Here is a 57,671-nt window from a genome sequence, read left to right as displayed (position 1 = left end):
CTTCATATTTTGTCACTGCTGGCCCCACATGCACCTTCGAAACGCGAGCTTTAACACCAAAGCTATGAAATGTTTGTTCCAGCTTTCTTACTGTGGATTGGATTTGTGATTTCTCTTGTTGCTGTGAATGGTTGACAGGACTCGCAAGTAGCTGAAGGGATGGTAACCGGTACGACTCATTTTCTACCTCTGTTAAAGCCATCACTTCCTCTCCCTCTTCAGGAAGCTCTTCTACATTTTCCGTCCACTCATTAGTCTCGATTTCCATAGACTCAGGTTCAACATTTTCGGGTTCCACTGACTGGAAGTCTTCAATGACTGGAGTTGATTCAGATTCCGTCATTTCATATGAATTTTCGATTTCTAGTTTTTCTTCTTTTTCCTTCTCGGCGGCTTCCTTACGCTCGGCTCGTTTATCGCGCATACTGGCAAAGCGAGCTTGTACTTCTCCAAAAAAACCTTTGATGACATCAATAATTGACTTCTCTGTCAGCATAATGATTCCAAAAATAATCGCAAATGTTGCAACAACTTTCGAACCGACACCAGATAATAAATAAAAACTGCCTACGAATAACAACGCACCTGTCATACCAGCACCAATTGCTGAATAATCTACTTCTCCGTTTTGATAAGCTTCATAATAATCCCACGTTAACCCGAATATATTTTGAGTAGTCGCTTGTACAATCGTTTCGAATGTTTGTACGTGTGTAAATAATAAGATTGAAGCAAATAATAGATAAAAACCGATCCACCGAATGGATTTAAAATTCGGCCATTTTCTTTTAATTAATAGATAGATTCCTATAAAGAAGATAAATCCGCTAATTACTATATACCAAAAGCCAAATAACCATTGGAGTAACGTTACTAAAACATGCGGAATCACTCCGCTTGAAATCATTGGAATCCCACTTGAAAAAATGGCAAATAGGATGAACGCCAGTCCAATCAGTTCAAAATACAGATTCGACTTTCGATTATTTTTTCTTCTATTTCTCTTTTTCTTTTTTGCCACTTTCTTCACCTCGAAATAAATCAGTAAAGCAGCCAAGTATGGCTGCTTCGTAGTCTATTCATTATATCACACTCTCGAAGTGTTAAAAGTGGTTGAAAAGTTACAAATAGAAATTTGTTCCTGGCATCAACTGTTGATTTAAATAATCGTTAGGGTCAGTTGATATCATTTGATCGATTTCATAACCTGATAAATCAGCTTTCTTTCTTACTTTTACCATCATATGGTTCATCGATACCCATTGAGTTTGTTCATTTTTCTCTTCCTCAAAAATTTCTTCATAGGTTAGAGGTGTATAATGGATCATTGAATCACCTGACCTTCTTTCTTCTTATCAATCAGTTCATTGAGCTTTTGAATAGCTTGACTGACACCGCCGACTGCATCGATCAATCCATATTTCACCGCATCTTCCCCAATGACATTTGTTCCTATATCCCTTGTTAAATTTCCTTTTTCAAACATTAGTTCTTTAAATTTTTCTTCATCGATATTGGAATGATTTGTTACAAAACGAATGACTCTGTCTTGCATCTTGTCTAAGTATTCAAATGTCTGAGGCACTCCGATCACTAAACCGGTCAATCGAATCGGATGGATCGTCATCGTTGCTGTTTCAGTGATAAATGAATAGTCAGCACTCGTTGCGATGGGTACACCAATGCTATGCCCTCCGCCTAATACAATCGAAACGGTTGGTTTGGATAAGCTGGCTACCATTTCAGACAAGGCCAAACCTGCCTCCACATCACCACCAACAGTATTCAATAATAAGATGACACCTTCGATTTTCGGATTTTGTTCAATAGCAACAAGTTGTGGTAACACATGTTCATATTTAGTTGTTTTGTTTTTGGAAGGGAGTTGAAGATGCCCCTCGATTTGTCCAATAATCGGTAAAATATGAATATTGGAATCTGGTGCTGACGGAACATTCGTTTGTCCTAATTGTTTAATCTTTTCAACTAACGACTGTTCAGGACCATCCCCATCTGGCTGTTCGGGTTGCGCTTCATTGTTTTTATGTTCTTGCTCGCTCATACATACACCACCTTTATTCGGTAGTGTGTACGAAAATTTTTGATTCATACTTCTTGTAACAGTGCTCGTATTACATAAAAAACCCCACAGGTTATACCTGCAGGATCTTAAAAATTATAGTTCGAGTATTTTACTTAATGTTTGTTCTTCTTCATCAGTTAACGGTAATAACGGAAGTCGTACCGAACCAACGTCTATGCCTTTCTTGTTTAAAGCTGCTTTCACAGGTGCTGGTGAAGGAGCCATAAAACAAGCTTTCATTTTCGGCAGCAATTGACGGTGCAGATTGCCCGCTTCTTTCACGTTTCCTTGTTGATAAGCCGTCACCATTTCTTGCATTTCATTTCCAATCACATGCGAAGCAACAGAAACGACACCTGCTGAACCAACAGCAAGTGATGGTAACGTCAACCCATCGTCACCACAATATAAGCTGAAGTCATCGTCCGTTTGCTCGATAATTTCACTCATTCGATCCAAATCACCTGTTGCATCCTTCGTACAAACAACATTATCAATTTTGGAAAGCCTAATCGTCGTTTCTGTCGACATATCAACTACAGAACGTCCTGGAATGTTATAAAGCATAATCGGCAATGTCGTTGCTTCAGCAATTGCTTTGAAATGCTGATACAATCCTTCTTGGCTTGGCTTGTTGTAATAAGGTGTCACAAGCATAATTCCATCGACACCCGTTTTGGAGGCTTCTTTCGTTATGGCAATAGAGCTCTCTGTACTGTTGGTACCCGTTCCAGCAATGACTTTTGCACGTCCGTTTACAACTTTTACAACCTGCTCAAAAAGTTGAAGTTTTTCCTCTTCTGTCAATGTAGGCCATTCACCTGTAGTACCACCAACAACGAGACCGTCTGAACCATTTTCAATAAGATACTCCACAAGCTGTTCCGTTTTCTCTAAGTCCAACTCATTCGATTCATTGAAAGGAGTAACCATAGCTGTTAGTACATTTCCAAAATTCATTTTCAATCGACCCTCTCTTACGTATTTAATAAAAATGTATCATGTAGTGCATTCACGGCTTTTTCAAGATCTGTTTCTTTAATGAGGAGCCAGATCGTTGTGTGACTGTCTGCAGATTGAAGAATTTGAATTTGTTGTCTCGCAAGAGCTGAAACGACTTTTGCTGCCACACCAGGAACCCCTTGAATGCCAGCTCCTACTGCTGATACTTTCGCACAGTTTTCATTGATCTCATAGTCAACCGCTAACCGTTCGATAATCTCTGTTGTTCGCTTCAGCTTATCATTCGGCACGGTAAACGTAATACCTTTTGAAAAGATATTAAAAAAGTCAACGGAAACTCCAGCTGTCGCTAACTCAGTCAACAGCTGATCGTGAAGTTCCATGGAATTTGATGTATTTGTTCGTACCTTTATTTGAGTAATTCCGGCTTGATGGGCGATTCCAGTGACAAGTTGATCTTTGAATCCTCTATCTAAACCTTGTGTTTTCTTGAATGTAACAAGTGTGCCTTCATCTTCCAAATAAGTTGAACGAACGCGTACTTGAATTTTTTCTTGCATGGCAATTTCAACTGCTCGGGGATGAATGACCCTGCTTCCCTCATATGCTAAATGAACAATTTCATTATAAGTCATCACTTTTAGCGTCTTCGCATTTTTAACGATGCCTGGATCTGCTGTTTTAATTCCATCTACATCGGTAAAAATATCGACGAACTCCGCTTCAAGTGCAGCTCCAAGTGCTACGGCTGAAGTATCTGATCCTCCACGACCTAGCGTCGTAATATCACCATTCGCATCTTCCCCTTGAAAGCCTGCAACAACGATGACATCGTTACTCTTGAAATAATTCAGTAACTCATCTGGTATTACTTTATTGATTCTTGCATTCATATGATCGTCAGTCGTTAATATTCCAGCACGTGGACCAGATAGAGCAGAGGCGACTAAGCCACTTTCTCTTAACTCATTTGCCATGACGATGGATGAAATCAGTTCACCAGTAGACATGAGCAAATCAATTTCACGGGAAGTTAATTGGGTATTCGGATAATTAATGAGCTCTAATAATGTATCTGTTGAATAAGGCTCACCTTTTCTCCCCATTGCCGATACGACAACGACAACTTTGTACCCTTCATTAATTGCTTTCTCAATGTGTCGAATAGCATGTTTTCGACTTTCTTTATTTCGGACGGAAGTGCCACCGAATTTCTGTACTAAAAACTTCATAGTCCACCTCGAGCTATGCATTATTTGGCTAATTTAATATAACTTTGTGCGATTTGGACAGAATTCCAAGCCGCTCCTTTCAGTAGGTTATCAGAAACAATCCACAGATGGAACCCATTGGAAACATCCAAATCTTTACGGACTCTTCCAACGAATACATCCGTTTTTCCTTCTGCAGTAAGCGGTGTTGGATAAACTTGATTATGAATGTCATCTTGTAATACAACACCAGGTGCTTCTTTCAATGCTCCTTGGAATTGATCAATCGAAATATGATCATCTTCAATTTCGACATATACGCTTTCTGCATGTGAATAATAAAAAGGCAAGCGTACACAGGTAGCAGAAACCTGCAATTCGTAATCATGCATAATTTTTTTCGTTTCATTAATCATTTTCATTTCTTCAAGTGTAAAATGATTTTCATCAAAAACATCAATCTGTGGGAGTGCGTTAAACGCTATCGGGAAATGCTTTTTCTCCGATTTAACCGGCAATACTTCGGCAAAAACTTCTTCGTTGTTCAACATTGCCTGCGATTGATGCGTCAATTCTTCCATTGCTTGATTTCCCGAACCAGAAACTGATTGATAAGTAGAAACGATAATCCGCTTCATACCATATTTCTGACGGATTGGCTCCAACGCCGCAACCATCTGAATGGTTGAACAATTCGGGTTAGCAATGATTCCTTTATGATTTAAAATATCCTGTTCATTGACCTCAGGAACAACTAATGGTACTTCGTCATCCATACGATAAGCACTCGTGTTATCTATGACGACCGCTCCACGCTTAACAGCCTCTGGAGCCAGTTGCTTAGAAACTGAACCCCCGGCTGAAAAGAAAGCAATATCTACATCATCAAATTGCTCTGCTAATGCTTCTTTAATCTGTATGGATTCACCTTTGAAATCGACGGTTTTACCAACAGATCGTTTGGATGCAAGTGGAATCAATTGCTTCACTGGAAAATCAATCTGTTCAAGCATTTCAATAATTCGCTGGCCGACAGCTCCTGTGACGCCAACGACTGCTACATTGTATTGTTTAGAATTATTCATTGTTGTAACCCCCAAAAAATACTCTTTATTTCTTTATTTTAGCACATTACTGACCGAATCACACAATGTCATAATTGCGCATGATCGGTTGTAATTGTTTGCCATTAATTGCCTCATCGATTGTTTCTGGAATCAGTTCCATATGTGCTACGAGGGAATCAGGTTTTTTGTAAGGGTGATCTTGACCGTACGGGACAAAATATACATTTTTAGTCACTAATAATTTCCCTAAATTCATCGCATTCAATCCGAGAGCATCATTGGTCGATATAGCTAAAACAACTGGACTTCCATTACGCAATGTCGCTTTTGCAGCCATGAGTGGCGGGCTATCTGTTAATGCATTCGCAAATTTGCTTAGTGAATTTCCAGTCAACGGAGCAATGATCATGCAATCCAGTGGCGCTTGTGGTCCAAGTGGTTCTGCTTCTGGCATTGTCTTAATAAGTTCTTTTCCTGTAATCTGTTTAATCCGTTCTAAGTGATCCTTCGCATTACCGAACTTTGTATCTGTCTGTTGAACCGTGTAAGAGACGATTGGGACAACTTCCGCTCCCAATTCCATAAGCTTTTCAATTTGAGGAAACACTTGTTCATACGTGCAGTGAGATCCTGTTAATCCAAACCCAATTCGTTTACCCTTTAAATCCATGAAACATTCACTCCTGTTGTTTTATTCTTCTTCATTCAAAATATGATGAACGACATGTGCTAAAATCTTTCCAGCCGATTTCGGCGCAACAATACCTGGTAATCCTGGTGCCTGTATCGTTTTAATTCCTATTCGTTTCGCATATCGGAAGTCAACTCCTCCAGGCTTGGAAGCTAAGTCAATGATCAAACTATCTTCTGGCAATGCGCGGATAATCGTTGGTGTAACAACAATGTCAGGTATTGTGTTAATCAAAAGATTACAATCCGCAAGATTCTCATCCAATTGTTCTAAAGGAATCGGTAAACAGTTATACTCGTAGATTCTTGCTAAATCAATCGTCGATCTGGATGAGACCGACACATTTGCTCCTAGCCCTTTAAATGAATGGACTAAAGTTTTTCCGACTCGCCCAAATCCTAGAATCATAATATTTGAATCATGGATCGTGAAGTCAGTATATTGAATCGCTAGCATAAGTGTACCTTCTGCTGTGGGAATTGAATTATAGATGGCCACGTCGTCTCGTTCGAATAAAGGCACAATCATCCCCTTAAACGTATCCAAGTCTTTAAGATAAGGGGTCATGATTCCTGTAAATAAAAAGCAATCGTCTGGTAGTTCATTAAACCATTCTTTTGCAAGGTGGGGAGATTCTTCTGCATAATGGGCTTCTGCATAGCCATCTTGATCCAATCCAGTAACCGGCAATACGACTGCAGCGAGCTCTTGTTTGTAAACTTGATCGGCGTGAACAAAATTTACATCGGATAACTGATCTTTTGCTTCTTCAAAGCCTACAGCAAACACATCCGCGTCTGCCAATATCAATTGTTCCATCATTTCTAGATGACGTGCATCACCACCCACAAATAACACCGACTTACCTGTTAACATTTCTTCAACTCCTCAAACCATGTCATTCATTCGATATATCGTATGTAAAGAACTGCTTTGTGTGATTTGCTCATCTTTTTTTAACCCTTTTACCAATATTGCAGTATCTAGTTAAACGCAAAGGAATCATTTACGAAGCATAAAAAAACCGAACCAGCTGTCGATCAAACTGATTCGGTAGGAAATATTTATAGGGTGTTTTCAATTATTTCTCACGATATTTTGTTTTACGTTTGATGACGATCAAATCATCACCAATGACTTCAAGATCTGTCCACCTGATTGTCGTGCCTGTGTCCCCTTTTCGCAGACCAAGCATGTTATAGTCTTGTATAACAATTTCCTCAACCATCCCATCCACTGGATTGATGTTCAAATCCGTCTGTCCCAAAACACCCAGTCGCGTGCCGTTATCTGCATCGATCAGTTCTTTCCCCGATAGTTCTCGAAATCGCATGAGTTCTCCTCCTTTAACGTATCTATTCTATTTATACGTCTGAAGGCTGAATCAATGCACGAGAAGGCTCGTTATTCAATAACTGTTCTGCTAATGAATTAACATCAATTAAAGAAACTTGTTCAATTTTTTGTACCATATCTTCCGGCGTTTGATACGGTAAATCAAGTAATTCCATACGACCATTTTTTTGCATACGGCTACTGGAATGCTCTAAACCAAGAATCAATTGCCCTTTTATTTGTTCTTTTGTCTGTCTCATTTCCCTTTCCGTTATACCAGTTTTAGTAAAATCATGGACGATTGATTGAATAATTTCTTCCATCTCATCTAATTGATCGGGATTTGTTCCTCCATAAATGACTGTCAAACCATTATCCATAAATGTACTATGATACGAAAATATCGAGTAAGCTAATCCACGCTCTTCTCTAACTTGTTGGAATAGACGAGAGCTCATGCTTCCACCCAGTACATTTTCGATAATAGACAAACTATACAATCGTTCATCTTTGATGGATAAACCAGGGTAACCTAGGCAAAAATGTGATTGATGAGATGGTTTCTCGACTATTGTATTCGCCGGATGAAATGTTGAATAAAAAGTACCTTCTATTGTTGGACCCTTTTTGAGCTCTGTTAGTGAGTTTGAAATGTTCTCTGAAAGTGAGGTTGATAGATTTCCGGCAACGGATACAACGACTCGTTCTGCCGTATAATATTTTTCACGATATGCTAACAAGTCTTCTCTTGATATATGAAGAACAGAATCCTTTGTACCTAATATGGACTGCTCGAGTGGGTGATTCTTGAATGTAGATTCGTGAAGATAATCATGAATCACATCATCCGGTGTATCTTCAATCATATCAATCTCTTCAGTGATTACTTTTTTCTCTCTTTCTAATTCTTCTTCCGCAAATGTGGAGTGTAAAAACATATCCGCCAAGACTTCCCACGCGTAATTCGCATGTTCATCAAGAACAGTCGCAAATATGCACGTATATTCTTTGCTTGTAAATGCATTGACATCGCCACCGATTGAATCGAATGCTTCTGCAATTTCTTTAGCTGTACGCTTTTCTGTCCCTTTGAACATCATATGTTCAATAAGATGTGAGATCCCTTGTTTTTCAAATGTTTCATTTCTTGAACCAGCTAAGATCCAAATGCCAATTGAAACGGATCTTGATTCTGGTAAAGTTTCGGTAATAATTCTTGCTCCGTTAGCTAATTTGTCCTTTACAACCATCCAATCCTCTCCAATTCTGATACGAGTAAATCCATTAAAGACTAAGTTATGTTATCTGTCTTCTCCTGATGCCCCTTTGTTTTCCGCAAGTTATCATACAACAGCTTAGCATCATAGGCTCAAAAAAAGAACTGGTCAAATGCCAGCTCTTTTGTTAGATCCATGTGATTGTTATGTCATATAATTAATCTTTTTTAACCTCTTCAGCATCCTGTTCCTTCAAAGCAGCTTTTCTGGATAGATTAACACGGCCTTGTCGATCGATTTCTTTTACTTTGACAAGCGTTTGATCACCAACATCAATGACGTCCGTTACGTTTTTCACGTGTTTATCATCCAACTCACTAATATGAACAAGTCCTTCTTTGCCTTTAAAGATTTCGACAAATGCACCGAATTTTTCAACTCGTTTGACTGTACCAAGGTAAATTTTACCGACTTCAGCTTCTTGTACTAAGCTTTCAATAATTTTCTTGGCTTCATCAATTTTATTTGTATCTGTAGAAGAGATGAAAATAGTACCGTCTTGTTCGATATCAATTTTCACATCTGTTTGTTCGATAATCTTATTGATTTGTTTTCCGCTCGGTCCAATAACATCACGGATTTTATCTGGGTTGATCGTCATCGATACGATTTTTGGTGCGTACGGCGACAATTCTTCGCGTGGGTCATTAATTGTCTCTAACATATGGTTTAGAATGTCCATACGTCCTTTTTTCGCTTGAGACATCGCTTCTTCCAAAATCTCTTTAGATAAACCATCGACCTTAATATCCATTTGAAGTGCTGTAATTCCTTTTTTTGAACCAGCTACTTTGAAATCCATGTCACCTAAGGCATCTTCCATCCCTTGGATATCTGTCAAGACAGTGTAATTCTCACCTGACTTCACAAGTCCCATGGCAATACCCGCAACAGGCGCCTTAATCGGCACACCGGCATCCATCATAGCCATCGTGCTAGCACAAATACTCGCTTGACTACTGGAACCGTTGGATTCAAGAATTTCTGATACTAAACGAATCGTATATGGAAAATCTTTTTCGTCTGGAACGATTGGTTCCAATGCTCGCTCACCAAGTGCTCCGTGACCAATCTCTCTACGGCCTGGTCCACGAATTGGGCCTGTTTCTCCTACACTGTACTGTGGGAAGTTGTAATGGTGCATAAATCGCTTGGATTCTTCTAAACCTAATCCATCCAATACTTGTACATCACCTAATGCGCCTAATGTACATACGCTTAGCGCTTGTGTTTGTCCACGTGTAAACATAGCTGAACCATGTGTACGTGGAAGGACAGTGGTTCGTGACGTTAATGGACGAATTTCATCGACACCACGGCCATCTGGACGTACTTTTTCTTCCGTGATTAATCGTCTAACTTCATTTTTGACGATTGAATCCAACACAGACTTGACTTGTTTAATGGTGTCAGCTTCCGCCTCTTGCTCTTCATATTCTGCGATAATTGCATCTTTTACTTGATCAATTGCTTCTTCTCGTGCTTTCTTTTCCTTCGTTTGGATGGCATCGATTAGTTGATTCTTTGCTTTATCTGTCACTTCCTCGACAATCGATTGCTCAGGCGTAAAGAGTGTTACTTCCATTTTCTCTTTTCCAACCTCTTCAACAATCTTTTCTTGGAAAGTGACTAGGCGTTTGATTTCATCATGACCAAACATAATAGCTTCTAGCATAATATCTTCTGGTACTTCTTGAGCACCTGCTTCAACCATGTTGATGGCATCTTTCGTACCAGCAACCGTTAAGTCAATATCGCTTTTTTCCATTTGTTCAACTGTAGGGTTAATGAGCAACTCCCCATCAACTCGTCCAACTTGAACACCAGCAATCGGGCCATCAAATGGAATGTCTGAAACACATAGTGCAATGGAAGAACCAATCATCGCTGCAATTTCAGATGAACAATCTTGTTCGACACTCATGACCGTGCTGATCACTTGAACTTCGTTACGAAATCCATCTGCAAATAATGGACGGATTGGACGGTCGATCAAGCGGGAGGTTAAAACAGCTTTGTCACTTGGTTTTCCTTCTCTTTTCAAGAAACCTCCAGGAATTTTACCAACTGCATATAATTTCTCTTCATAGTTAATTGTCAGTGGGAAAAATGGTAAGTCTTTTGGTTCGCTGGAAGCAGTTGCAGCTACAAGTACAGATGTATCTCCATACCGAACCATTGCGGAGCCATTTGCTTGCTTGGCCACTTCACCAATTTCGATCGTTAGCTCGCGACCGGCCAATTCGATCGAAAATGATTTCATTTCATTTGCCATATTTATTACTACTCCTCTCAAGTCACATCGTTTTCATATGTTTTCCATTTATGACCTATTTTAATACGCATGAAGTCGTATGTAAAACCGCTTGGTTAATTACGAAACCCAATTATTTAATCTTTTTCTTCATAAAGAAAAAAGCGGGAAATAGTCCCCGCTTTTTCTGTACCTTATCTGCGCAGTCCAAGTTTTTGGATTAATTCACGGTAACGTTGAACATCTTTTTTACGTAGGTAATTTAATAGATTACGACGTTTACCAACCATTTTCATCAAACCACGGCGTGAATGGTGATCCTTGTTATGTTCACGCAAATGATCGTTAAGGGTTGTAATTTGTTCAGTTAGGATAGCCACTTGAACTTCTGGTGAACCAGTATCATTATCATGCGTTTTGAACTCACTAATCAATTCATTCTTGCGCTCTTGTGAAATTGCCATCCTATTCACCTCCTATTTTTTATTGAAACCCCCTTATTCCTCGCATCCGACGGAGAACTCGCTATGCCAAGAGTAAGGTTATTTCTTACACTATAAAGAGTACATTTAATGAGCGAAAAATGCAAGTCATTTACTGATGATTTTTTAAAGCTTTTTTCGCTTTTCGTTCATCTTTCTTCAATTCCTGCGTTAACTCGTCAACACCATTAAATGCCAATTCTTCTCGTATATAAGACCAAAAAGATACTTGAATGGACTCATTATATATATCACAATCAAAATTAAACAAATGGACTTCTATTAACGGTTTATCATGTTTCTCTTCAAACGTTGGGTTGTAACCAATACTTGCCATTCCATCATAGTTTTTTCCTTGGACGACGGCTGTTACCGCATAAATACCTACCTTTGGAATAGCTCTACTTTCATCGACTTCCAAATTAGCTGTCGGATATCCAATTTCTCTGCCACGTTGGTAACCTTTAACAACATGACCCGTTAATGTATATGCGCGCCCCAATAACTCTTTTACTTGTTCTGGTTGACCTTGATTCAATAATTCTCTAATTCTAGTTGAACTGACCTTCTCACTTTCAAAGGTTACTTTATCAACAACTGTATAGGTTAATTTTCCTCGGGCGTATTGATCCATATCATGTATTTTGCCTGCACCTTTATGGCCGAATGAATAATCAAAACCAGCAGAAACATGTTGAATGGATAAATCAATAAAGAACTTATCTACAAATTCTTGAGGGGAAAGCTTTGCTAAATCTTTATTGAACGTAACGACAAATAAATAGCGAATGCCCATTTTCTCAAAAATTGCTACCTTTTCTTCCAATGAAGTCAGTAAAAAGTTTGATAATGGTTCATTTTTCAAGACAGCTAGTGGATGAGGGTCGAATGTCATAACCGCTGATTCCAAATCATTCTCAGAAGCGTAATCAATTGCTTCTTGTATGACTTGTTGATGACCTTTATGGACTCCATCAAAAAAACCAACTGCTAAACTAGATGGTTCTAAATGATTTCGTTTATAATCCTCGGGATAATTTAATCGAATGACTTCCATTTTTACACCTTCTTCTTACTCGAAAACTTTGAATGGTTTCATCAACCCATCTTTTTTGGGGTGATTTTGATAGATGGCAATAACTCTCTGGTCCGATTGCTCAATTTTAATATATGAATCATTTGCAAAGTCAGTAAATGACGGAAACACTTGTCCTTGTCTAAATTTCTTAGCTTCATCTTCGTCTTTTGGTGTATATGTCGGTAAAAATGTAAGGGTTTGTGATAATGTTTGAACACATTCATTCAGCTGGTCATTTTCAATAGCTTCTTCAATCTCTTGAAAAGTAACTGTTTCCGATGCTTGAATAGTGGCCGCTTCCGTACGTACTAATTTAGATAAATGAGCTGGAAAACCTAGCTTTTCTCCAATATTAACACATAATGTGCGGATATATGTACCACTTGAACAAGTGGCACGGAAAACAAAGCGGACATCATCTTCATCAACACGCTCGAGTTCTTTGGAGAGCATCTCGATTTCATGAATTGTCACTGTTCGTTCAGGTCGATCGACTTCAATCCCCTCTCGCGCATACTCATACAATCGCTTGCCATCTACTCTAATAGCTGAATACATCGGTGGAATTTGCCGTATGCTTCCTTGAAAGCTTTCTAAAGCTTCTACACAAGCTTTATATGTAAGATCAGAACCGACAGCTGCCTTTTCAACGACTTCACCTGTTTGGTCTTCCGTCGTTGTTAGTTTGCCTAATGAAATCTCAGCCTCGTATACTTTAACTGAATCGGTTAATAGAGAAACAATTTTTGTAGCTTTACCGATACAGATGGGTAATACCCCTTCGACTGCAGGATCTAAAGTGCCTGTATGTCCGACTCTTTTCATTCGCAACAACCCTCGTATTCGTGCTACACAATCATGAGATGTCATGCCTGCTGGTTTCCATAGTGGAATTACGCCATTCATAACCGATTCCCTCCTCTACTGCCTGACTATCGAAAAATTTTTATGTATAAATGGAAAGGATAGACAGTTCTTTGCCTATCCTTTTCATTTTACTTCTTATGCAACTATATTGAATACTTTATGACTGATCCTCGTCATTTAGATTACGGATAATTCGTTCGATACGATTTCCATATTCGATTGTCTCATCGATTTCAAAAGAAATTTCAGGTACTTTTCTCAATCGAATACGTTTACCGATTTCTGAACGGATGAAGCCTTTTGATTTAGCCAAGCCTACGAGTGTTTGTTCTTTCTCTTCCTCAGTTCCGAAAATAGAAACAAAAATTTTCGATTCCTGAAGGTCTGGACTAATCTCCACATCCGTAACCGTCACAAATCCAATACGTGGATCTTTTATTTTTTGGGTTAGAATATCGCCAAACTCTTTTTTCATCTGCTCTGCGACACGATTGGCCCGAATATTACTCATCGATAATTCACCTCTATATTCTCATTACAGCCATTCAAAATTAACGATCGTTACCTCTAAATCAGACCGTTCATCTATTACGTTGACGGCTTGCCGCAAAATCTTTTCTGCCATCACTTGATCGACGGATACGGTAGCCATTTCGAACGCACATCGTTGCCAAAGGTCATGGTAGTCTATTTCTGTAATGCTAATGTTGAACTGCTTATGAATTTGATGGGTGATCTGCTTAATGATCGAACGTTTCTCTTTCAGTGAATGAACATCATATAACATACATTCCACTCTTACGCTCCCTATCATTTACGTTCGATTTCCTCCATAACGAAGGCTTCGATAATGTCACCTTCTTTAAGGTCATTGAAATTCACAATCGTAATCCCACATTCATAGCCTTGTTGAACCTCTTTAGCGTCGTCTTTGAATCGTTTTAATGAGTCAATTTCTCCTTCAAACAGGACAACACCGTCTCGAATGATTCGTACACCTGAGTTACGTGTGATTTTACCATCGGTTACATAACAACCAGCAATTGTACCAACTTTTGATACTTTAAAGGTTTCACGAACTTCTGCTTGACCGATTACTTTTTCTTCAAATTCAGGATCAAGCATACCTTTCATCGCTGCTTCCATTTCTTCGATGGCTTTATAAATGACACGGTGTAGACGAATGTCGATTTTTTCAGATTCAGCTGCACGCTTGGCATTGTTATCTGGTCGAACATTAAAGCCAATTACAATGGCATTGGATGCAGAGGCAAGAATAATATCAGATTCCGTTATCGCTCCGACTCCGGTATGAATGATATTAATTTTAACGCCTTCTACTTCAATCTTTTGTAAGGATGACTGTACAGCCTCAGCAGATCCTTGGACGTCTGCTTTGATGATAATATTTATTTCTTTCATATCACCTTGCTTAATTTGTTCAAATAAATCATCCAAGCTAACTTTTCCTTTAGAATCACGTTCTTCAGCGATTTGTTTTTCAGCACGTAGGTCTGCTACTTGCTTCGCTTTCTTCTCATCTTCGAACACGACAAACGGATCGCCAGCATTTGGCACGTGTTGGAAGCCTGTAACCTCTACTGGTGTGGATGGTCCTGCTTCTTCTACTCGCTCACCTAGATCGTTGACCATCGCACGTACCTTTGCATAACCATTTCCAGCAACGAACGGGTCACCGACTCGAAGGGTACCATTTTGAACGAGTAACGTCGCCACACTACCTCGACCTTTCTCAAGTTGCGCTTCAATTACTGTACCTGTTGCCAAGCGATTCGAATTAGCCTTAAGCTCTTCGACTTCGGCAACAAGATTAATCATTTCAATCAAGTCTTCGATTCCTTCATTTTTGAGCGCGGATAGTTGTACGAAAATCGTTTCTCCGCCCCAATCTTCAGGAATCAATTCATATTCAGTTAACTCCTGCATAACACGGTTCGGGTCAGCACCTTCAACATCCATTTTATTGACTGCAACAATGATTGGTACTTCAGCTGCTTTCGCATGGTTGATTGCCTCAACTGTTTGTGGCATGACACCATCATCTGCAGCAACAACTAAGATTGCAATATCAGTCACTTTTGCTCCGCGTGAACGCATGCTAGTAAATGCTGCGTGGCCAGGTGTATCCAAGAATGTTGTTTTCTTTCCATCTTGGTCAATTTGATAAGCACCGATATGCTGAGTGATTCCACCAGCTTCGCCAGTAGCCACTTTCGTTTTTCGAATAGAATCGAGTAATGTTGTTTTCCCATGATCGACGTGACCCATAATCGTAACAACAGGTGGGCGCTCTTCTAATTCTTCCTCAGTATCTGGCTCGATATAGTTGTCCAGATCTGATTGGTCGACAGCAATTTCTTCTTCTACTTCTACACCGTAGTCTTCACCGATTAATTCGATGGAATCCGGATCAAGCTGTTGGTTTTTTGTCGCCATTACACCGAGGAGCATAAGCTTTTTAATGATCTCTGATGATTCTCTACCTAATTTCTCAGCTAATTCGCCAACTGTTAAAGAACCTTGATAGGTAATTTTCTTAGGTAGCTGGATTTCTTGCTTCGGTTGTTTTTGCTGCTGATGCTGTTTTCCCTTTCGGAAATTACGCTTATTATTATTTCGTTGATTATTCTGTCGATGTTGATTCGATGGTTTATTTGATTTTTGCTGATTTGGTTGATTGTTCTGTTGTTTTGAATTTTGCTGATTTCTTTGTTGGTTATTATTTTGTGATCTCTGCTGGTTATTGTTTTGCGTTCTCTGTTGGTTGTTATTTTGCGTTCTTTGCTGATTGTTATTCTGTTGCCTCTGTGGCTTTTGCTGGGATTGTTGCTTATTTTTCTGGCCTTGCTTATGGCTATTGTCATTGGACGTACGATTATTATTAACTGTTTTTGTCGCTTCTTTCTTTGTTGGATTTTGATTCGTTCCAGACTGATTACTTTGTTTTTCTTGCTTGTTCGTCTTTCCTAATGATTCATCTAATTGTCGAATTGTATTTTCACTAATGGCTGTCATATGATTGGATACTTCAATACCAAGCTCATTTAACTGATTGAGTACTTGTTTACTTTTTAAGTTATTTGCTTTGGCATATTCATATACGCGCATTTTTTTCATACATTCACCCCCGAATTTTATTCCCGCAACAATTCTGATAGTTTCTCAGAAAAACCTGCGTCTGTAACCCCCACGGCCACTCTACCTTCTTTACCAATTGCTTTGGAAAGTACTTGTCGATTGTCTACAATGACGTAGGGCACTTGATAGCTTTTACATTTATCCGTCAATTTCTTTTGTGTGTTATCCGATGCATCCTCGGCAATTAATACAAGCTTCACTTGCTTGTTTCGAATACCTTCAACGATTGCTCCTTCACCAAGGACTAGCTTTCTAGCCCTATTGGCAAGCCCTAATAAGTTTAAATATTTAGACATGTTTAGAGCCTACTTGCTTGAATAATTCGTCATAGATTGTTTCATCAATTGCAGTATTCAAACTTCTTTGTAATTGACCATTTTTCATCGCTTTTTCAATGACTTCACGGTCTTTTTTTATATATGCTCCGCGTCCATTTTTCTTACCGGTTTCATCAACGAATACTTCCCCTTCTTTATTCCGGACAACCCGGATCAATTCCTCTTTCGGGAACATTTCGTTTGTAACGACGCATTTACGTAAAGGCTTTTTTCTTTTGTTCATTAAAAACACCCCTACTTATTCTTCTTCAAAGTCAACTGAACCCATCTCATGATCTAAATCAGTTGGTTGTTCAGCACCAAATAAACCTAGCTCTTCAGCATCACTTTCACTTTTTATATCAATTTTCCAACCAGTCAATTTAGCAGCCAGTCTAGCATTCTGACCTCTTTTACCGATTGCCAATGAAAGTTGGTTATCAGGAACGATGACTGTTGTCGCGTTTTCCTCCTCATTAACCAGAACGTCTGTTACACGAGACGGACTAAGTGCATTAGAGATATACACAACAGGATCCTCAGACCAATGAACGATATCAATCTTCTCTCCTTGCAACTCATCTACAATCGCTTGCACTCGTTGTCCTCTCTGACCAACACAAGAGCCAACCGGATCAATCTCCTCGTCTTCTGCAAACACACTAATTTTAGAACGATCTCCCGCTTCACGTGCAACGGACTTGATTTCCACAATACCATCATAAATTTCTGGTACTTCCATTTCGAATAGACGCTTCAACAAGCCTGGATGTGTTCTTGAAAGATAGATTTGCGGTCCTTTGCTCGTTTTTTCAACTTTCGTCACATACACTTTAATTCGGTCATGGACTTTATAATTTTCAGTTGGCATGATTTCGTTCAGCGGCAATTTTCCTTCAATTTTCCCTAAGTGTACGTACAAGTTCCGAGCGTCCATACGTTGAACTTTTCCTGTCATTATATCGTCAACACGATCGATAAAACCATCATAGATGACGTCTCTTTCAGCTTCACGAACTCGTTGTGTGACGACTTGCTTCGCATTTTGTGCTGCAATCCGCCCAAAGTTTCTCGGTGTTACCTCTTGTTCGACAACATCACCGATTTCATAGTTGATATCCAACTCTTTTGCTTCTTCCAGACTTATTTCTAAGTCCTCATTTTGAACATCTTCTACAACGTTCTTTCTGGAATAAACTTTCATCGTTTCTTTTTCTTCATCCATTTCAACACGGACGTTTGTTTTAGAGTTGAAGTTCTTTTTGTATGCGGAAACGATTGCTGCGTCCAAGGCTTCCAGCAAAATTTCCTTATCAATCTCTTTTTCACTAGCCAATAAGTTAATGGCTTCGAATAAATTTGTTTTCAAAATTCTCTTACCTCCCTTAGTTAAAAGATACTGCTAATCGAGCTAAAGCGATTTTTTCATACGGAATTTCGATCTCTTTTTCCCGTGTTTTTTCTCGGTAACGAATGTGTACGAAATCATTTTCAAAATTAACTAAATCACCATAAAACTCTTTATTTCCTGCAAACGGTTCATACGTCTTAATGTAAACATGAGAACCGATATGCTCTCGAATAGCTTCCTTTGTCTTTAGTTTCCGTTCTGCACCTGGAGAAGAAACCTCCAAAAAATATGCAGGTTCGATCGGATCATCTTCATCCAATCGTTCACTGAGCTTTTCGCTCACTTGTTCACAGTCTTCTAAGTCAACTCCTCCTGCTTTGTCAATATAGACACGCAAGAAGTTGTTTTTACCTTCTTTAACGAATTCAACATCTACTAATTCCAAGTTCAATTCGTCAACGATTGGTTGTGCAATCTCTTCAGTTAAGCCTTCGATTTTTTTACTCATATGACAATCCTCCTCAATAAAGCTGCTGATGGACTCACTAACAATTTCTCATTCGTCTCAGTTGTTTTATTTCCTTTATGTTCGAAACCAAACTACTATAAGTGATTGGTTGATTTTTTACGTAGAAACCTTGTTTCATAAATTTTCCCTGCTGAAAGAACCAGCAGGGAAAAAGTGGCGGTGCATCTTGAACGAACCAAAATACATCCAGTAATCATTCAGAAGACGCATTCAGGGTAAAACGAAAGAGTGGGACGCGCCCACTCTTTCATCGAAAAGGTATCCTTAGTATAACCAATTTGAAATATATCATAACTTTCATTTAAATGCAAGAATAGGCAGCTGTACACCTAGGTGGATTGTCAGTTGTCAGTCATAAATGAAGAGCTTCTTTTTGACTACACTTGCTCTGTATTCTCGTCCGAAATTCTTTAAAATAAAGACAACTGATTTTCTTCAGGCAAGCCTTCTAAGCAGCCATGTTCATCCAAATATTCGACAACTGTTTTAGATAAACGACTACGTTCTCTTAAGTCTTGTTTCGATAGAAAGTCTCCTTCTTCTCTTGCTTTGACGATGTTGATTGCAGCATTTGTTCCTAAGCCGTCAACAGCATTAAATGGAGGAATGAGTGAATTTCCATCAACAATAAAATCTTTTGCATTTGAGCGATAGAGATCTACCTTTTGAAAACTAAACCCTCGTTCATTCATTTCCAGTGCAATTTCCAATACTGTCAATAAACTTTTTTCTTTCGGTGTTGCATCATTTCCTTTGCTCAAAATTTCTTCGATACGTGCTTTCAAAGCTTCTGAGCCTTTAACCATTGTATTGAGCTCGAAATCTGCTGCCCGAACAGAAAAATAAGCGGCATAAAAGTATATTGGATAATGAACTTTAAAGTATGCAATTCGCACTGCCATTAACACGTAAGCTGCGGCGTGGGCTTTCGGGAACATGTACTTAATCTTTTTACAAGATTCAATATACCAATCAGGCACCCCGTGTTTTTTCATTTCTTCAATCCATTCATCTTGCAGCCCTTTACCCTTACGTACGAACTCCATAATTTTAAACGCTAGCGATGCTTCCAGCCCTTTATGCATCAAATACACCATGATGTCGTCACGACAACCAATAACGTCACCAATTTCACAAATCCCATCATTGATCAATTCTTGTGCGTTACCAAGCCAAACGTCAGATCCGTGCGAAAGACCAGATATGATGACAAGCTCAGCAAAAGATGATGGTTTGGTATCTTCCAACATTTGTCGAACGAACCGAGTACCAAACTCCGGAACACCTAATGTTCCTGTTTTGCACAAAATTTGATCCGCTGATACACCAAGTGGTTCAGGGCCACTAAATATTTTCATCACTTCAGGGTCGTTCGGCGGCACAGTCTGTGGGTCAATTCCAGTCAGGTCTTGCAGCATACGGATCACCGTCGGGTCATCGTGTCCAAGGATGTCTAACTTCAACAGATTATTATCAATGGAATGGAAATCAAAATGAGTCGTTTTCCATTCTGAAGTCCTGTCATCCGCTGGATATTGAATTGGTGTGAAGTCATAAATTTCTTTGTCATCTGGAACGACAATGATCCCTCCTGGGTGCTGGCCCGTTGTCCGTTTAACCCCTGTACAGCCTTTCACTAATCGATTCACTTCTGCTTGCTTATAGTGCAGGCCTTGATCTTGAGCGTATCCTTTTACATAACCAAATGCTGTTTTCTCAGCTACCGTACCGATTGTCCCTGCACGATACACATTATCCTCACCGAATAACACTTTTGTATAGTGGTGAGCCCGAGGCTGATAATCACCGGAGAAGTTCAGGTCAATATCTGGAACTTTGTCACCTTCAAAACCTAAAAACGTTTCGAAAGGAATATCCTGTCCATCACGGTGATAAGCCGTGCCGCATGCTGGACAATCTTTTTCAGGTAAATCGAATCCAGAAGCTACCGACCCATCTGTGAAAAATTCATGATGCTTACAATTTGGACATGCGTAATGTGGTGGCAATGGATTAACTTCTGTAATCTCTGTCATCGTCGCGACAAATGATGAACCAACCGAACCCCTTGAACCAACTAAGTAGCCATCATCCAATGATCTCTTAACGAGCTTCTGGGAAATTAAGTAAATAACGGAAAACCCATTATCGATAATACTTGTTAATTCTTTTTCTAAGCGGCTTGTTACGATTTCAGGTAAGTCATCTCCGTATATACTTTTGGCGCGGTCATAACACATTTGTCTAATTTCATCATCTGCACCTTCAATATTCGGTGTATACAATTCATCTTTGATTGGCTTAACGTCTTCGATTTCATCTGATATTTTATTTGTATTTGTAATGACCACTTCTGTAGCTTTTTCTTCACCGAGAAAGTCGAAAAGCTCAAGCATTTCATCGGTTGTACGGAAATGAACATCAGGTTGAGTTTGACGGTTCAATGGATTTCCGCTCTGGGATGCAATCAATATTTTTCGGTACTGTTTTTCATGTGGTTCAATATAGTGAACGTTACCTGTAGCTACAACTGTCTTTTGTTGTTTTTCTCCGATGTCAACAATTGTCTTCAGCATTTGTTTAATATGACCCATGGAATGTGCTTGTTCCTTTTCAATCAAATGTGCATAATTGCTCGGCGGTTGAATTTCAATGAAATCATAAAATTCAGCGACTTTTTCCGCTTCATCTTTTGATTTTAATGCGACCGTATCAAATAGCTCTCCTTGAGCACACCCCGAACCGACTAATATCCCTTCCCGATATTTATTCAATTTGGATCGCGGAATTCGCGGCTGACGATAAAAGTAATCGATGTGAGCCATTGAAACTAATTTGAATAGGTTTTTTAATCCTTCTTGTGTCTGGGCAATTAATGTTGCATGAAATGGTCTTGAGCGTTTATATGCATCACCTTCACCGACATAGCGGTTTAACTCATTATGGTTCTGAATTTCTTTTTCTTTAGCCATTTTCAATAAACTGACAAGCATGTACCCAGTTGCTTCTGCATCATAAATGGCACGGTGGTGCTGGGTTAGTTCAATATTTAAAAACTTACACAACGTGTTCAACCGATGGTTCTTTAAATCTGGTAATAAAAATCTTGCCAACTCCAACGTATCGATTACTGGATTCGACACTTTTTCAATTCCCATTCGCTGGTACGCAGCATTAATGAACCCGATATCAAAACTAGCATTATGAGCTACTAATATATCTTGTTCACACCACTGATGGAAGTCTTTCATTACTTCCTCAATTTCTGGTGCATCTTTAACCATATCGTCTGTAATACCGGTTAAATTAATCGTTGTATCACTTAGCTTTTGGTGCGGATTAGCGAAACGTTCAAAACGATCTACAATTTCGCCTTGATGTACCTTAACAGCAGCTAATTCAATAATCTTGTCGAAATTAGCAGATAGACCCGTTGTTTCAACGTCAAACACAATATAATTTGCATCATCTAAGTTGATCGCTTGTTCGTTATAGGCAATCGGAACACCGTCATCAACCAAGTTGGCCTCAAGACCATACAATACTTTGATACCGTGTTTCTTGCTTGCATTGTAGGCTTCTGGGAAGGATTGTACAACAGCATGATCCGTAATTGCGATAGCTGGGTGACCCCAATCAGCCGCTTGCTTAATGAGACGGTCAACGGATACAGTTGCATCCATTTGACTCATCGCTGTATGTGCATGCAATTCCACACGTTTATCATCCGATTGATCCTGTCTGACTTTCGGTTTGATTTCTACAAGGTCAGTACCCATCATGACAAGTTCATGTGTATAGTTATCTGTTTGTACGCCTCCGCGTGCTTTAATCCACATGCCAGGTTTCAGCTTTTTAAATTCTTCTTTTTGTTCATCCCCACGAGAGAACATTTTGATTTGCAGGGAATCTGTATAATCTGTCACACTGACGATTAATAAATCTCGGCCAGATCGTAAATTCCGAATATCGACATCAAATACATAGCCTTGAATGGCGAGGCGCATTTCCTCTTCGATAATATGCTGCATTTCAATCGGTTCCTCTTGAATCGTCTGTCCAAGTTTAACCGGGGCATATGATGGCTCGTTTGCATTCGCTTGTTTCGCTTTTTCTTCTTGGTCTCTAATGGCTTTCTCGATCAGAGTACGTTCTTCTTGTTGTTTTTCTTGCTGGAACTGTTCAATCTCATCTTCGTTTTGGATGATTTCCATATCAAGGTGGTAATTTTTTAAGCCATATTGCTGGCAAAAAGATTTAAGTAAAGGCGAAAGTTTCTTTTGGATTGCATTCGATTCCATTTGATTGCGAGCACATAGAAGAATGGCATTGCCTTTCAACTGAGGTTGTTGTGAATGGACAAAATCTTTATATGCAGGAAAAAGGTCATCAATGGATGAAATAAATAAATGCCAATAATTAATGATTTCCTTTTCTTCCAACTCACTCTGTTCAGTTGTGACCATGAAACTGACTTCAGCAATATGCTGAAAAGCCTCTCTCAGTTTTAAAGAAAATACTTCAATAACTTCACACGGAAAGGGCTTTGGATTATGTAAATGAAATTGCCATGTTTTCGTTTCTTTAAAGACGGTCAATTTTTGTAACGTTGTTTCTGAGAAATATTCATTAACAATCGTTTCAGGCAATTGAATTTGTTCAATCAATAGCTGTAGTCGCTCTTTTGAAAAGTTATCCATACTTTCCCCTCACCCTTTATAATTCATATAGACCCCTGCCAATGTTGACAAGGGTCCTGTTTACTTGATGATTTTTTATGCTCCCATCAATTGTTCAATGAACTGTGTAAGCTCAGAAGTTTTCACATCTTCTTGCTCACCTGTTTGACGGTTTTTAAATTCAATATACCCTTCACTTGCGCCTTTACCGACGACAAAACGATAAGGGATGCCAATTAAATCACTGTCGTTGAACTTGACACCTGGTCGTTCTTTTCGGTCATCATATAGTACATCATAACCGTCATCTTGCAATTGTTTATAAAGTTGATCGGCAAGTTCAACCTGTTCGTCGTTTTTCGTATTTAAATTAAGTAAGTGGAAATCAAATGGTCTGACTTCTTTCGGCCAATTCATGCCGTCCTCGTCACCAAATTGTTCCACAACTGCAGCAAGTGCACGGGATACACCGATACCATAACAGCCCATAATAAATGGCTGAGATTTACCATTGTGATCCAGAAACTCTGCTCCGAGTTTTTCGGCGTAAAGCGTACCAAGCTTAAAAATATGGCCCACTTCAATACCTTTAGCAAATTCAATCGTTCCCTGACCATCTGGAGAAGGGTCACCCTCTTGAATAAACCTCAAATCAGCATAATGGCTCACTTGGAAATCTCTCTCTGGTTGTACATTGATATAATGGTAACCATCTTCATTTGCACCACATGTTGCATTCACTAAATACTTCACAGCATAATCCGCGACAACTTCGACCGTATCAGGTAAGCCTACTGGTCCAAGGGAACCAAATCCAGCTCCGACTATTCCTCGTGTCTCTTCTTCTGTTGCCAATTCAACAATATCAGCATTGTATAAGTTTTTTAACTTTACATCATTGACTTCGTGGTCGCCTCTTACTATGACTAAAACAAATCGACCATCCACTTTAAACATAATCGCCTTCATACCATCCGCCAATGCATGTCCTAAATAATCAGCTACCTCTTGCATCGTTTTTGCATTTGGTGTAGAGGCCTTCTCCATCTCTTTCGGTTGTACATCAGGCTTTTCGCCTTGATCTACTACTGGTGCCATTTCGATATTTGCAGCGTAGTCCGAGGAATTTGAATAAGCAATGATATCTTCTCCTACTTCAGAGAGAACCATAAATTCATGCGTATCTTTACCACCCATTGCACCAGAATCTGCAATGACAGAACGATAATTCAAATTTAATCGATCAAATATTCTTGAATAAGCGTCATAAAGAGCTTGATAGGTTTCATCTAGAGATTCAAAGCTATCATGAAATGAATAGGCGTCTTTCATCAAAAATTCCCGTCCACGCAACAAGCCGAAACGAGGCCTTTGTTCATCCCTGAATTTATTTTGAATTTGATATAAAGTAAAAGGTAACTTTTTATAGGATGTCACTTCATCCTTGACTAATGTAGTGACAACTTCTTCATGAGTAGCTCCTAATGCGAATGGTCGATCATGACGATCTTTTAAACGCATTAACTCTCCACCCATTGTGTACCATCTACCGGTAGCTTCCCAAATTTCTGCTGGTTGTATAGTTGGCATTTGAACTTCTTGCGCCCCAGCTCGGTCCATTTCTTCACGAATGATTTTCTCAACTTTCCGAAGCACTCTTTTTCCGAGCGGCAAGAAATTATATACGCCTGATGCCAATTTACGAATATAACCTGCTTTTAACAGCAATTGATGACTTTTGATTTCAGCTTCTTTTGGAACTTCCCGCAATGTCGGGATTAGCATATTGCTTTGTCTCATTTCATTCACCTCAATCTAATTATACCGTAAAGCCAAAAAGCACTTACATAAACAATCGTTCAATGTCGTTCCAGGTGACAGCAATCATTAATAACATTAATAAAGCGAAGCCAATAAAGTGAAATATTCCTTCTTTTTGCGGATCGAGTGGTTTACCTCGAATTGCCTCATAGCCTAAGAACATCAGACGACCGCCATCCAATGCTGGGAGTGGTAATAGATTCACAATCCCTAAATTAATACTTAGCATCGCTGTCCACATAAAGAAGTTCAAAATTCCAGTTTGTACAACTTCGTCTGTCGCTGTATAAATCCCTACAGGTCCAGCTAAAGCGTCCAGTGAAAGTTGTCCAGTTACAAGCATTCCGAGGGCATCCAGTATCAACTTACCGATTTCATAAACTTGCGTAAATCCGTAACTGAATACTTCAAGTGGTGCTTTGTCAAAGTCCCTTGTAACACCAATCCGGCCAATCATTTCACCAGTTTCTGTCTCATATGAATTAGTCACTAGTGACGTTTCAATCGTTTCGCCAGCTCGATCGACGGTCAATGCAATTTCTTCACTAGGTCGCTCTTGTACATAGAGAACAAATTCGGTCCAATCATTAATTTCTTTTCCATCAATCGAAGTAATGGTATCCCCTTCAACCAATTCAGCTTGTTCTGCTGGAGAACCTTCTTCCACACTACCTAACGAAGCTTCTTCAACCGGAACGCCTTGAACAAATCCTAAACCCCAAAAAATAACGATAGCCAGCAAAAAGTTCATCAGTGGGCCAGCAAATACTTGCATCGCTTTTTTGCCGACTGACTTTGAACCAAACTGTCGATCATATGGAGCAATCAATGTTTCTTTTTCATCCATGACAAATAACGCTTTTCGGTCGATCTCGTACTGTATTCTTTCTTCCGTATTGAGATCATGACATAAAAGTATCAAGTCATGGTCAAGATCGATATGTTCAACTTCAACTACTTTTGCATTCGGGTATTTAGACTTATTATTAACGATGATTTTATTTACTTTGTTTTGCTCATTGAATTCAATGCCGATATGATACCCCGGCTTCAATTCAACAATTTCAGGGTCGTCTCCAGCTACACGTACATATCCTCCAATTGGTAACAATCGAATCGTATATAGTGTTTCATCTTTTCGATAAGAAAAGATTTTCGGGCCGAAACCGATCGCAAATTCCCTCGCGAGCATTCCCGCACGCTTAGCAAAGATTAGGTGTCCTAGTTCATGGATAAACACTAATAAACCGAACATAAAAATAAAGGCAATGACCGTATTCATACACTAGCACCTTCCTTTACGAGTAAACACTCAAAATGCGTTTTCTCGTATCTTGGTCAACCGCAAGAATTGATTCCAAATCAGGTTGCTCAATTACTTGATGTTTCTGTAATGCTTCTTCTATTAGTTGTTCAATTTCTAAAAAAATGATCTGGTCGTCCAAAAATAATTGGACAGCGACTTCATTAGCAGCATTTAAAACAGTTGGTGCACTTCCACCTGCTTTTCCAGCTTCATAAGCCATTCTTAAACAAGGGAAACGCTCAAAGCTTAACTCATTAAAATGAAGCTCTCGAAATTTTAATAAGTCTAACCCTTCACTTAATGAGAAGTCTGTGCGATTTGGATAAGTCAAAGCATATTGTATAGGAATTCGCATGTCTGGCGTTCCTAATTGTGCCATTACGCTTAAATCGTTGAACTCAACCATAGAATGAATAACACTTTCTTTGTGCATGATTACATCAATTTTATTATAAGGCACTTGAAACAACCAATGAGCTTCAATGACTTCTAAACCTTTATTCATCATTGTAGCCGAATCAATCGTGATTTTTGCACCCATGTCCCAATTTGGATGTTTTAAGGCGTCTTCTTTTTTTACACCGACCAATTCATCACGTGAATAATCCCGAAAGCTACCTCCAGATGCGGTGACGATTAACCGATTCAGTTGGTCTCGCTTTTCTCCACGTAAACATTGATGGATAGCTGCGTGTTCACTGTCAACTGGCAACAAATCTACACCATACTTTTTCGCTTCTGCCATCACTAGATGTCCAGCAGTTACCAATGTCTCTTTATTGGCAAATGCAATTTGTTTTCGGGAACGAATTGCATCCAAAGTCGGCTGAAGTCCGATGCTTCCGAGCAATGCATTGACGACAATATCCGTTTGGTCATTGGAGGCTACTTCGCATAAAGCTTCCATACCATAAGAAACTTTTGCTTGATAAGAGATCTTTTTCTCAATTTCTTCTTTGGCTTGACGATCACCAGCTACAATCCATTCTGGTTTTAATCTCTCTACCAATCCAAGCGCTTTGTCTACACGTTTTCCAAAAGCAAACGCAAATAACCGATATTCTGGAAGTTGTTCAATCACTTCGACAGTTTGTTCTCCGATTGAACCTGTTCCACCTAATAATGTAATGTTCTTCATTCTGCAACCCTCAACTTATCAAGTTCATTCAATTAAAAGAAGTGTATGAAATGTAAAAATGGCACCATGAAGATCAAGCTATCGAAGCGATCGAGAATGCCGCCATGACCTGGTAGTATGGTTCCTGAATCCTTGACTTCCATATGTCTTTTTAGTGCGGACTCAACCAAGTCACCTATTTGTGCTGTGAAAGAGGCTAATACGGTGACTAATAGTAAGATTAATAAATTGTCGTGAATGGTTGTAATTGACTGTAAGATTAAAACGGCAATAACCGCGCTGATGATCCCGCCGAAAAAGCCTTCAATCGTTTTCTTCGGACTAATTGCCGGCCACAATTTAGTCTTTCCAAAGAATTTACCAGTGAAGAAGGCACCCGTATCTGTTAACCAAATTACGACTAACACATAGATTACATATTCCAATCCATCATAGCGTGTTTCAATAAAGTATGAAAAACCAATCCCTATGTATAGTGCAGATGTTAGTACATACGAAACACCATTAAATGTAAATTTATTTTTAACAAGGACTGTATATGCTAATAATAACAGAAAAGATAAAAAGATGATTTCTATACGGCTTAAAGGAATTCTTTCTGCAAATGGCAAAACGTTTTCATCACATAAAAGCAACCACAACATGATTACTCCTATGACTGCAGGAAAGGAGTTAAAAGGTACTTTATTCATTCTCATTAACTCATAAAAAGCGATTGTCGCTAATAAAAACACCATAACCACAAATGGCCACTCGCCGTATATTACAAGCGGAATAAATAAAATCAGTCCGATAATTGCGGTAATTATTCTTTCTTTCATTATACATCCACCTAACTGCCTATAGCCCACCAAACCTTCTCTTACGGTCTTGATAAGCTAAAATAGCCTCATCCAAGGCTTTTTGATTAAAATCTGGCCAAAGTTTTTCTGTAAAATAAAATTCTGAATAGGCGATTTGCCATAACAAATAATTGCTGATGCGTTGTTCACCACTTGTGCGAATAACCAAATCAGGATCACTCAACGAATGGGTAGTCAAATAATTTGAAAACGCTTTTTCATCCAGATTATCAAGGTCCATTTGACCTTCCTGATAATCTAGGCAAATTTGCTTTACAGCATCTAAAATTTCTTTGCGACTGCCGTAATTAATTGCGAAGTTAAGTATTAATCCTGTGTTGTTCTCCGTTTTTTTCACAGAATAACTGACTGCTTCCTTGGTATATTTAGGCAAGGCATCAAAGTCGCCAATCGTTGTTACTTTCACGTTGTTTTTAACTAAATCTGGTAAATAAGTGTCCAGAAACTGAGAGGGAAGCTTCATAATAAATTCCACTTCATTCATTGGTCTTTTCCAGTTTTCTGTTGAAAAAGCATATAACGTTAATGCTTTAAGATTTAGTTCAACGGCACGTTCAACCACTTTTTGAATGGTTTTCATTCCTTCCCGGTGTCCGGCAATCCGAGGCAACCCCCTCTTTTTTGCCCACCGTCCATTTCCGTCCATGATAATGGCAATATGTTCCGGTAAATTGGATGGATCGATTTCTTTTTGAACGGATTGCTTTTCTTTCGACCGAGTAAACATACCAATCCCTCACTAAGTAAAAGAGTATATAGAAAAATTTAGCTTTCGCTTCACACAGCGAAAGCTTATGTTAATCATGCGAGAAGCTAATTACACTTCTAAAATTTCATTTTCTTTTGATTGTAAGCTAGCGTCAATTTCACCGATGCTATTATCAGTTATTTTTTGAACTTCATCTTGATTAGAACGCAATTCATCTTCAGTAATTTCACTATCTTTTTCTAGTTTTTTCAGTTGGTCATTTGCTTCACGTCGAATATTTCTGATTTGAACACGAGCTTCTTCAGCATATTTCCGTGAAACTTTCACCAATTCTTTTCTTCTTTCTTCTGTAAGCGCAGGGATATTGATTCGAATGACATTCCCGTCATTATTTGGTGTCAACCCTAAGTCAGCTTTCAAAATACCTTTTTCAACATCGCCGATTGACGATTTGTCAAATGGAGTTACTACGAGCAAACGAGCTTCTGGCGCTGATATTGTTGCTAATTGATTCAATGGTGTGTTCGCACCATAATAATCTACATATACCGTATCCAAAATTGCTGGATTAGCACGGCCTGCTCGAACTGTAGCCAGTTGTCTACTGAATGCTTTAATCGCATCATCCATTTTTGTTTTTGTTTCATTAATGATTGATTGACTCATGAATATTTCCTCCTAATTACTGTACCTATGTCTTCTCCTAATAACACGCGTTTAATATTGCCTTTTTCCATAATGGAAAACACAATTAATGAAATGTCATTATCCATACATAATGATGTCGCTGTAGAATCCATGACTGCCAGTCCTTTATTCAAGATATCCAAATAGGATAGCTCACTGAACTTCACTGCCTCTTGATTCGTTTTCGGATCAGCGGAATAGACACCATCCACATTGTTCTTCGCCATTAGAATGACATCCGCTTCAATTTCGGCCGCTCGTAATGCCGCGGTTGTATCTGTTGAGAAATATGGGTTCCCAGTACCACCTGCAAAAATTACGACACGTTTCTTTTCTAAATGACGCATTGCTTTTCTGCGGATGTATGGTTCTGCAACTTGCCTCATCTCAATGGAGGTTTGGACACGTGTTTGAACATCAAAATTTTCTAAGCTGTCCTGTAAAGCTAGTGAATTCATAACGGTCGCCAACATGCCCATATAATCGGCATTTGCACGATCCATTCCAACTTCACTACCTATTTTACCACGCCAAAGGTTCCCTCCGCCAACCACAATGGCAATTTCTATACCTAAATCATGAATATCTTTGATTTGTTGGGCAATTGATTTAATAAACGTTGGATCAATGCCACTTCCTTTTTCTCCGCTTAATGCTTCGCCACTTAATTTGAGTACGATTCGTTTGTATTTTGGTGTCGACATAGCTACCTCCATCAATTATATGTAAGCTATTCATCAAACATGTTTTGTTAAAATGATTAGCTAAATAGATTCTTTTAAAAATAGGGAACACGTTCTCCGTGTCCCCTATTTTCTTGCCAGCCATTCAAGTAAGATGAATGTTCATATAAAATTTCGCTATGGTTCATATGAGCGTCATATGAACAAAGGACTTGGGAACAGCTTATTTTTTGATTTGGCCCATTACTTCGTCAGCAAAGTTTTCTTCACGTTTTTCCATACCTTCGCCAACTTCAAAACGGACATATTCTCTCACAGTTGCTCCATGGGATTCAACATATTTCTTCACTTTTTGATCTGGATCTTTAATGAAACTTTGTTCCAATAGGCAAATTTCTTCAAAGAATTTACCTAAACGTCCTTCGACCATTTTTTCAACGATATGTTCAGGTTTCCCTTCATTTAATGCTTGTGTTTTAAGCATTTCACGTTCTTGGTCAACTTCATTTTCAGGAACCTCGTCACGAGATACATAGCGTGGGTTAACTGCAGCGACATGCATAGCTACATCTTTTGCTACAGATTCATCTGTTGTACCTTCTAAGACAGTTAATGCACCGATACTGCCACCCATATGTGTATATGCACCAAACGCAGCATTGTCATCTTTTGTTAGCACCGCAAAACGACGAAGTGAAAGTTTTTCACCAATTTGTGCAATGTTTTTATTGATAACCTCTTGCACAGAGTCACCTTCACCGTTTAATGGTTGCTCAAGAGCTTCTTCTACAGTAGAAGGCTTTTGGCTTAGAATATGGCTCGCTAAAGTATCTAATAGTTCTTTGAACTGGTCGTTTTTTGCAACAAAGTCCGTTTCACTGTTTACTTCAATCAATACAGCAGTGTTTCCGTCAGTTTTGATATGAGCAGAACCTTCTGCTGCAATCCGGTCTGCTTTCTTCGCTGCTTTTGAAATTCCTTTTTCACGAAGATATTCGATCGCTTTTTCCATATCTCCATCCGTTTCAGTTAAAGCTTTTTTACAGTCCATCATTCCTGCACCTGTTTTTTCACGTAACTCTTTAACCATTTTCGCATTTACTGCCATTAGAATTCCTCCTTCAAGTAATTGGGTTATGATTGTTTCAACGATTATTTTCTAAAAAAGGGTGATAAAAGGTTCTGTTCCCCCTTATCACCCTTTACCTTTTACTCTTCTACTTTTTCTTCTGTCTTTTTCTCTTCTGCTTCTTCTTTAGCAACTTCTTCTTCAGAAGTTGTATCTTGCATTTCTTCACCTTGTTTTACTTCTAAAATGGCATCTGCCATTCTGGAAGTCAATAATTTAACCGCACGGATTGCGTCATCATTTGCTGGAATAACGTAATCAATCTCGTCTGGGTCACAGTTTGTATCAACCATCGCTACGATTGGAATATTCAACTTCTGAGCTTCTTTCACAGCGATTCTTTCTTTACGTGGGTCAACGATGAATACGGCATCTGGTAAACCGTTCATGTCTTTTACGCCACCTAAGAATTTCTCAAGTCGTTCTTTTTCTTTAAGAATCATAACAACTTCTTTTTTCGGTAGTACGTCGAACGTACCGTCTTCTTCCATTCTTTCAATATCTTTTAAACGATTTACTCGTTTTTGAATGGTTTGCATATTTGTTAATGTACCACCTAACCAACGTTGGTTAACATAGTACATACCAGAGCGAATTGCTTCGTCTCTAATTGTATCTTGTGCTTGCTTTTTGGTACCGACGAATAGAACTTTTCCTCCGTCTTGTGCCACGCTTTTCACAAAATTAAATGCTTCATCAACCTTCTTAACTGTTTTTTGTAGGTCAATGATGTAAATGCCGTTACGCTCCGTGAAGATGTACTTTTTCATCTTTGGATTCCAACGACGTGTTTGGTGGCCAAAATGCACACCTGCTTCTAGCAATTGTTTCATTGAAATTGCTGCCATTGTTCATTCCTCCTATGGTTTTTTATATTCCTCCGCTCACTTCATCAACAGAACAGAACTTTTTGTAAGCACCACTGCACTGTTTCGACGAGCGTGTGTATTAACACCAAAAGTAAATATATCATATTGATTTTACACTAGCAAGTATTAATTCGACAATTGTTTATGAATTTTTATCATTAGTTCAATCTCTGTCACACCTACATTTAATTGCTTAGCAATTTGATCTGCTGAATACCCTTGGTCATATAGATGTAAAACTCTACTTTCTAACGTTACTTCATAGACAGGTTCTTCGTCTTCTTCTGGGATAAGTGGTTCATAATCCAGTTCCTCAGGAAAGTTTTCTTCGGTAAAGAAGGGCTCTTCTTCAAATCCGGTCGATCCTTCTTCTACTGCCGATTCCTTACTTTGTTGTTGTTTCATTTTCTCGTCTTGCTGTATTTTCAACTTATTTAACTGTTCGGTGAATTTCTGGTTTTCTGCCTTGATTTCCACTAAATAATCGTGAAATAATCCATCAATTTCTTTTTCTTTCTGTTCGATGATTTTTTCACGATCTTTACGCTCCTGCAATTTCTGATATAAAAGAAATAGAAAAATGAATGTAACGCCGTGCAAAATTAAACTGAGTAGCAACACGTAGAACCCTTCTCCAATCGCTAACTTGAATAATCAATCTTCTTTCCCAAATAAGGATGGTTCAATTTGACTGCATCAGATCTTTGCCGCTTTCTATGATGTTCGGTTGATTGTTGGTCTGAATGGCTATCATCTGCATCTCTATGAATTTGCACTTGATCTTTTTGTTCTGATTTCAGTACTGACTTTCGCATCTTTTCCGCTTCTTCTAGATGACTCTGCCCGAGGAAGTTTTGACTTTGCTTGCCTCGTTGTTGTAATTGATCTTGGAGTTGACTGTTTTCTTGAACTCTCGGTAGTGCGACTTGCAATTCTATACCTTTCCAACTCACTTGATTCACTCCTTTTTACAAAGGAATGATCGAAAAATCTTGATGTTTATAAATGACCGACACCTGCTTATATTCTTGTTGAATGGACATGGAGTATTTTCCGACCATTACATGTACATTTGGATATATGATACCATTCACATCCATTTTAAAAAACTCTAATGATTCCTTCTCTTCTAGTAAAGCGGCTTGTTTATCAAGCAACTCCTGTAATTGTATTTGTGTTATGTTATACGAATTCCTTTGGCGTAATAACATCACACGCTCTTTACTTGATAATTCTCTTACTTGCTTGACTTCTTCTAACCGTTCTCCCAATAGTTTCAACTTCTTGAGTTGGTCCTGGGCGTGCTCGATCTTTAATTCAAGATCATTGTGCAAATTCATTAGATTCATACTCTGGCCTAAATAAATTTCTGTTTTTGTTTCTAAACGATTCCCGAAGTCGTTTCCTTCAATTTTCTTTCCTACGGAGATATGCCCCCCAATAATATGCCCTCGTTGACAATAGAGCATCTCTTGAGCATCAATATAACTATGTAAACATGAATTTTCAATAATGATATTTCTGCCAGCTTTCAGATTAGCTTGATTGATATTCCGAACACGAATATCCATTCCGGCATCAAGTATACCTTCATTAAAAGCATATACACCTTCATGGACGAATATTGAACCACCTGCTTCCAGGCTGGCGGCTTCTACAGTCCCATGGATGGTTATATCACCTCTTGCTTTTAATGAAAAGCCTGTTGGCACGTCACCATTGATAACAATCGATCCATTAAAATCTATGTTTCCCGTCTCCATACTCACCGATTTTTTTACTTCATAAACAGGAAGTACTTGAATTTGGTTACGAATCAAACTGACTTGACCACTCCCTGTAGCAAAAATGGCTTGATGCTCTTCCCGGAATTCTGTATTTTTGCCTGCATTCAAGACTGCCGGTTTACCGGGCTTTGCCTTAACGACTTTTCCTGTAACACTCATACCGTCTATTGTTTCTGATGGTGGAATAATTGTCACAAGCTTCGTTCCGATTTCAACCTTGGGGATGACCATGATTTCTTTAAAGTCAATCGTTTCTTGTTCGTGAATCTCAATTGATGTTCCTAATTGAACGTGATACTTCAACACACCATTTTTCCCATGTTGTGGGGCAATCCCTTGTGCAAACACGACTGGTTCTTGGTTAATCCGAAAGTTTTGAATCATCGTCAACAAAACATCTTCCAACAATCCATATGTAACACTTTTCGAACGAGCAAAATCAACAAGGTCTTTCAATTGGATTTGTGCTTTAAGTTCGTTTAGTTCTTCGGCTGATCGATGTTGTAATTCTTCTCGGTTAAATTCTATTTGAGCTTGCATTGTGTCATCACTGATTTGAATCAAAAAGACGTTCGACAAATCCAAGTTTTTTCACCCCTAGTCACTGACCGATTTATTGAACTGTCATTAAAAGGTTTTTCAGTTTTGCGATGGATTTCGTATGTATCTGTGAAATTCGAGAAGTCGATAATTGAAGAACCTCCCCAATCTCGGTGAATGTTAATTCTTCTTTATAAAAAAGTTGTAAGACAAGTTGCTCTTTTTCATTTAGTTCTGAAATCATTGTTACCAAATCATTGATTTGCTCTTTTTTTAAACTGAATTCTTCTGGTGTCGGTTCCTGTCTGTCCGGTATCGTATTTCTGAAACTTTCTCGATGTTCCGGTTCCTGTTCACTCTTCTTGTCTTCGATCGATAGAAAGTTTGCGACGAGCGTATCTTTAACAATTTCTGAAGTTTCTTGAAGAGATAGGCCGACTTCATGTGCGATTTCACTTATTTTTGGTTCCCGCTTAAGCCTTTTTTCCAGTTGCTCTGTTGCTTGCTCAACCATTTTCGCCTTTTCTCTAACCGATCTCGGAAGCCAGTCTTCTTTACGCAGACCGTCAATAATTGAACCTTTAATTCGAAAAGAAGCATACGTATCAAACTTCAAATCACGACTCGGATCGAACTTTTCCAACGCATCAACCAAACCCATGAAAGCAAGACTTTTAATATCTTGACGATCCACATTTTTCGGTAATGTTGTATAGATTCGATTTACTTGGTAATCCACTAATGGCATGTAGTGCTCGACTAGCTGATTACCAGCTTGTTCGTCCTTATTCTGTTGCCATTTTTTCCATATTGTCTTCAAGGTATCTTCTGTTAATACCATAATATGTAACCTCCTGAAACTCAGGCATTCTAATTAAATGAACTGTTCACCCTGTTGTATCGTTCGTACCTTTAAGAGTAAATTTTCTGTACTAAATTCAATTGTCCGACCTTTATTTCCACCAACATCCTCGGCAATAATCGGTATTTTATGTTCGGCCAGCACTTCTCTTACCGCATCAATATTCCGTGGACCAATACGGATGGTATCTTCTCTACTGTGACTTGTGAACATTTGAGCTCCGCCCGCTATTTTTGCTTTCATTCGGTTCTTTTTAGCGTTTTTTTGCAATAACATTTCAATGATTGCAGCAATTCCTGTGTCAGCAAACTTACCACGTTTGAATTCACTCACCTTTGAAATAGACGAATCAGGAAGCATCACATGGACCAATCCTGCGATACGTATTTGTTCGTCATAAATAACGGCACCAACGCATGAACCTAGCCCGATCGTAGATATTGTCCCTGGGTGTTCGACTATATCTAAACCAGCTATACCAACCTTAACAGTATATAAGACCTCATTCATGGCCTTCTACTCCTAATGCTTCAAATATTTGCTGGAATGCATCTGGATCCGGTAATAATATGAAATGGCCTTGTAAAGGTTTTTTATCCGTTGTTTCGTCAATAAAAACCGTTTCAATCATAATCGCATCATCAGAAACTTGTGAGATTTCGATTAAACCGATTGTTAGCATAGCACCTAGCATATCTATTGCGATGGAAGGAACGGATTGGTGAATTTCCAAGTTTGTAAAGTCAGATAATGCACGTACATAGGATCCTGTTAAAATATTTCCTAATTCCACAAAGGCTGAGGTTGCCAAAGAATCGCCCTCTAACAATGATAAATTTTGATTGCCTGTTAGCAATCCAACAAATTCATCCGCTTCAACTGGATCGACAACAAAAAACATGCTCCCTTTTAAACGTCCTTGTAACTCTACATGAATGGCAGCTTGTACTTCTTCCTTACCGCCTGCTTTTTCCATCATTTCATCAAAGGATACGACATGCACAACAGGTGTTTTCATGTGTATCGGTTGGTTCACCATTTCGGATAATGATGTAGCCGCATTTCCTGCGCCGATATTAGCAATTTCTTTTAAAACATCTTTATGGACTGCTGTATAATCAAAAGGATGACTCATTATTTTTCCTTTCCACTAACAGAATTATTTTTCTACTGCTGATAACTGACTTACTTCTTCATTTGAAAGCACTCGATCAAGATTCAACAGAATTAATAAGCGATCATCCAGTTTAGCGACTCCTCGTACATAGTCTGTATCAACAGAGCCGATAACCTCTGGTGGTGTTTCTATAGCATCTTCTCTCAAATCAACTACATCGTTCGCTTCATCAACAATCATTCCAACTTCTTTGTCATCAATTTGTACGATAATCATCCGGGATCGACTCGAATATTCACTCGTTTCCATACCAAAACGTTCACGTAAATCGATGACAGGCGTAACAATGCCACGTAAGTTTATAACGCCTTTGATAAACTTCGGTGTGTTAGGAATTCGAGTGATTTCTAACATTCTCTCAATTGAACCGATATAATCAATCGGCACCCCATATTCTTCATTTTGTAGCCTGAAGACAATTACTTTTATTTCTTTTGATACTTCGCTCATTTAAACAGCCTCCTTATTTAATTAGTGAATGCGTATCTATGATTAAGGCAACTTCTCCATCGCCTAGTATTGTTGCACCTGAAATGGCAAATATACTCGTTAAATAGTTTCCTAGATTCTTTAAAACAACCTCTTGCTGACCAATTAGTGAATCAACCACTAGGCCAGCCACTTGCTCCCCTTTTCGAACAATAATAACTGACTCTTTATCTGGTGCATTGTTCGAATCCGGTACATCCAGCACTTCACGCAAAAAGATAAGAGGAATGACTGACTCTTTGAAATGCATCATTTTTTGTCCTTGAATGGTTACAATCTCATCTTGATTGATAATCGCCGTTTCAATGATTGTAGATAATGGCACTGCATACGTTTCACTACCAACCGTGCTCAACATGACTGAGATAATTGATAACGTCAACGGAAGCTGAATTGTAAATGTTGTGCCTTTACCTTCCTCTGACGCGATTTCTATTGTTCCGCCCAATGACTCGATCGTGTTTTTGACAACATCTAGTCCTACACCGCGACCAGATAGATCAGAAACCTCATCCGCGGTTGAAAAACCACTCGCTAAAATCAACTCATCAATTTGTCGATCTGAAAGCTGATTCGCTTGTTCCGGTGTCACCACTTGATTTTCAAGCGCTTTGTTCAATACTTTTTCTCGATTAATCCCTTGTCCATCATCAGAAATTTCAACATAAACATGATTACCACTGTGATAGGCCTTCAGCAGTACGTGTCCTTGACGATTCTTACCATTCTTTTCACGGACTTCGGGCATTTCAATCCCATGATCCAACGAGTTTCGAATTAAGTGGACTAAAGGATCTCCAATTTCATCGATTACCGTTCGATCAAGTTCTGTTTCAGCACCTTCAATATCTAATTGAATATCTTTTTGCAGTTCACGTGCCAGTTGACGGACCATTCTCGGAAAGCGATTGAAAACTTGCTCAATTGGTACCATGCGCATCGTTAAAATGATACTTTGAAGATCACCGGATATCCTGCTCATCCGACCGACCGTCTCTGTTAAATCACTATGTTCCATTTCAGAAGCAATTTGTTCCAATCTACCTCGATCAATTACTAGCTCCTCAAATAAGTTCATCAACGCGTCCAACCGATCGATATTAACGCGGATTGTTTTGTTCGCTGATTGTTTACGTTTCTTATCAGAATTGTTCGGGGCTTCCTTGCTCGCTTGCTCTCTTGGTGTTCGATCCATTTCCTTGTTATCAGTTTCTTCATGATCATTTACGCTTTTAATCGGTTGAATGTTGACCTGCTTAATTTCCGATACTTTCATAATTTTGTCTTTTAGTTCTTTTTCATTTACCGAAGTCACAAAAACAACGTCAAATTGATGATCAAATTCTTCACTCTCAAGCGTTTCGACAGAGGGAACGGACTTAATCACTTCACCTTCTTTTTCTAAGATGCCAAAAACCATATAAACGCGAGCCGCTTTCAACAAACAATCATCCGTCAGCTGAATTGTTAATTGGTAAGTATGTAGTCCTTCAGAATTTGCTTGGCTGATTACCGTTTCTTCAAACGAATCGAGGGTGAGCTGACCATTAACCCCATCTTCAGTAGACGTCACAGCTTCATCTGCAGATTCTTCAATCTCCCCGATTGCTTTCAGCTGACTTAAAATAGGTTGTATAGTGGATTCCCCATCACCACCAGCCGAAATATCACCAACCATTTCTTCAAGCTTTTCAACAGCATTCAAAAGAATATCCAATAATTGAGCTGATACTGCCAGTTCACCATTCCTTACTAAATCTAGCACATCCTCCATTTGATGCGTCAGTGTAGTCAAATCTTCGTAGCCCATTGTTGCTGACATGCCTTTTAATGTGTGAGCCGCCCGAAAGATTACTTCGATATGCTCCATATTCGTTGGATCTTTTTCTAAATCAAGCAATCCATCGTTGACTTTTTGTAAGTTTTCGTTACTCTCATCGATAAATATTCCTAAATATTGATTGGTTTCCATTCATGTTCCTCCCTATTCGTCCACCAATTCCACAAGTGTTGAAGCGATCTCATCCAATCGTCTAATCAAACAACCACTTATATTCTCAACAATGGATTTTGGCATTCCATAAATTAACGCGGTTTCCTGGGATTCAGCTATGACTACACTGTTTGAATCAACTCGTATTAGTTCCTTAGCTCCATCCGTTCCGTCATTTCCCATACCTGTAAGTATAACTGCAATTTTATTTATATTTCTTAATCTTGAAACGGACGTAAATAACTTATTAACGGACGGCCTATGCCCCTTTTCAGGTTCTTCTTTATTAATATCAATTGCTAGTGATCGATTGAGCTGTTTGAGCTGAAGATGAAAATCCCCAGGAGCAATATAAACCACCCCGTTACGTAAAATTTCACCGTTAGTTGCTTCTCTGACTTTCACAGATGAGAGTTCGTCTAATCGTTCAGCAAGCGATTTTGTAAACCTCGCAGGCATATGTTGGACAATGACTACTGGTGCTCGGAAATTCCCTGGCAACTGAGAGATGACATGTTGCAAAGCTTTCGGGCCACCTGTTGATACGCCAATACAAACAATCGTTTGTTTATGTGGGAATCGTGGAATAAATTCATTACTATTTATATCGAACATATTCCCTAATTGTTGATGCTGCTGAGTATCGGATGTTTCTGCTGCTTGAATTATTTTTTTAGTAATCTCTGTTGCTATTTTATGTATATCTAAAGAGATGGCTCCAGATGGCTTCGAAATAAAGTCAACCGCTCCTATTCGAAGAGCTTCGACGGTTTCTTTTGCCCCAACTTTTGTTGTGCTAGATAACATGACAACTGGCATTGGATGAATTTCCATAATGCGTTTCAATGTTTCCAAGCCATTCATTTTAGGCATTTCAACATCTAGCGTAACAACGTCGGGCTTCAGTTGTTTTAATTTTGCTAATCCATCAATTCCATCTCTAGCCGTTCCAATTACTTCTAATTGTTCCGACTGCTGAACGATATCAGAAATCACTTTTCTCATGAATGCTGAATCGTCTACAATGAGTACTTTGTATCGTTTCATGCAGCGCACCCTTTCTGTCGTTGTAGAGATTTCGTTTTAATGAAAAGAGGGGTTAACGTTAGCTTAATCGTTTGAAAATTGGAACGGTTCGTATCCCGATGTTGTATTCACAAAATTTTAGAACTAGCTTAACGAAAAAGCATTGTTTTCATCTTTTCCATAAACGTACTTGATTGCTTGGGTTTCTTTGATTCAAGCTGTTCATATTGAGTGACGAGTTTATCCAATTGTTTTGAGATTCTAGATTTTGGAAAGGATTCTATAAACGGCACTTGTTTTTTAACTGACTCTGTTACGGTAGGATCATCTGGCAAGCTTCCAGCGAAACGAAGTTGATAGTTTAAGAAACTCTTCGTTACTTCTCTAAGTCGTTGGTACACTTGCCATCCTTCGGTATTCTTTGTTGTCCGATTAATGAGTAAGGATAGATGAATAGATTGGTTGTCAGATTCAATTAATAGATGCTTCATTGCAGCATAACTATCGGTAATCGCAGTAGGCTCAGGTGTTGTTATGACAATTGATTCATCAGCTGCTTCTAAAAAAGCTAAGTGGTTTTTCGTCATTCCCGCTCCTAAATCTAATAAAATATAATCAAAAAAAGAAATGACTCCTTGAAGCTGCTCAATGAAATGTGTCCTTTCCGCACTGTTTAGCTCAAATAAGCGGGAAAGACTCGTGCCTGCTGCGATGAAGGAAAAGTATTCAGACCTTGATTCAATTATATCAAACATGCCCATTTTATTCTCAAGCATTTCAACAATCGAATAGGCAGGACTAGCACCTAGCAAAACATCAACATTTCCCATACCGATATCTAAGTCAATCAGTAACACTTTTTTCTTTCGGTTAGCGAGACAAAGTCCAAAATTAATAGCAAAATTGGATTTACCTACACCACCTTTACCGCTGAATATAGCAATCGCTTTTGCTTGATGACGATTTTCTTGGGTTTGGTTACTCATCAGTTCCCGTAGCTTGGACGCTTGATCATTTACCATAATTTCTCACCGACCATTAAACGAGAAAGGACTTCGTCATCAACATTCAAAAGATCACTCGGTACATCTTGTCCGTTTGTGAGTGCTTGAATGGCAAAACGATGTTTCCTCCATAAGTTAAAGATTTGGCCGTAGGTAGAAGTTTCATCTGCTTTTGTAAAAATGACCGTGTCAACAGGTAATTCAGAAAACTGATGATAGATCATATCCATATCGTCTTCTTTTGCTGTAAGCGATAGAACGCACATGAGCTTATCCTCTTCCGTAAACTTGGCCATGTCCTTAAGTTGTTGAATATATTCACTCTTCATATAGTTCCGACCGGCTGTATCAATATAGATGAGGTCTTTATCTTTAAATTTCTCTTTGGCTGCTTCTAAATCTTCTGCATTGTAAGCCACTTCTATAGGAATATCTAAAATTTTTGCGTACGTTTTCAACTGCTCGATTGCTGCTATTCGGTAAGTATCTAACGTAATAAATGCGATGTCTTTCGAGTGTTTCATTTTTTCGTTAGCTGCCATTTTGGCAATGGTCGTTGTTTTACCGACACCTGTTGGACCGAGAACGTATAAATGCTTGAACTGTTTTGTCGTTCCTTGAATAGATGGAGACATCTCTTGTTTAAAAAACGCTTTTGTCACATCAATTAACTCTGAATCTGTCACTTTTTCATCTTTTTTATAATACGCTGAAAGCAGATTTTGAAGCACATGAGCGCGCGTATCTTCATTGATTCCATTTTCTTTCAACCGCTGAAGTATACTCTCGATTGGATGTGGATATTCATTCGATAACGATAAGTGAGTAGGTAACTTTTCTATCGTAGGTTTCGTTTTCTGAACGCTCTTCGCATAATTTGTAGGCTTCGTTGAATGATTAGCCGTTTGCTTCTTGCTTCGAACAGATTCGCGATTCCTTGCTGGTTGTGGATCGACAGCTACCAACACTTCAATATTTCTCTTCCCAAATAGTCCCAAAAAACGACTTCTCTTAATTTCACGAGAATCAAGAATTATTGCAGTTTCGCCTAATTCCTTTTTCACTTGATTCATAGCCTCTGGCATTGTCGGCGCAATAAATTTTTTTACCTTCATTGAACATTCACCACCCCACTGCTTTCTACTTCAACAGTCGGCTCCAATTCGTTATAGGATAATACGACAACTTCAGGTAAAGCTCTTCCGATAATTTGTTTTACATACATTCGAACAGCCGGTGAACACAATACAATTGGTGCCGTATCTTGAAAATAGGCTTGCGTAAACTCCTGGTGGACTGCTTCGATTAATTTTTGTTGATTTTCTGGATCCATCGTAATGAAATTACCGTGCTCTGTTTGTTGAATTCCCTCTGCAACCATTTTTTCAACTTGAGGGGACAACGTAACAACCTTTAAAAATTGGTCTTGTGCATATTGATTAGTAATTTGTACAGATAGCGCCTGGCGACAATATTCAGTCAGCAGGTCAGTATCACTCGTCATTTTTGAATAATCCGCTAATGTTTCAAAGATAATCGGTAAATTACGAATGGAAATTTGCTCACTTAACAATTTAGCGAGTACCTTTTGAATCTCCCCAATTGACAATGGTTCTGGCGTAATTTCTTCCACTAAAATTGGATGCGTTTCTTTTAAGTGATCGATTAACTGTCTTGTTTCCTCACGCCCAATCAATTCATGCGCATGTCGCTTAATCACTTCAGTTATATGTGTTGAAACAACAGATGGTGGATCAACGACAGTGTATCCGAGTAATTCAGCCTCTTCTTTCATTTCTTCGGTAATCCATTTAGCTGGCAATCCAAAAGCAGGCTCATTCGTTTCTATACCATCAATGCCATCATCTTCTAAGTCCGGGCTCATCGCTAAATAATGGTTAATATACAATTCACCTCGAGCAACCTCATTCCCTTTGATCTTCAGTTGGTATTCATTCGGATTCAATTGAATATTGTCGCGTATTCTGACGACTGGAATAACAAGTCCAAGCTCTAATGCTAGTTGCCTACGAATCATAACAACGCGATCAAGTAGGTCTCCCCCTTGGTTTTGATCGGCAATCGGAATCAGTGCATACCCGAACTCAAATTCAATTGGGTCTGTATTCAGTAACTGCACGACATTCTCTGGTGCAGCCATTTCTTGCGCACGCTCTTCCGTTTCATCGACTTCCTCTAAAGGCTCAGCAGCATTTTCCTCAGCACGACTCAAGTAAAATCCACCAAAAGCAAGCATGCCGGAAATTACTGTTGTCAAAGCGAAATTAATCGGAGTTAACCCGAGCATAAAAATCGTTCCTGCTGCGATATAGAGTAACTTAGGAAAGCGGAATAATTGACTCGTGACGTCAAAAGAAAGATTTCCTTTGGCTGCTACACGTGTCACAATGATTCCTGTTCCGGTTGCGATTAATAGAGCAGGAATCTGAGAGACCAATCCATCACCGACAGTCAATCGCAGGAAAACATCGACCGTTTCTCCGGCACTCAAGCCGAATTGAGTCATTCCAATAATAAATCCAAAGATAATATTGATCAGAACGATGACAATTCCGGCAATCGCGTCACCTTTAACGAACTTACTCGCACCGTCCATTGCACCATAAAAGTCCGCTTCATCTTCAATTTTTTCACGGCGATCTTTAGCTTGTTGTTCGGTAATCAATCCTGCATTCAAGTCGGCATCTATACTCATCTGCTTACCAGGCATCGCATCTAACGTGAAACGCGCAGCAACTTCGGAAACACGTTCTGCACCTTTCGTAATGACGATAAACTGAATGACGACAAGAATAAGAAAGACGACAAAACCGACTAATGGATTACCTCCAGTCACGAAGTTACCAAATGTATCGACAACACCACCCGCGTCTGCTTCAGACAAAATGGAACGAGTGGTAGAAACGTTAAGTCCTAATCGAAACAATGTTAAAAGCAATAAGAGTGAAGGAAATACAGAGAATTCCAATGCTTCTTTAACATTCATGGCAACTAATATGACGATTAAAGCCAACGATATATTGATCAAAATGAGTATGCTTAATAATGATCCCGGCAAAGGAATCACTAGCATGATAATGATCATAATAACGCCGAATAGAACGGATAAATCTTTTATGGACATTCAAAAAAACCTCTTTCCAGTTACACTTTTCGTTGGAGCTTATAGACATAAGCCAATACTTCGGCAACTGCTTGATAAAACTCCTCAGGTATGGAGTCGCCAATCTCTACAGACGCGTATAGTCCTCTTGCTAAACTTCGGTTTTCAATTCTCATGACACCATTTGCTTCTGCAATTTCTCTAATTCTAAATGCTACATAGTCTGCACCTTTTGCAACGACGAATGGAGCATCTGATTTTTCTTCATCGTATTTGAGTGCGATGGAAAAATGAGTTGGGTTTGTGATGATGACATCTGCAGTCGGCACTTCGCTCATCATCCGCTGTTGAGCCATTTGTCTTTGGGTATCCTTGATTCGTGATTTAATCAACGGATCCCCTTCCATTTTCTTATACTCATCCTTTACATCCTGCTTGGACATTTTTATGTTCTTTTCATGATCATATCGTTGATACAAATAATCGAATACTGATAGAAACATCAACATGAGCGAAGCGGCAATGCCCATTTGAATTGTCAATTGAGCAAAAAATGCAATCGATTCACTCACCGTTTTCAATGATAAGAGCATCAGTTCATCTTTTTGAAGCCAGAGTACTGCAAAACATACACCACCGATGGACACAATTTTCAGTAACGATTTCAGAAATTCAACAAGTGCTCGAACAGAAAAGATACGCTTAAATCCTTTAATCGGATCTATTTTCTTCAGATCGAATTTCAGCGGCTCCCCCGAAAACAACAAGCCAAATTGTATGTAGTTCGATAAAAGTGCCGCAATCACTGCAACAACCATCACAGGTAAAACAACCTTGACGGCTTCCATTGTCATTTGAAAAAACACATGCTCTGTCGTAGCTGCGGTTACTTCCCAATGGATGAACTCCGTAAAACTGTATGTATACATCCCTGTAAAGACTTCACCCATGACTGAACCAAACACGAGCAAAAATAGGAAAACAAAAAACAATAAGATTGCCGAATTAATATCCTGACTTTTAGCAACTTGACCCTTATTACGTGAATCTTGGCGCTTTTTAGGTGTCGCTTTTTCCGTTTTTTCTTGATTGAAGAACTGAAGATCCAATCGTAGTAATTCCAAGATTAAGCGCCTCCCATTAGCTCCATGAGTTGTCTCATCATCTGGAACATCGTTTCAAACAATCCACGAAGCAACATGACGTAGAATCCCAAAAAGATAAGAATCATTACAAATGCGACAAATATTTTAAGTGGTAATCCAACGACAAACACGTTTACTTGAGGCACAGTTCTAGCAATCATACCTAAAGCGATATCTACCAAGAACAAAGACCCGACAACTGGAATTGACATTTGAAACGCAAGCATAAACATATGAGCGAAACTGTCTAAAATAAACACCGGAAAAGACTGATCGCCTATCGGGATCATGTCGTAAAATCCGATAAATTCATAACTGTAAAAAATCCCATCAATCAGTAAATGATGCGCATTTGTAGCAACTAAAAACAGTAAAGCAAAAATATATAAATATTGACCAATAATCGGGCTCTGTGCTCCAGTTTGCGGATCGACAATGTTAGCAATCGCGAATCCCATTTGAAAATCGATGAAGCCACCTGCTATTTGAATGGCGGATAATATGATGTAAGCCAACAAGCCAATCATTAACCCGACGGTTACTTCCTTCACTAATAAGAGGAAGAACTGTCCATTCAAGAAAAACACCGGAATTTCTAAAGTGAAATACATAATCCAAGCAAGAAACATGACTAAACCAATACGAACGGGCATCGGAATATTTCGGTAAGAAAAAAACGGTGTCATCATAAAAAATCCAGCTAAACGAGCAACAATTAATAACAATCCAGGCATTCTCGCAAGGTCTATAAACTCAGCCATATTAACCGACCACGTTAGGGATGTTATTGAATATATTGATTGTAAATTCAATCATACGCTGAAGCATCCAAGGCCCAAAAAAAACGACCCCAATAAATACGGCAATCATTTTAGGAATAAACGCCAACGTTTGTTCTTGAATTTGGGTCGTCGCTTGAAAGATACTGACGAGAAGCCCAACGGTTAGCGCTAAAATCATTAAAGGGCCAATGACAATCAATAATGTATAGACGCCTTGTTCCGCTAATGCTATTACTGTATCTGAACTCATTTAATGCCCTACTTCCTATGTAAAACTTTCCAATATTGAATGACCAATTAAGTTCCAGCCATCGACAATGACAAACAATAAGATTTTAAATGGCAATGAAATCATAACGGGCGGGAGCATCATCATTCCCATTGACATCAACACACTAGCAACAGCCATATCAATGACCAAAAACGGAATAAAGATCATAAAGCCCATTTGAAAGGCTGTCTTTAATTCACTAATCGCAAAGGCAGGTACTAATGTCGTCAAAGAGATATCAGCTAGTGTCTCTGGACTTTCTTCTCCGCTATAATCCATAAATAATGCAAGATCTTTTTGTCTCGTATGCTTCGCCATAAACTCTTTGAAGGGTAAACTTGCCGCTTCATAAGCCTCGTCCAACGTGATTTCTTCATTAAACAGAGGTTGTAATGCTTCCTCATTCACTTCATTAAACGTCGGTGCCATGATAAAGAATGTCAGAAATAAAGCTAATCCAATGAGCACCTGATTCGGCGGCATCTGTTGCGTCGCGAGTGATGTTCGAACAAACGACAACACAATAATGATACGAGTGAAGCTAGTCATTAAAATCAGTATGCTCGGGAGAATGGTTATTGCCAATAACAATAGCAGTAGCTGAACGGCTGACGAAGCTGCTTGTGGATCATTTTCTGTCAATAGGTTAACGGCATCAGTCATGACGTTGATCCCCCTTCTTTTCGCTTCCTTTCAGCAACTCACTACGACTTTTTTCCATTTGACTCAATTCAGTTTGAAATTCACTTCTTATATCCGTATCACTATTTTGATAAGGGTTTTGATCTTTCTGAGTGAATTTTTTCAATAAATCTTGAAAAGGAATGGCTTGATTGGACGTAGTCCCACTTGATTCCAAACTGCCGATCGTATCTGGCGAATCTATTTTATCTAGTAATTGAATGTTATCCCCGACACCGATTAAGTAATAATCGTTGCCAACTCGTACGATCTGGACAGATTTATTTGAACCAAGTGATAAGCCGCCTAAGTTTTCCAATGAACGTGTCTGCTGATAGATTCGTGTTCGTTTTTGTAAAAATTTTAATAGAAAATAGATTAAACCTAACACAACGACAAGCGCGACAATCATTTTTAAGAAATCTAGAAACAAAGAGCGATCAGATGCAGCTACTTGCTCACCAGTTGAGTCTTCATTGTCGTTACTATTTTCTTGTACAGGTTCTTCTTGTTGATTCGTCTTCTCTTCATCAAAAAGATCGGAGACATTTCCTTCTCCACTCGGTGCAGCAGATACTGAACCAATTGGAATGAATAAAAAGAAAAGAAGGACCCCAATGGCTATTTTTTGTTTCATCTTTATCGACCCTAACCGTAAAATGTTTTCATAGATTTCTTTTAAAACGTTGCCTATATTCATTGATGTTCTTTCATACAGCAATCGATCAATTAACTTAACACCTTATTTATCGCTTCGAGCACGCGGTCCGCTTGGAATGGCTTAACAATAAAGTCCTTTGCTCCTGCCTGAATGGCATCGATGACCATTGATTGTTGACCCATCGCTGAACACATAATCACTTTCGCATCACTGTCTGCACTTAATATTTCCTTCAAAGCAGTCAAACCATCTTTCTCAGGCATCGTAATATCAAGCGTCACAAGGTCTGGTTGGAGCTCTGCATATTTCTCAACTGCCTCAACACCGTCTTGAGCTTCTCCAACAACTTCAAAACCGTTTTTCACTAAAATATCTTTGATCATCATACGCATGAAAGCTGCGTCATCTACGATTAATATCTTTTTCGCCATAATAGATTTCTCCCTTATTCTTTTTTTATTTAATGTAATTTCCTAACGTAACTTTTGAATTCGTTCAGCTTGACTCAATATATCAGTGACCCGAACACCGAAGTTCTCTTCGATGACAACGACTTCACCTTTTGCAATCAATTTACTGTTTACTAGAATATCAACCGGCTCCCCCGCAAGCTTGTCCAATTCAACAATTGAACCTGTGCTAAGTTCGAGAATATCCCGAATAGGCTTCCGAGTGCGTCCGAGTTCAACTGAAACATTCAGTGGAATATCCATTAATAAGTCCAGGTTTCGGCGCTCAGTCGGGTTTGTCTTTTCTGAAGAGCCAAACTCACTAAATTGAGCAGATTCAACATTGTTGATGAAAGGTTTCTGATATGAGCTGTCATTTGTGTGCTGTTTTTGCTCAGGCTCTTCCTCTGAATAGTTTTTCACAGCCTCTTCACCTTCCCCCTTATCAACAGGTTGTTGATTCATTTCCTCTTTCGGACTCCCATTCAATAAACGCTCCACGCTATCTTTGACGAACTGAATCGGCAACAACTGCATGATGCTAGAGTCGATTAAGTTTTCTACTTTCAGTTGGAACGACACTTTAATCAACACTGGCTCATCCGGTAAATATTCTAAGCCGTCACCTGTCATAACATCTAACATAATTGGCTTCGGTGGTGATATATCGACCTGCTCGTTGAAAATAGATGACATACTTGTTGCAGCAGAACCCATCATTTGATTCATCGCTTCTTGAACAGCACTTAAATGCAGTTCGTCTAAATCGCTAGATGGTGAAGAACCATCGCCTCCTAACATAAGGTCAGCAATTACTGCAGCATCTTCATGTTTAATAACCAACAAATTTGACCCTGTGAAGCCAGATGTATAATCTACGCTAACAGCAACATGGGGTATCGGAAATTCATCGCCAAGTTGATCAACATGGACAGCGTTAACAACTGGTGTTGTAATCTCTACTTTATGATTCAATAGAGTTGATAAAGTTGTCGCTGAGCTACCAATGGATATGTTCCCTAATTCACCGATTGCATCTATTTCCATGGAAGTGAGCACATCTTCAAGGGAAGACTTTGATTTATTCATGGAATCTGACGACTGTTGATCTTGTTGACTTGATTCTTCATCCTTATGGTCATTGGATGGGCCGCCATCGCCATTCAGTAACGCATCAATCTCTTCTTGTGTGAGCATATCACTTTTATGATTATCCATCGTTTTCCTCCTCCATATCACTGAAGACCTGAACGGCTAAGTGATTATTTTTCTTCCCTGGGTGAACGTAGAATTTCGGTTCTTCATCAACATATAACTTTAATGGTTTATGGATAGATTGATCCAGCTTGATTACATCGTCAGTCTGCAAATGCAAAAAGTCTTCAATGGTAACGGATGTTTCCCCTAAATTCGTTTTGACATCAACGGATACTTTCGATAAATTTTCTTGAAGCAAATGATAATCTTCTTCATTTCCTTTATGTGCTTGGTTTTCCATCCAATAGTGAACTGAAAGTTTAGAAATAATCGGTTCTAACAAAATATGAGGAATACAAATGTTCATCATTCCAGAACTTTCACCAATCACTGTATTTAACGAGATAACAATTACTGTCTCGTTTGGCGACACAATTTGCAGAAATTGTGGGTTCACTTCGAAATCTTCCATTTCCACATCAATGGAAACCATTGATTCCCAGGCTTCTTCTAACGATTCCATGGCTGACCCGAATGTTCTCGACATAATTTTCGTTTCAATTTCCGTTAATGTTTCTACTTTATTTAAGCTAGAGCCTGAACCACCTAGCATTCGGTCTAATATTGCGTAGGCGATGTTCGGGTTCACTTCGAAAAGTAACCGTCCTTCTAATGGATCTGCAGAGAAGACGTTTAATATTGTTTTAGACGGAACAGAGCGGATAAACTCTTCATAAGGCACCTGGTCGACAGATGCTACTTGTATGGATACATAAGACCGTAAATGTCCTGAGAAAAACGATGTCAATAATCTTGCAAAGTTTTCGTGGATTCGTGTCAGTCCTCTAATTTGATCTTTCGAAAACCTCAATGCTCTCTTAAAATCATAGACTCTTATTTTTTTGTTTTCTGTTTCATCGGCTCTTAATTCATCTGCATCCATTTCTCCACTGGATAACGCGGAGAGCAAGGCATCAATTTCACCTTGGGATAAAACATCATCGGCCATATTCTCACCCCCATTATTGGGTCTTTCATTATTGAAGAACTTTATCAATTGTAAAAATATCGGTTACCTTTCCGTGGTCCTTCAATCCTTCTATTTGGTTCAAACGTTTTTTTAATTGTTGTTCAACTTCACTGAGTCCACTTCTGAAGTTTTCTTCCTTCAGGACAGTTAGTTCTTTTAAAATGACATTATTCAACTGAAAATGCTCACCCTTTTGTAGAAATTCAGCTGCATCTTCATTATCGGTTACGATTCGAAATTGGATTAGCAAAAAATTGTTATCTGCTAAATCTGTCCGTATCTCTCCTGTCATGAACGAATTCTCAACCATGTCATCAATCGTTCGTTCTTCCGATGAAACAGAGCCTTGATCACCGTAAACAAGAATAACAATGGTTGCTATTCCAATAATCGTCAATGAAATGAGTATAGTAACCATGATTTTGATTGGTTTACTCATTTTTTTCCACCACCTTTTTATGTAGATCAATTATTCCGATTTGTTGATAGTAGTCAGTAATCAATTGAATGACTTCTGAGACCGTCTCTTTCACAAAATGCTTTTTCCCATTAATTAAGCTGATGGTTGTGTCAGGCAGCGCTTCTATTTTTTCTACATATAATGAATTCAAAACAAATTCATCACCGTTCAGTCTAGTTAATTCGATCATATTTTAGGTAAGGGGCTGGGCAAAACCTTTAAAGTTGACTCAGATACGTACATTCTAATTCAGTGCAGCGGAAATACTCGCTTCGGAAATATACTTCGCTTTTCGCGGGCAGCTGTTGAGCCTCCTCGTGCTTCGCACTACGGGGTCTCACCTAGGCTTTTGCTCCCGCAGAAGTCTCCGTATATTTCCTACGCTAAATTAGATTGTCATTCGTGTTTCTGAGTTTATAACTTTGATTTGTCCAAGCCCCGTGCCTCCTTTATCGTTTCAAGTTAACAAGCTCTTGTAGAATTTCATCACTTGTTGTAATGACACGTGTATTCGCTTGAAATCCACGCTGAGCTGTGATCATTTCAGTAAATTCCTCTGAAAGGTCGACGTTTGACATTTCTAGTGCACCGGCAAAAAGGCTACCCGCGCCACCGTCTCCAGGTACGTATAAATAATCGACGATTCCGCCATCCAATTCACCAGCATTGTTTGAAATTTTATAGGAATTACTTCCGACTTTATCCAAACCTTCTGGGTTGGAGAAATTAGCAAGCAAAATTTGGCCTGCTACAGCTGGTTGTCCATCTCCGTCCACATAATTGACCGTTCCATCTCCACCGATACTGAAGCTTTGAGCATCGTCTGGCAATTGAATACGTCCAATTTGATCTGTCACACCATCATTCGCTGCGTTTGGCGTCCGCCCTACCAAATATCTTCCGCCACTCGTTACAATATGCCCGTTGTCATCGAAATAAAAATTACCTGCTCTTGTAAAGCTAAGATCATCAGCATCCGTCGCAAGGTTATCATCACCATCAACCGATTCGGCAGTCGCAAACATGCCATCACCTTCAATTGCCAAATCTAGTGGTCTATTCGTCGTCTGACGGTTACCTTGTGTATGGATATTATCAATACTTCCTGTTGTTGTTCCTAAGCCAACTTGCATTGGGTTACGTCCACCTAATGTTGGGTTACCTGCTGCGTTTTGTATAGGACCTGTAGCACCTTGCATCGTTTGACTCATTAAATCTGAAAATGTGTAACGTCCTTTTTTAAAGCCGAACGTATTCACGTTGGCAATATTATTGGAAACAACATCTAATTTCGTTTGAAAACCTTTCATTCCTGAGATACCTGTATACATTGAACGTAACATTTACATCTCTACCTTCCGATTTTAAGTTTAATAGTGAAATTGCTTCTTTCGTTCAGCAATTCTCGGCTTCCTTTCGGTCCAGCCGTTAATCAGGCATAATAATCGTTCCATTAATATTGGTAATCAATTGATCTGCTTCGTTATTTTGATCAAGTGCTGTTATAATCGTATGGTTTTTTGTACTTGCTACCAAAACAGCTTCCTTCATTACGATGACAGAATCGGTTACGCCTTTTTGTTTTGCATCTAGCATTTTTTCGTGAATTTCGTTCCACTGCGACGGCGTAATATGAATATTCCGTTCATTCAATCGTTTTTGTGCATGTTTACTCACTTTGAGTTCAGCTGTCTGATTTTCCAAGATGGATTGAAAAGATTGTTGAACTGCTTTCTTTTGTTGTACTTGCTTCGATTGTGGTGGAATTGTCGGATAATGAATGGTATTGATTCTACTATTCGCCATCTGCAATCACCTCGTTGGCTGACTGGGTAATTTCCATTACTTGACTTGCTGCAATTCGATCTTCATTGGTTAGTTTTAACACGACATCATTTCCGGCAAATGACACTGATTGTACCCGACCTGTTTCTTGCCCTGTATATTCACCTGTTGAATCATACACCGCATATGTAATCTCCTTGTTGATCAGGTTTGAATAAGCTAAGAAATTTGATTGACTTTGCTGATTGGCCAATGTTTTCATTGTTTCTGACATGTTTATACTTTGTTCCAACTGTGAAAACGTAGCCATTTGAGAGATAAACTGCTTGTCATCCATAGGGTCTAATGGGTCTTGGTGTTTTAACTGAGCCATCAATAGTTTTAAAAATTCATCTTTTCCTAAATCGGACTGTTTCGTTTGGCTCGCTGTTTGATTCGCCAAATAAAGATTTTGATCGATTTTCATCTTCTACACCTCCTCAGCGAATAAATAATCTTGGAAAGTCACATTACTTTCTTCATCATCTAATTGCCTTGTCTTTTCTTGCTGTTTAAATGATTGTTCTTCCTGTTCTTCTTGTTTTTCTTTGAAGTTAGCGAAGCTTGTTTCATTTGGCACGTCCATTTGACGCTCGACAACAACCTGATGAGGTGAGAACATGTGTCTTAATTGATGTAAATTTTTATCTACCATTTCTTTCGCCATCTGACTCATGACGGTTATTTTAACGGTCATTTCTCCATCTTGCTTAACAAAGCGAAGAATCATTTCGCCGAGCTCCATTGGCTTTAGTTGCACTGTTAGTTGCGTCATGCCACCCGGCCTGGCAAATCGCGTTGATAGGATCATTTGCTCAATTTGATTCATCATTTGTTGCGAATTTCCTTGAAGCGGTATGCTTTGTTTAACAATTTGTGAACTGTTTAAGTTAACATTCCTCATTAAGTTGCCTAGTTGCTCAACAGAATCTAATGGCTTGTTAGCTGGTGATTTCGAAAGTGTTCCTGTAATGGCATGTGCCCAGTTCATAATAGGTTTATCTGTATCACCGTTACTCGATAACCGCATTAATTCTTTCGCAAATTCTGTTGTGGTCTGTGCTTGAGTTACTTGTTCACCTGAAACGAGTTGTTGCCATACATTCGATGTTACTCTGTTTTGTTGATTATTCAGTTCATTTGATTGTAGTTGCTGATTTTTTTGTTGAACTAATTGGAATAAAACATTTTCAATTATACTTTTCAGACCATTCATTCCATTGCTTGATTGGGACAACAATGCTTCTAATCCTTTGGAGGATTCCGCTGAAGCTTGATGATGTGACGTGATTGAACGATACAGGTCAGTTAACACCAAACCGATTTGATCAAGTGACGGGGCGGATGAACCCTCTAGTAAACCTTCTAGATTTTCTTCAGACATGTTCATTGATTCGGTAAATGTTCGCAACCAATCAGATAGTTTGGATTCCAGTTCTTCTTCTGAGGAAAGCAACCCTAACAGTTTTTGTAACATTGTTTCTATTTCTACCAAAGAATCTTCTTCGGTAAGCTTCATACCTTCTTCTGTAGATACTTTTCCAGCGATCCCTTCAAGTAACTTGGCAAAATCCCCTTCTTGATTTGACAACATGGATTTTCCAGATACTCTGTCCAGCAATTGGTTGACTTGTGGCATAGCTTGTAGCATCATAGCGCCATTCATTTTTTCACCCCCTTTCAAAGCGTTATATCAATTAACGTTGTTAAATTAAGTTATTCTGCGCTTTTTCGTTCAATTAGTGAGTCCGTATAGCTTGCTGCCTGTTCCGGATTCATTGCTCCTAACACTTTACCGCGCTCATCATCGCTCATTTGCTCTAATAGCTTCAGGGCAACTTGTTCTTCCATCTCTATAATAATTTCAGCTGCAATTTTCGGTTCAATGCCTGAGAATGAATTGGACATTTTTTTGATTGCTTCTTCTTCAGTCAATAGTGTTTCTTCTCTACGTTCCAATTCAACATTCAAATCAGCAATCTCGTTTTCTAGTTCTTCGATCTTAGCTTCTTTTTGACTAACTTGACTTTGTAGGTTTTCTATTTGTGTATTCTTGTTATTACTTTCTTTCTGTATTTCGTCCAATTGGGATTGCAGGATTTCTTCATCTTTTGAATCTACGAAAGAAGCAACAATTGGCGCTTCTTTCAGTTGATTGATAGGATTCATTCCCATTACAGACAATACGATCAATAACATTACAATGGCGAAGATAATTGGAATGACAATTACGAACAGAATCCATTGCAACTTACCTGTTTTTTTCTCTTCATTGGCATTCATAGCCATAACATCACCTATCTCGTACGGAAGTATTGTTGCACAGAAATTTCATCCATGAAATCAGCTTCTTTTTTCTTTGCAAACTCTTTTAGTTCTTCTTTTTTAAGTTGAAAGAGCTTTTCTATCTTTTTCATTTCAAAATGAGCTTCTTTCAGTTGTTTCTCTTTTTGTTCCATGTTGACTCGTGCCTGGTGCACCTTTGATTGCAGTGCTTTTTCTTCTGTTTCAATCCGCTGAATCGAATCATGCATTGTGTGTATGTATGTAACCGTTACTCGTTCTTTCAGTCGATTGTCAAATTGCTCTTGGAGCATCTCTTTCTTTTTTAACAATTGGAAAAGCTGTGTCGCCTGTTCTTCAAAATAATCGATTGCCCGTTGATACTGTGCTTGTGCTTCATTCACTTCTTTTTCGCGAATATGACAAATCTTTTCAATCGAGTGTATTGTGTTCATAATCATCAACCTTTCAAGATTCGGCTAAGTTCGCTCAGTGATTGTGTAAGATTGCTATCTTCATTGATGTTTTGTTCAAGAAATGACATAATTTCCGGATAGTAGTAGATCGCTTCATCTACCTTCGCAGAAGACCCTTTTTTATATGCGCCAATTTGAATCAGCTCTTTATTTTCCTCATATGTAGCTAACAGAGAACGTAGCTTTTTAGCCAGTTCAAGATGTTCATCTTCTGCGATTTTTTGAATGAGACGACTGACTGACTTAAGAACGTTAATTGCTGGATATTGGCCTTGCTCAGCAAGTCGACGATCTAAAACCAAGTGTCCGTCTAACAAACCTCTAACCGCATCAGCAATCGGTTCATCCATATCATCACCGTCGACCAATACGGTGTAAAAAGCGGTAATGCTTCCAATTTCACCAGTTCCTGTTCGTTCCAATAACTTCGGTAACATGGCAAATACACTCGGTGGGTAACCTTTTGTCGTTGGTGGTTCACCACTAGCCAACCCGACTTCACGTTGAGCCATTGCGATTCTAGTTAATGAGTCCATCATTAAATTGACGTGAAATCCTTGATCTCGGAAAAATTCACTAATAGCTGTTGCTGTATACGCTCCTCGAATCCGCTGTAAAGCTGGTTGGTCGGAGGTTGCAACAACGACAATAGATTTAGCCAATCCTTCTGGACCCAATTCTTGCTCAATAAACTCTCTCACTTCTCTACCGCGTTCTCCAAGAAGGGCAAATACGTTAATATCAGCATCACTATTACGTGCTAACATTCCGAGCAACGTGCTTTTACCAACACCACTTCCCGCAAAAATCCCTAAACGTTGACCTCTACCGACTGTCATACACGTGTCAATCGCTTTAATTCCAGTCGATAATACTTTGTCGATTGGTGGTCTGGCCAGTGGGTTAAGTGGTTCTTGTTCTGTTTCATAAGGTATAAAGTCACTTGATAAATTAGATCCATCCAATGGATTGCCTAAACCATCCAACACTTGACCAACCAAACCTTCGCCAACTTTTACTGTCAGTGACCGGTTAAAGGACTCTACTAAACTACCTGGACCAATCTGATTTGTTTGTTCATACGGCATTAATAACACATGCTCGTTTTGGAAACCGACAACTTCTGCCAGAATCGGCTCCTTCTCATTCGTGGCAGAATGGATATAACAAACTTCTCCGATGTTAACTGCAGGTCCTTTAGATTCAATTAACAAGCCTACATTTCGGTATACTTTTCCATATCGTACAATCGGATCAATTTTATGTAGTGCCTCAACGAATCGCTTAACTTCCACGTTGTTGACTCTCCTTCACTAGCTGCAGCAATTTTTCTTTCACCTTACTTAATTGCTTATCAACACTAGAATCGATTTTTCCAAAAGGAGATTCGATCAAGCAAGCATAAGTTGAGAGTTCTTCATTCAAGAAAACACTGAGCTGTCCCTTACCTGATAAAATCGCTTCTAACTCTTCCCGTTGATTTGTAACGAGATGGTAGGTTTCCGGGTGAACATAGACATGTACTTCTGGTTGATCTGAAACTTCATTGACAGTCTGCTTCACAAGCTGAATAAAACGCTCCTCGTCCGATTCAAATGTTTCGTGAATAATTTTCTCAGCAATTTCTACAGATAACGTTAATAAGTCTTCTTCTGCATCAGAAAGCTTTTTAAGATATGAAGCTTTCGTTTGTTTAACGACTTCGTTTGCCTGGTCAATTAGCGATTGGTATTCTTCCTTCGCAAGTCCAAGACCTTCCTTTTTTCCCTCTTCATAACCAATTTGCTTTGCTTCCTGATGTGCCTGCTGGATAGAAATTTGGGCTTCTTCGTGTAGTCGCTCCGCATCTTGCTTTGCCTCGG

At 39.0% G+C, this 57,671-nt stretch carries 61 protein-coding genes (2 of these 61 cut by a window edge); all 61 read right to left on the bottom strand.

What is annotated here, in order from left to right; translation table 11 throughout:
- On the bottom strand, nt 1-1,021 hold the beginning of the coding sequence (locus tag FPQ13_RS02825) for an FtsK/SpoIIIE family DNA translocase (protein ID WP_144087798.1). The gene continues 1,247 nt to the left of window position 1, outside the view; only the first 1,021 of its 2,268 coding nucleotides appear in the window; the start codon lies at nt 1,019-1,021; its stop codon lies beyond the left edge, outside the window.
- A 100-nt stretch (nt 1,022-1,121) separates the two neighbouring features.
- Nucleotides 1,122-1,328: a YlzJ-like family protein gene (locus FPQ13_RS02820; RefSeq protein WP_144087797.1), complete on the bottom strand. Its 207-nt coding sequence runs from the start codon at nt 1,326-1,328 to the stop codon at nt 1,122-1,124.
- Entirely contained in the window at nt 1,325-2,062 is a 738-nt protein-coding gene (locus tag FPQ13_RS02815) for a ClpP family protease (protein ID WP_144087796.1), read from the bottom strand. Before FPQ13_RS02815 ends, FPQ13_RS02820 begins: the two co-directional genes overlap by 4 nt.
- A gap of 114 nt (nt 2,063-2,176) precedes the next feature.
- Nucleotides 2,177-3,043 (bottom strand): 4-hydroxy-tetrahydrodipicolinate synthase, encoded by an 867-nt coding sequence (gene dapA / locus FPQ13_RS02810; RefSeq protein ID WP_144087795.1) that lies wholly within the window; start codon nt 3,041-3,043, stop codon nt 2,177-2,179.
- 17 nt (nt 3,044-3,060) lie between these two features.
- Nucleotides 3,061-4,278, bottom strand: coding sequence for an aspartate kinase (gene dapG, locus FPQ13_RS02805; RefSeq protein WP_144087794.1), 1,218 nt, complete (start codon nt 4,276-4,278; stop codon nt 3,061-3,063).
- 20 nt (nt 4,279-4,298) lie between these two features.
- Complete coding sequence (locus FPQ13_RS02800; RefSeq protein ID WP_144087793.1) at nt 4,299-5,342, bottom strand: aspartate-semialdehyde dehydrogenase; 1,044 nt, start codon at nt 5,340-5,342, stop codon at nt 4,299-4,301.
- 58 nt (nt 5,343-5,400) lie between these two features.
- Nucleotides 5,401-5,994 carry a dipicolinate synthase subunit B gene (locus tag FPQ13_RS02795; RefSeq protein WP_144087792.1) on the bottom strand — a complete coding sequence of 198 codons (594 nt, stop codon included), beginning with the start codon at nt 5,992-5,994 and terminating at the stop codon, nt 5,401-5,403.
- 21 nt (nt 5,995-6,015) lie between these two features.
- Nucleotides 6,016-6,891 (bottom strand): dipicolinate synthase subunit DpsA, encoded by an 876-nt coding sequence (gene dpsA, locus FPQ13_RS02790; RefSeq protein WP_144087791.1) that lies wholly within the window; start codon nt 6,889-6,891, stop codon nt 6,016-6,018.
- A gap of 205 nt (nt 6,892-7,096) precedes the next feature.
- Nucleotides 7,097-7,348 carry a YlmC/YmxH family sporulation protein gene (locus FPQ13_RS02785; RefSeq protein ID WP_144087790.1) on the bottom strand — a complete coding sequence of 84 codons (252 nt, stop codon included), beginning with the start codon at nt 7,346-7,348 and terminating at the stop codon, nt 7,097-7,099.
- A 31-nt stretch (nt 7,349-7,379) separates the two neighbouring features.
- Nucleotides 7,380-8,600, bottom strand: a complete 1,221-nt coding sequence (locus tag FPQ13_RS02780) for a M16 family metallopeptidase (RefSeq protein ID WP_144087789.1) — start codon at nt 8,598-8,600, stop codon at nt 7,380-7,382.
- Between the two features lie 184 nt (nt 8,601-8,784).
- Nucleotides 8,785-10,902: a polyribonucleotide nucleotidyltransferase gene (gene pnp / locus FPQ13_RS02775; protein ID WP_144087788.1), complete on the bottom strand. Its 2,118-nt coding sequence runs from the start codon at nt 10,900-10,902 to the stop codon at nt 8,785-8,787.
- Nucleotides 10,903-11,075: 173 nt separating this feature from the next.
- Nucleotides 11,076-11,345, bottom strand: a complete 270-nt coding sequence (gene rpsO / locus FPQ13_RS02770) for a 30S ribosomal protein S15 (protein WP_144087787.1) — start codon at nt 11,343-11,345, stop codon at nt 11,076-11,078.
- A gap of 130 nt (nt 11,346-11,475) precedes the next feature.
- Nucleotides 11,476-12,420 carry a bifunctional riboflavin kinase/FAD synthetase gene (locus FPQ13_RS02765; RefSeq protein WP_144087786.1) on the bottom strand — a complete coding sequence of 315 codons (945 nt, stop codon included), beginning with the start codon at nt 12,418-12,420 and terminating at the stop codon, nt 11,476-11,478.
- Between the two features lie 15 nt (nt 12,421-12,435).
- Nucleotides 12,436-13,347: a tRNA pseudouridine(55) synthase TruB gene (gene truB / locus FPQ13_RS02760; protein ID WP_144087785.1), complete on the bottom strand. Its 912-nt coding sequence runs from the start codon at nt 13,345-13,347 to the stop codon at nt 12,436-12,438.
- A 118-nt stretch (nt 13,348-13,465) separates the two neighbouring features.
- On the bottom strand, nt 13,466-13,819 hold the full coding sequence (gene rbfA, locus FPQ13_RS02755) for a 30S ribosome-binding factor RbfA (protein ID WP_144087784.1): 354 nt from the start codon (nt 13,817-13,819) through the stop codon (nt 13,466-13,468).
- A 24-nt stretch (nt 13,820-13,843) separates the two neighbouring features.
- The gene (locus FPQ13_RS02750; RefSeq protein WP_144087783.1) at nt 13,844-14,122 is read right to left on the bottom strand and encodes a DUF503 domain-containing protein; all 279 of its coding nucleotides are present in this window, start codon (nt 14,120-14,122) and stop codon (nt 13,844-13,846) included.
- Nucleotides 14,119-16,446 carry a translation initiation factor IF-2 gene (gene infB / locus FPQ13_RS02745; protein ID WP_144087782.1) on the bottom strand — a complete coding sequence of 776 codons (2,328 nt, stop codon included), beginning with the start codon at nt 16,444-16,446 and terminating at the stop codon, nt 14,119-14,121. Before infB ends, FPQ13_RS02750 begins: the two co-directional genes overlap by 4 nt.
- A 17-nt stretch (nt 16,447-16,463) precedes the next feature.
- Complete coding sequence (locus tag FPQ13_RS02740; protein ID WP_144087781.1) at nt 16,464-16,763, bottom strand: YlxQ family RNA-binding protein; 300 nt, start codon at nt 16,761-16,763, stop codon at nt 16,464-16,466.
- Nucleotides 16,756-17,028, bottom strand: a complete 273-nt coding sequence (gene rnpM, locus FPQ13_RS02735; RefSeq protein WP_144087780.1) for an RNase P modulator RnpM — start codon at nt 17,026-17,028, stop codon at nt 16,756-16,758. Before rnpM ends, FPQ13_RS02740 begins: the two co-directional genes overlap by 8 nt.
- A gap of 15 nt (nt 17,029-17,043) precedes the next feature.
- Nucleotides 17,044-18,153 (bottom strand): transcription termination factor NusA, encoded by a 1,110-nt coding sequence (gene nusA / locus FPQ13_RS02730; RefSeq protein ID WP_144087779.1) that lies wholly within the window; start codon nt 18,151-18,153, stop codon nt 17,044-17,046.
- Nucleotides 18,154-18,169: 16 nt separating this feature from the next.
- Entirely contained in the window at nt 18,170-18,643 is a 474-nt protein-coding gene (gene rimP, locus FPQ13_RS02725; RefSeq protein ID WP_144087778.1) for a ribosome maturation factor RimP, read from the bottom strand.
- A gap of 431 nt (nt 18,644-19,074) precedes the next feature.
- The gene (locus FPQ13_RS02720; protein ID WP_144087777.1) at nt 19,075-23,364 is read right to left on the bottom strand and encodes a PolC-type DNA polymerase III; all 4,290 of its coding nucleotides are present in this window, start codon (nt 23,362-23,364) and stop codon (nt 19,075-19,077) included.
- 75 nt (nt 23,365-23,439) lie between these two features.
- On the bottom strand, nt 23,440-25,143 hold the full coding sequence (locus FPQ13_RS02715; protein ID WP_144087776.1) for a proline--tRNA ligase: 1,704 nt from the start codon (nt 25,141-25,143) through the stop codon (nt 23,440-23,442).
- A gap of 43 nt (nt 25,144-25,186) precedes the next feature.
- A complete protein-coding gene (gene rseP, locus FPQ13_RS02710) occupies nt 25,187-26,446 on the bottom strand; it encodes an RIP metalloprotease RseP (protein ID WP_144087775.1) in 1,260 nt (419 codons plus the stop codon).
- A gap of 16 nt (nt 26,447-26,462) precedes the next feature.
- On the bottom strand, nt 26,463-27,608 hold the full coding sequence (gene dxr, locus FPQ13_RS02705; protein WP_144087774.1) for a 1-deoxy-D-xylulose-5-phosphate reductoisomerase: 1,146 nt from the start codon (nt 27,606-27,608) through the stop codon (nt 26,463-26,465).
- Between the two features lie 32 nt (nt 27,609-27,640).
- Nucleotides 27,641-28,429 carry a phosphatidate cytidylyltransferase gene (locus FPQ13_RS02700; protein ID WP_144087773.1) on the bottom strand — a complete coding sequence of 263 codons (789 nt, stop codon included), beginning with the start codon at nt 28,427-28,429 and terminating at the stop codon, nt 27,641-27,643.
- Nucleotides 28,430-28,448: 19 nt separating this feature from the next.
- Nucleotides 28,449-29,198 (bottom strand): undecaprenyl pyrophosphate synthase, encoded by a 750-nt coding sequence (locus FPQ13_RS02695; RefSeq protein WP_144087772.1) that lies wholly within the window; start codon nt 29,196-29,198, stop codon nt 28,449-28,451.
- A 90-nt stretch (nt 29,199-29,288) separates the two neighbouring features.
- A complete protein-coding gene (gene frr, locus FPQ13_RS02690; RefSeq protein ID WP_144087771.1) occupies nt 29,289-29,846 on the bottom strand; it encodes a ribosome recycling factor in 558 nt (185 codons plus the stop codon).
- On the bottom strand, nt 29,843-30,571 hold the full coding sequence (gene pyrH, locus FPQ13_RS02685) for a UMP kinase (protein WP_144087770.1): 729 nt from the start codon (nt 30,569-30,571) through the stop codon (nt 29,843-29,845). The genes frr and pyrH overlap by 4 nt, the downstream gene beginning before the upstream one ends.
- Nucleotides 30,572-30,773: 202 nt before the next feature.
- The gene (tsf, locus tag FPQ13_RS02680; RefSeq protein ID WP_144087769.1) at nt 30,774-31,658 is read right to left on the bottom strand and encodes a translation elongation factor Ts; all 885 of its coding nucleotides are present in this window, start codon (nt 31,656-31,658) and stop codon (nt 30,774-30,776) included.
- A gap of 101 nt (nt 31,659-31,759) precedes the next feature.
- Nucleotides 31,760-32,527 (bottom strand): 30S ribosomal protein S2, encoded by a 768-nt coding sequence (gene rpsB, locus FPQ13_RS02675; RefSeq protein WP_144087768.1) that lies wholly within the window; start codon nt 32,525-32,527, stop codon nt 31,760-31,762.
- 147 nt (nt 32,528-32,674) lie between these two features.
- Nucleotides 32,675-33,169: a DUF6115 domain-containing protein gene (locus FPQ13_RS02670; protein WP_144087767.1), complete on the bottom strand. Its 495-nt coding sequence runs from the start codon at nt 33,167-33,169 to the stop codon at nt 32,675-32,677.
- Nucleotides 33,170-33,189: 20 nt separating this feature from the next.
- A complete protein-coding gene (locus FPQ13_RS02665) occupies nt 33,190-33,501 on the bottom strand; it encodes a hypothetical protein (RefSeq protein WP_144087766.1) in 312 nt (103 codons plus the stop codon).
- Nucleotides 33,502-33,516: 15 nt separating this feature from the next.
- Nucleotides 33,517-34,920, bottom strand: coding sequence for a flagellar assembly protein A (locus FPQ13_RS02660; protein ID WP_144087765.1), 1,404 nt, complete (start codon nt 34,918-34,920; stop codon nt 33,517-33,519).
- A gap of 28 nt (nt 34,921-34,948) precedes the next feature.
- Nucleotides 34,949-35,716: a FliA/WhiG family RNA polymerase sigma factor gene (locus FPQ13_RS02655; RefSeq protein WP_144087764.1), complete on the bottom strand. Its 768-nt coding sequence runs from the start codon at nt 35,714-35,716 to the stop codon at nt 34,949-34,951.
- A gap of 33 nt (nt 35,717-35,749) precedes the next feature.
- On the bottom strand, nt 35,750-36,247 hold the full coding sequence (locus FPQ13_RS02650) for a chemotaxis protein CheD (protein WP_144087762.1): 498 nt from the start codon (nt 36,245-36,247) through the stop codon (nt 35,750-35,752).
- Nucleotides 36,240-36,872, bottom strand: a complete 633-nt coding sequence (locus FPQ13_RS02645; protein WP_144087761.1) for a chemotaxis protein CheC — start codon at nt 36,870-36,872, stop codon at nt 36,240-36,242. The genes FPQ13_RS02650 and FPQ13_RS02645 overlap by 8 nt, the downstream gene beginning before the upstream one ends.
- A gap of 24 nt (nt 36,873-36,896) precedes the next feature.
- Nucleotides 36,897-37,364 carry a chemotaxis protein CheW gene (locus FPQ13_RS02640; RefSeq protein ID WP_144087760.1) on the bottom strand — a complete coding sequence of 156 codons (468 nt, stop codon included), beginning with the start codon at nt 37,362-37,364 and terminating at the stop codon, nt 36,897-36,899.
- A gap of 13 nt (nt 37,365-37,377) precedes the next feature.
- Nucleotides 37,378-39,375 (bottom strand): chemotaxis protein CheA, encoded by a 1,998-nt coding sequence (locus FPQ13_RS02635; protein ID WP_144087759.1) that lies wholly within the window; start codon nt 39,373-39,375, stop codon nt 37,378-37,380.
- A gap of 12 nt (nt 39,376-39,387) precedes the next feature.
- On the bottom strand, nt 39,388-40,443 hold the full coding sequence (locus FPQ13_RS02630; RefSeq protein WP_144087758.1) for a protein-glutamate methylesterase/protein-glutamine glutaminase: 1,056 nt from the start codon (nt 40,441-40,443) through the stop codon (nt 39,388-39,390).
- 128 nt (nt 40,444-40,571) lie between these two features.
- Nucleotides 40,572-41,444, bottom strand: a complete 873-nt coding sequence (locus FPQ13_RS02625) for a MinD/ParA family protein (RefSeq protein ID WP_144087757.1) — start codon at nt 41,442-41,444, stop codon at nt 40,572-40,574.
- Entirely contained in the window at nt 41,438-42,541 is a 1,104-nt protein-coding gene (gene flhF / locus FPQ13_RS02620) for a flagellar biosynthesis GTPase FlhF (RefSeq protein ID WP_144087756.1), read from the bottom strand. The genes FPQ13_RS02625 and flhF overlap by 7 nt, the downstream gene beginning before the upstream one ends.
- Nucleotides 42,538-44,571: a flagellar biosynthesis protein FlhA gene (gene flhA / locus FPQ13_RS02615; protein ID WP_144087755.1), complete on the bottom strand. Its 2,034-nt coding sequence runs from the start codon at nt 44,569-44,571 to the stop codon at nt 42,538-42,540. Before flhA ends, flhF begins: the two co-directional genes overlap by 4 nt.
- 20 nt (nt 44,572-44,591) lie before the next feature.
- On the bottom strand, nt 44,592-45,674 hold the full coding sequence (flhB, locus tag FPQ13_RS02610; protein WP_144087754.1) for a flagellar biosynthesis protein FlhB: 1,083 nt from the start codon (nt 45,672-45,674) through the stop codon (nt 44,592-44,594).
- Nucleotides 45,675-45,676: 2 nt separating this feature from the next.
- Complete coding sequence (gene fliR, locus FPQ13_RS02605; protein ID WP_144087753.1) at nt 45,677-46,456, bottom strand: flagellar biosynthetic protein FliR; 780 nt, start codon at nt 46,454-46,456, stop codon at nt 45,677-45,679.
- 1 nt (nt 46,457) lies between these two features.
- Nucleotides 46,458-46,727, bottom strand: a complete 270-nt coding sequence (fliQ, locus tag FPQ13_RS02600) for a flagellar biosynthesis protein FliQ (protein WP_144087752.1) — start codon at nt 46,725-46,727, stop codon at nt 46,458-46,460.
- 15 nt (nt 46,728-46,742) lie between these two features.
- Nucleotides 46,743-47,411, bottom strand: coding sequence for a flagellar type III secretion system pore protein FliP (fliP, locus tag FPQ13_RS02595; protein ID WP_144087751.1), 669 nt, complete (start codon nt 47,409-47,411; stop codon nt 46,743-46,745).
- Nucleotides 47,404-48,066: a flagellar biosynthetic protein FliO gene (gene fliO, locus FPQ13_RS02590; protein ID WP_186279527.1), complete on the bottom strand. Its 663-nt coding sequence runs from the start codon at nt 48,064-48,066 to the stop codon at nt 47,404-47,406. Before fliO ends, fliP begins: the two co-directional genes overlap by 8 nt.
- 92 nt (nt 48,067-48,158) lie before the next feature.
- Complete coding sequence (locus tag FPQ13_RS02585) at nt 48,159-48,521, bottom strand: response regulator (protein WP_144087749.1); 363 nt, start codon at nt 48,519-48,521, stop codon at nt 48,159-48,161.
- A gap of 42 nt (nt 48,522-48,563) precedes the next feature.
- Nucleotides 48,564-49,757, bottom strand: coding sequence for a flagellar motor switch phosphatase FliY (fliY, locus tag FPQ13_RS02580; protein ID WP_144087748.1), 1,194 nt, complete (start codon nt 49,755-49,757; stop codon nt 48,564-48,566).
- Entirely contained in the window at nt 49,750-50,745 is a 996-nt protein-coding gene (gene fliM / locus FPQ13_RS02575) for a flagellar motor switch protein FliM (RefSeq protein WP_144087747.1), read from the bottom strand. Before fliM ends, fliY begins: the two co-directional genes overlap by 8 nt.
- Before the next feature lie 28 nt (nt 50,746-50,773).
- On the bottom strand, nt 50,774-51,205 hold the full coding sequence (locus tag FPQ13_RS02570; RefSeq protein ID WP_144087746.1) for a flagellar basal body-associated FliL family protein: 432 nt from the start codon (nt 51,203-51,205) through the stop codon (nt 50,774-50,776).
- Complete coding sequence (locus FPQ13_RS02565) at nt 51,198-51,416, bottom strand: flagellar FlbD family protein (RefSeq protein WP_144087745.1); 219 nt, start codon at nt 51,414-51,416, stop codon at nt 51,198-51,200. Before FPQ13_RS02565 ends, FPQ13_RS02570 begins: the two co-directional genes overlap by 8 nt.
- 259 nt (nt 51,417-51,675) lie before the next feature.
- Nucleotides 51,676-52,569: a flagellar basal body rod protein FlgG gene (flgG, locus tag FPQ13_RS02560; protein ID WP_144087744.1), complete on the bottom strand. Its 894-nt coding sequence runs from the start codon at nt 52,567-52,569 to the stop codon at nt 51,676-51,678.
- A gap of 85 nt (nt 52,570-52,654) precedes the next feature.
- On the bottom strand, nt 52,655-53,032 hold the full coding sequence (locus tag FPQ13_RS02555; RefSeq protein WP_144087743.1) for a TIGR02530 family flagellar biosynthesis protein: 378 nt from the start codon (nt 53,030-53,032) through the stop codon (nt 52,655-52,657).
- The gene (flgD, locus tag FPQ13_RS02550) at nt 53,022-53,477 is read right to left on the bottom strand and encodes a flagellar hook assembly protein FlgD (RefSeq protein ID WP_144087742.1); all 456 of its coding nucleotides are present in this window, start codon (nt 53,475-53,477) and stop codon (nt 53,022-53,024) included. Before flgD ends, FPQ13_RS02555 begins: the two co-directional genes overlap by 11 nt.
- A 3-nt stretch (nt 53,478-53,480) precedes the next feature.
- Complete coding sequence (locus FPQ13_RS02545; protein ID WP_144087741.1) at nt 53,481-54,716, bottom strand: flagellar hook-length control protein FliK; 1,236 nt, start codon at nt 54,714-54,716, stop codon at nt 53,481-53,483.
- 50 nt (nt 54,717-54,766) lie between these two features.
- Complete coding sequence (locus FPQ13_RS02540; RefSeq protein WP_186279526.1) at nt 54,767-55,333, bottom strand: magnesium transporter MgtE N-terminal domain-containing protein; 567 nt, start codon at nt 55,331-55,333, stop codon at nt 54,767-54,769.
- Between the two features lie 14 nt (nt 55,334-55,347).
- Nucleotides 55,348-55,788 carry a flagellar export protein FliJ gene (gene fliJ, locus FPQ13_RS02535; RefSeq protein WP_186279525.1) on the bottom strand — a complete coding sequence of 147 codons (441 nt, stop codon included), beginning with the start codon at nt 55,786-55,788 and terminating at the stop codon, nt 55,348-55,350.
- A 5-nt stretch (nt 55,789-55,793) separates the two neighbouring features.
- Nucleotides 55,794-57,104 carry a flagellar protein export ATPase FliI gene (gene fliI / locus FPQ13_RS02530; RefSeq protein WP_144087738.1) on the bottom strand — a complete coding sequence of 437 codons (1,311 nt, stop codon included), beginning with the start codon at nt 57,102-57,104 and terminating at the stop codon, nt 55,794-55,796.
- Nucleotides 57,094-57,671: the 3' portion of a flagellar assembly protein FliH gene (fliH, locus tag FPQ13_RS02525; RefSeq protein WP_186279524.1), read on the bottom strand. The gene runs 193 nt beyond the window's last position; only the last 578 of its 771 coding nucleotides appear in the window; the start codon falls outside the window, past its right edge — the gene reads right to left on this strand; it ends in the stop codon at nt 57,094-57,096. The genes fliI and fliH overlap by 11 nt, the downstream gene beginning before the upstream one ends.

Source organism: Allobacillus salarius (assembly GCF_007559425.1).
Lineage (GTDB): Bacteria > Bacillota > Bacilli > Bacillales > Alkalibacillaceae > Allobacillus > Allobacillus salarius.
This window is presented reverse-complemented; position numbering and strand designations above follow the sequence as displayed.

Excerpts from the sequence above, each read along its gene's own strand:
- FPQ13_RS02585 (WP_144087749.1), bottom strand. The coding sequence starts at position 48,521 with ATGGCGAAAAAGATATTAATCGTAGATGACGCAGCTTTCATGCGTATG.
- FPQ13_RS02800 (WP_144087793.1), bottom strand. The coding sequence starts at position 5,342 with ATGAATAATTCTAAACAATACAATGTAGCAGTCGTTGGCGTCACAGGA.
- FPQ13_RS02780 (WP_144087789.1), bottom strand. The coding sequence starts at position 8,600 with ATGGTTGTAAAGGACAAATTAGCTAACGGAGCAAGAATTATTACCGAA.
- FPQ13_RS02625 (WP_144087757.1), bottom strand. The coding sequence starts at position 41,444 with ATGGTAAATGATCAAGCGTCCAAGCTACGGGAACTGATGAGTAACCAA.
- flgG (WP_144087744.1), bottom strand. The coding sequence starts at position 52,569 with ATGTTACGTTCAATGTATACAGGTATCTCAGGAATGAAAGGTTTTCAA.
- dxr (WP_144087774.1), bottom strand. The coding sequence starts at position 27,608 with ATGAAGAACATTACATTATTAGGTGGAACAGGTTCAATCGGAGAACAA.
- fliM (WP_144087747.1), bottom strand. The coding sequence starts at position 50,745 with ATGGCCGATGATGTTTTATCCCAAGGTGAAATTGATGCCTTGCTCTCC.
- FPQ13_RS02555 (WP_144087743.1), bottom strand. The coding sequence starts at position 53,032 with ATGGCGAATAGTAGAATCAATACCATTCATTATCCGACAATTCCACCA.
- fliR (WP_144087753.1), bottom strand. The coding sequence starts at position 46,456 with ATGGCTGAGTTTATAGACCTTGCGAGAATGCCTGGATTGTTATTAATT.
- pyrH (WP_144087770.1), bottom strand. The coding sequence starts at position 30,571 with ATGTCGACACCAAAATACAAACGAATCGTACTCAAATTAAGTGGCGAA.
- frr (WP_144087771.1), bottom strand. The coding sequence starts at position 29,846 with ATGAGTCAATCAATCATTAATGAAACAAAAACAAAAATGGATGATGCG.
- FPQ13_RS02640 (WP_144087760.1), bottom strand. The coding sequence starts at position 37,364 with ATGAGCGAAGTATCAAAAGAAATAAAAGTAATTGTCTTCAGGCTACAA.
- pnp (WP_144087788.1), bottom strand. The coding sequence starts at position 10,902 with ATGGCAAATGAAATGAAATCATTTTCGATCGAATTGGCCGGTCGCGAG.
- FPQ13_RS02715 (WP_144087776.1), bottom strand. The coding sequence starts at position 25,143 with ATGAGACAAAGCAATATGCTAATCCCGACATTGCGGGAAGTTCCAAAA.
- infB (WP_144087782.1), bottom strand. The coding sequence starts at position 16,446 with ATGAAAAAAATGCGCGTATATGAATATGCCAAAGCAAATAACTTAAAA.
- fliJ (WP_186279525.1), bottom strand. The coding sequence starts at position 55,788 with ATGAACACAATACACTCGATTGAAAAGATTTGTCATATTCGCGAAAAA.
- FPQ13_RS02540 (WP_186279526.1), bottom strand. The coding sequence starts at position 55,333 with ATGAATGCCAATGAAGAGAAAAAAACAGGTAAGTTGCAATGGATTCTG.
- FPQ13_RS02645 (WP_144087761.1), bottom strand. The coding sequence starts at position 36,872 with ATGAGTCATCCTTTTGATTATACAGCAGTCCATAAAGATGTTTTAAAA.
- dpsA (WP_144087791.1), bottom strand. The coding sequence starts at position 6,891 with ATGTTAACAGGTAAGTCGGTGTTATTTGTGGGTGGTGATGCACGTCAT.
- fliQ (WP_144087752.1), bottom strand. The coding sequence starts at position 46,727 with ATGAGTTCAGATACAGTAATAGCATTAGCGGAACAAGGCGTCTATACA.
- rnpM (WP_144087780.1), bottom strand. The coding sequence starts at position 17,028 with ATGAACAAAAGAAAAAAGCCTTTACGTAAATGCGTCGTTACAAACGAA.
- fliO (WP_186279527.1), bottom strand. The coding sequence starts at position 48,066 with ATGAAACAAAAAATAGCCATTGGGGTCCTTCTTTTCTTTTTATTCATT.
- FPQ13_RS02630 (WP_144087758.1), bottom strand. The coding sequence starts at position 40,443 with ATGAAACGATACAAAGTACTCATTGTAGACGATTCAGCATTCATGAGA.
- rimP (WP_144087778.1), bottom strand. The coding sequence starts at position 18,643 with ATGAGTAAAAAAATCGAAGGCTTAACTGAAGAGATTGCACAACCAATC.
- FPQ13_RS02565 (WP_144087745.1), bottom strand. The coding sequence starts at position 51,416 with ATGATCGAATTAACTAGACTGAACGGTGATGAATTTGTTTTGAATTCA.
- FPQ13_RS02815 (WP_144087796.1), bottom strand. The coding sequence starts at position 2,062 with ATGAGCGAGCAAGAACATAAAAACAATGAAGCGCAACCCGAACAGCCA.
- rpsB (WP_144087768.1), bottom strand. The coding sequence starts at position 32,527 with ATGGCAGCAATTTCAATGAAACAATTGCTAGAAGCAGGTGTGCATTTT.
- FPQ13_RS02635 (WP_144087759.1), bottom strand. The coding sequence starts at position 39,375 with ATGGAAACCAATCAATATTTAGGAATATTTATCGATGAGAGTAACGAA.
- FPQ13_RS02650 (WP_144087762.1), bottom strand. The coding sequence starts at position 36,247 with ATGAATGAGGTCTTATATACTGTTAAGGTTGGTATAGCTGGTTTAGAT.
- FPQ13_RS02695 (WP_144087772.1), bottom strand. The coding sequence starts at position 29,198 with ATGTTTACTCGGTCGAAAGAAAAGCAATCCGTTCAAAAAGAAATCGAT.
- FPQ13_RS02570 (WP_144087746.1), bottom strand. The coding sequence starts at position 51,205 with ATGAGTAAACCAATCAAAATCATGGTTACTATACTCATTTCATTGACG.
- rpsO (WP_144087787.1), bottom strand. The coding sequence starts at position 11,345 with ATGGCAATTTCACAAGAGCGCAAGAATGAATTGATTAGTGAGTTCAAA.
- FPQ13_RS02655 (WP_144087764.1), bottom strand. The coding sequence starts at position 35,716 with ATGGTATTAACAGAAGATACCTTGAAGACAATATGGAAAAAATGGCAA.
- rseP (WP_144087775.1), bottom strand. The coding sequence starts at position 26,446 with ATGAATACGGTCATTGCCTTTATTTTTATGTTCGGTTTATTAGTGTTT.
- FPQ13_RS02720 (WP_144087777.1), bottom strand. The coding sequence starts at position 23,364 with ATGGATAACTTTTCAAAAGAGCGACTACAGCTATTGATTGAACAAATT.
- rbfA (WP_144087784.1), bottom strand. The coding sequence starts at position 13,819 with ATGAGTAATATTCGGGCCAATCGTGTCGCAGAGCAGATGAAAAAAGAG.
- flhF (WP_144087756.1), bottom strand. The coding sequence starts at position 42,541 with ATGAAGGTAAAAAAATTTATTGCGCCGACAATGCCAGAGGCTATGAAT.
- FPQ13_RS02765 (WP_144087786.1), bottom strand. The coding sequence starts at position 12,420 with ATGGAAGTCATTCGATTAAATTATCCCGAGGATTATAAACGAAATCAT.
- FPQ13_RS02820 (WP_144087797.1), bottom strand. The coding sequence starts at position 1,328 with ATGATCCATTATACACCTCTAACCTATGAAGAAATTTTTGAGGAAGAG.
- FPQ13_RS02750 (WP_144087783.1), bottom strand. The coding sequence starts at position 14,122 with ATGATAGGGAGCGTAAGAGTGGAATGTATGTTATATGATGTTCATTCA.
- fliY (WP_144087748.1), bottom strand. The coding sequence starts at position 49,757 with ATGGATAATCATAAAAGTGATATGCTCACACAAGAAGAGATTGATGCG.
- tsf (WP_144087769.1), bottom strand. The coding sequence starts at position 31,658 with ATGGCAGTAAATGCGAAAATGGTTAAAGAGTTACGTGAAAAAACAGGT.
- flhA (WP_144087755.1), bottom strand. The coding sequence starts at position 44,571 with ATGTCCATAAAAGATTTATCCGTTCTATTCGGCGTTATTATGATCATT.
- fliP (WP_144087751.1), bottom strand. The coding sequence starts at position 47,411 with ATGACTGATGCCGTTAACCTATTGACAGAAAATGATCCACAAGCAGCT.
- dapA (WP_144087795.1), bottom strand. The coding sequence starts at position 3,043 with ATGAATTTTGGAAATGTACTAACAGCTATGGTTACTCCTTTCAATGAA.
- truB (WP_144087785.1), bottom strand. The coding sequence starts at position 13,347 with ATGAATGGCGTAATTCCACTATGGAAACCAGCAGGCATGACATCTCAT.
- FPQ13_RS02795 (WP_144087792.1), bottom strand. The coding sequence starts at position 5,994 with ATGGATTTAAAGGGTAAACGAATTGGGTTTGGATTAACAGGATCTCAC.
- FPQ13_RS02740 (WP_144087781.1), bottom strand. The coding sequence starts at position 16,763 with ATGTCTAAATATTTAAACTTATTAGGGCTTGCCAATAGGGCTAGAAAG.
- FPQ13_RS02785 (WP_144087790.1), bottom strand. The coding sequence starts at position 7,348 with ATGCGATTTCGAGAACTATCGGGGAAAGAACTGATCGATGCAGATAAC.
- FPQ13_RS02545 (WP_144087741.1), bottom strand. The coding sequence starts at position 54,716 with ATGAATGGCGCTATGATGCTACAAGCTATGCCACAAGTCAACCAATTG.
- flgD (WP_144087742.1), bottom strand. The coding sequence starts at position 53,477 with ATGAAAATCGATCAAAATCTTTATTTGGCGAATCAAACAGCGAGCCAA.
- dapG (WP_144087794.1), bottom strand. The coding sequence starts at position 4,278 with ATGAAGTTTTTAGTACAGAAATTCGGTGGCACTTCCGTCCGAAATAAA.
- FPQ13_RS02700 (WP_144087773.1), bottom strand. The coding sequence starts at position 28,429 with ATGAAAGAAAGAATAATTACCGCAATTATCGGACTGATTTTATTTATT.